At 59.5% G+C, this 57,201-nt stretch carries 51 protein-coding genes, 2 tRNA genes and 1 riboswitch (2 of these 54 cut by a window edge); of the genes, 37 read left to right on the top strand and 16 right to left on the bottom strand.

The genetic code is table 11. The features are described 5' to 3' along the window. Positions 1-421: the start of a GGDEF domain-containing protein gene (locus FHT97_RS00550; protein ID WP_246712540.1), read on the bottom strand. 785 nt of this gene lie to the left of the window's left edge; only the first 421 of its 1,206 coding nucleotides appear in the window; it begins with the start codon at positions 419-421; the stop codon falls past the left edge of the window. 422 nt (positions 422-843) lie between these two features. On the opposite strand from FHT97_RS00550, the gene clpP reads away from it, so the two are divergent. From clpP to FHT97_RS00520, 6 genes are all read left to right on the top strand, one after another. Further along, positions 844-1,473 carry an ATP-dependent Clp endopeptidase proteolytic subunit ClpP gene (gene clpP, locus FHT97_RS00545; RefSeq protein ID WP_016553598.1) on the top strand — a complete coding sequence of 210 codons (630 nt, stop codon included), beginning with the start codon at positions 844-846 and terminating at the stop codon, positions 1,471-1,473. A gap of 293 nt (positions 1,474-1,766) precedes the next feature. After that, positions 1,767-3,044: an ATP-dependent Clp protease ATP-binding subunit ClpX gene (gene clpX, locus FHT97_RS00540; RefSeq protein ID WP_016553599.1), complete on the top strand. Its 1,278-nt coding sequence runs from the start codon at positions 1,767-1,769 to the stop codon at positions 3,042-3,044. Positions 3,045-3,459: 415 nt separating this feature from the next. Continuing rightward, complete coding sequence (gene lon / locus FHT97_RS00535) at positions 3,460-5,874, top strand: endopeptidase La (RefSeq protein WP_183756846.1); 2,415 nt, start codon at positions 3,460-3,462, stop codon at positions 5,872-5,874. Positions 5,875-6,081: 207 nt separating this feature from the next. Beyond that, positions 6,082-6,357, top strand: a complete 276-nt coding sequence (gene hupB, locus FHT97_RS00530; protein WP_007531759.1) for a DNA-binding protein HupB — start codon at positions 6,082-6,084, stop codon at positions 6,355-6,357. Positions 6,358-6,479: 122 nt separating this feature from the next. Then, positions 6,480-6,629, top strand: a riboswitch (FMN riboswitch). Positions 6,630-6,711: 82 nt separating this feature from the next. Next, on the top strand, positions 6,712-7,626 hold the full coding sequence (locus tag FHT97_RS00525) for a DMT family transporter (RefSeq protein ID WP_183859218.1): 915 nt from the start codon (positions 6,712-6,714) through the stop codon (positions 7,624-7,626). 69 nt (positions 7,627-7,695) lie between these two features. Continuing rightward, a complete protein-coding gene (locus FHT97_RS00520; protein ID WP_246712539.1) occupies positions 7,696-9,894 on the top strand; it encodes an esterase-like activity of phytase family protein in 2,199 nt (732 codons plus the stop codon). 68 nt (positions 9,895-9,962) lie between these two features. Here FHT97_RS00520 and FHT97_RS00515 read toward each other — a convergent pair whose 3' ends face one another. Next, on the bottom strand, positions 9,963-10,949 hold the full coding sequence (locus tag FHT97_RS00515; protein ID WP_183859215.1) for an aldo/keto reductase: 987 nt from the start codon (positions 10,947-10,949) through the stop codon (positions 9,963-9,965). A 202-nt stretch (positions 10,950-11,151) separates the two neighbouring features. On the opposite strand from FHT97_RS00515, the gene FHT97_RS00510 reads away from it, so the two are divergent. Beyond that, positions 11,152-11,553, top strand: a complete 402-nt coding sequence (locus FHT97_RS00510; protein WP_183859213.1) for a cupin domain-containing protein — start codon at positions 11,152-11,154, stop codon at positions 11,551-11,553. A 6-nt stretch (positions 11,554-11,559) separates the two neighbouring features. Here the strand turns inward: FHT97_RS00510 and FHT97_RS00505 are convergent, their stop codons facing one another. Beyond that, the gene (locus tag FHT97_RS00505) at positions 11,560-12,165 is read right to left on the bottom strand and encodes a class I SAM-dependent methyltransferase (RefSeq protein WP_183859211.1); all 606 of its coding nucleotides are present in this window, start codon (positions 12,163-12,165) and stop codon (positions 11,560-11,562) included. A gap of 346 nt (positions 12,166-12,511) precedes the next feature. Between FHT97_RS00505 and FHT97_RS00500 the strand changes: the two genes are divergently transcribed. The 25 genes from FHT97_RS00500 to FHT97_RS00380 all read left to right on the top strand — a co-directional run bounded on the left by FHT97_RS00500 (position 12,512) and on the right by FHT97_RS00380 (position 36,411). Continuing rightward, positions 12,512-12,588, top strand: a tRNA-Asp gene (locus tag FHT97_RS00500). Between the two features lie 52 nt (positions 12,589-12,640). Continuing rightward, positions 12,641-12,717 (top strand) — tRNA-Asp (locus FHT97_RS00495). A gap of 333 nt (positions 12,718-13,050) precedes the next feature. Beyond that, the gene (locus FHT97_RS00490) at positions 13,051-13,416 is read left to right on the top strand and encodes an NADH-quinone oxidoreductase subunit A (RefSeq protein ID WP_016553607.1); all 366 of its coding nucleotides are present in this window, start codon (positions 13,051-13,053) and stop codon (positions 13,414-13,416) included. Continuing rightward, positions 13,407-13,991 carry an NADH-quinone oxidoreductase subunit B gene (locus FHT97_RS00485; RefSeq protein ID WP_016553608.1) on the top strand — a complete coding sequence of 195 codons (585 nt, stop codon included), beginning with the start codon at positions 13,407-13,409 and terminating at the stop codon, positions 13,989-13,991. The genes FHT97_RS00490 and FHT97_RS00485 overlap by 10 nt, the downstream gene beginning before the upstream one ends. Before the next feature lie 15 nt (positions 13,992-14,006). After that, entirely contained in the window at positions 14,007-14,609 is a 603-nt protein-coding gene (locus FHT97_RS00480; RefSeq protein ID WP_183859209.1) for an NADH-quinone oxidoreductase subunit C, read from the top strand. A 73-nt stretch (positions 14,610-14,682) separates the two neighbouring features. Next, positions 14,683-15,873, top strand: coding sequence for an NADH-quinone oxidoreductase subunit D (locus FHT97_RS00475; protein WP_183859207.1), 1,191 nt, complete (start codon positions 14,683-14,685; stop codon positions 15,871-15,873). After that, a complete protein-coding gene (locus tag FHT97_RS00470) occupies positions 15,873-16,145 on the top strand; it encodes a hypothetical protein (RefSeq protein WP_183859205.1) in 273 nt (90 codons plus the stop codon). The genes FHT97_RS00475 and FHT97_RS00470 overlap by 1 nt, the downstream gene beginning before the upstream one ends. A 16-nt stretch (positions 16,146-16,161) precedes the next feature. Further along, on the top strand, positions 16,162-17,298 hold the full coding sequence (locus FHT97_RS00465; RefSeq protein ID WP_183859203.1) for an NADH-quinone oxidoreductase subunit E: 1,137 nt from the start codon (positions 16,162-16,164) through the stop codon (positions 17,296-17,298). 10 nt (positions 17,299-17,308) lie between these two features. Further along, positions 17,309-18,613, top strand: a complete 1,305-nt coding sequence (gene nuoF / locus FHT97_RS00460; protein WP_114712316.1) for an NADH-quinone oxidoreductase subunit NuoF — start codon at positions 17,309-17,311, stop codon at positions 18,611-18,613. Positions 18,614-18,618: 5 nt separating this feature from the next. Then, complete coding sequence (locus tag FHT97_RS00455) at positions 18,619-19,251, top strand: 5' DNA nuclease (protein ID WP_183859201.1); 633 nt, start codon at positions 18,619-18,621, stop codon at positions 19,249-19,251. A gap of 217 nt (positions 19,252-19,468) precedes the next feature. Then, positions 19,469-21,550 carry an NADH-quinone oxidoreductase subunit NuoG gene (nuoG, locus tag FHT97_RS00450; protein WP_183859199.1) on the top strand — a complete coding sequence of 694 codons (2,082 nt, stop codon included), beginning with the start codon at positions 19,469-19,471 and terminating at the stop codon, positions 21,548-21,550. A gap of 12 nt (positions 21,551-21,562) precedes the next feature. Continuing rightward, positions 21,563-22,606, top strand: coding sequence for an NADH-quinone oxidoreductase subunit NuoH (gene nuoH, locus FHT97_RS00445; protein WP_016553616.1), 1,044 nt, complete (start codon positions 21,563-21,565; stop codon positions 22,604-22,606). 40 nt (positions 22,607-22,646) lie between these two features. Then, positions 22,647-23,138, top strand: a complete 492-nt coding sequence (gene nuoI, locus FHT97_RS00440; protein ID WP_007789671.1) for an NADH-quinone oxidoreductase subunit NuoI — start codon at positions 22,647-22,649, stop codon at positions 23,136-23,138. Positions 23,139-23,279: 141 nt separating this feature from the next. Continuing rightward, entirely contained in the window at positions 23,280-23,894 is a 615-nt protein-coding gene (locus FHT97_RS00435; RefSeq protein WP_183859197.1) for an NADH-quinone oxidoreductase subunit J, read from the top strand. Positions 23,895-23,923: 29 nt separating this feature from the next. Beyond that, positions 23,924-24,232, top strand: coding sequence for an NADH-quinone oxidoreductase subunit NuoK (gene nuoK / locus FHT97_RS00430; protein WP_007531803.1), 309 nt, complete (start codon positions 23,924-23,926; stop codon positions 24,230-24,232). Positions 24,233-24,239: 7 nt separating this feature from the next. Then, positions 24,240-26,240 (top strand): NADH-quinone oxidoreductase subunit L, encoded by a 2,001-nt coding sequence (gene nuoL / locus FHT97_RS00425; protein WP_183756833.1) that lies wholly within the window; start codon positions 24,240-24,242, stop codon positions 26,238-26,240. Further along, positions 26,240-27,751 carry an NADH-quinone oxidoreductase subunit M gene (locus tag FHT97_RS00420; RefSeq protein ID WP_183756832.1) on the top strand — a complete coding sequence of 504 codons (1,512 nt, stop codon included), beginning with the start codon at positions 26,240-26,242 and terminating at the stop codon, positions 27,749-27,751. The genes nuoL and FHT97_RS00420 overlap by 1 nt, the downstream gene beginning before the upstream one ends. 18 nt (positions 27,752-27,769) lie before the next feature. After that, complete coding sequence (gene nuoN, locus FHT97_RS00415; protein WP_183859195.1) at positions 27,770-29,215, top strand: NADH-quinone oxidoreductase subunit NuoN; 1,446 nt, start codon at positions 27,770-27,772, stop codon at positions 29,213-29,215. Beyond that, entirely contained in the window at positions 29,215-29,979 is a 765-nt protein-coding gene (locus tag FHT97_RS00410; protein ID WP_183859193.1) for a biotin--[acetyl-CoA-carboxylase] ligase, read from the top strand. The genes nuoN and FHT97_RS00410 overlap by 1 nt, the downstream gene beginning before the upstream one ends. Before the next feature lie 17 nt (positions 29,980-29,996). Further along, complete coding sequence (locus tag FHT97_RS00405) at positions 29,997-31,667, top strand: ribonuclease J (RefSeq protein ID WP_114712324.1); 1,671 nt, start codon at positions 29,997-29,999, stop codon at positions 31,665-31,667. Positions 31,668-31,670: 3 nt separating this feature from the next. Further along, on the top strand, positions 31,671-32,075 hold the full coding sequence (mce, locus tag FHT97_RS00400) for a methylmalonyl-CoA epimerase (protein ID WP_183859191.1): 405 nt from the start codon (positions 31,671-31,673) through the stop codon (positions 32,073-32,075). A 133-nt stretch (positions 32,076-32,208) separates the two neighbouring features. Then, on the top strand, positions 32,209-32,490 hold the full coding sequence (locus FHT97_RS00395) for a DUF1467 family protein (protein WP_183859189.1): 282 nt from the start codon (positions 32,209-32,211) through the stop codon (positions 32,488-32,490). Between the two features lie 576 nt (positions 32,491-33,066). Next, a complete protein-coding gene (proS, locus tag FHT97_RS00390) occupies positions 33,067-34,389 on the top strand; it encodes a proline--tRNA ligase (protein WP_183859187.1) in 1,323 nt (440 codons plus the stop codon). Positions 34,390-34,405: 16 nt separating this feature from the next. Next, on the top strand, positions 34,406-35,713 hold the full coding sequence (locus FHT97_RS00385) for a lipoprotein-releasing ABC transporter permease subunit (protein ID WP_183756828.1): 1,308 nt from the start codon (positions 34,406-34,408) through the stop codon (positions 35,711-35,713). 14 nt (positions 35,714-35,727) lie between these two features. Continuing rightward, on the top strand, positions 35,728-36,411 hold the full coding sequence (locus tag FHT97_RS00380) for an ABC transporter ATP-binding protein (RefSeq protein WP_183859185.1): 684 nt from the start codon (positions 35,728-35,730) through the stop codon (positions 36,409-36,411). Here the strand turns inward: FHT97_RS00380 and FHT97_RS00375 are convergent, their stop codons facing one another. Further along, a complete protein-coding gene (locus tag FHT97_RS00375; RefSeq protein ID WP_183859183.1) occupies positions 36,412-36,876 on the bottom strand; it encodes a DUF5680 domain-containing protein in 465 nt (154 codons plus the stop codon). A gap of 70 nt (positions 36,877-36,946) precedes the next feature. Further along, positions 36,947-37,531, bottom strand: a complete 585-nt coding sequence (locus FHT97_RS00370; protein ID WP_183859181.1) for a hypothetical protein — start codon at positions 37,529-37,531, stop codon at positions 36,947-36,949. 304 nt (positions 37,532-37,835) lie between these two features. Between FHT97_RS00370 and dnaE the strand changes: the two genes are divergently transcribed. Then, complete coding sequence (gene dnaE, locus FHT97_RS00365; RefSeq protein ID WP_183859179.1) at positions 37,836-41,336, top strand: DNA polymerase III subunit alpha; 3,501 nt, start codon at positions 37,836-37,838, stop codon at positions 41,334-41,336. 2 nt (positions 41,337-41,338) lie between these two features. Here dnaE and FHT97_RS00360 read toward each other — a convergent pair whose 3' ends face one another. After that, entirely contained in the window at positions 41,339-42,574 is a 1,236-nt protein-coding gene (locus FHT97_RS00360) for a L,D-transpeptidase family protein (protein WP_183859177.1), read from the bottom strand. Between the two features lie 94 nt (positions 42,575-42,668). After that, a complete protein-coding gene (locus tag FHT97_RS00355; RefSeq protein WP_183756823.1) occupies positions 42,669-43,988 on the bottom strand; it encodes a DNA polymerase IV in 1,320 nt (439 codons plus the stop codon). 45 nt (positions 43,989-44,033) lie between these two features. On the opposite strand from FHT97_RS00355, the gene FHT97_RS00350 reads away from it, so the two are divergent. Further along, positions 44,034-44,621 (top strand): GNAT family N-acetyltransferase, encoded by a 588-nt coding sequence (locus FHT97_RS00350; RefSeq protein ID WP_183859175.1) that lies wholly within the window; start codon positions 44,034-44,036, stop codon positions 44,619-44,621. Here the strand turns inward: FHT97_RS00350 and FHT97_RS00345 are convergent. Continuing rightward, positions 44,596-45,267 carry a hypothetical protein gene (locus FHT97_RS00345; RefSeq protein WP_183859173.1) on the bottom strand — a complete coding sequence of 224 codons (672 nt, stop codon included), beginning with the start codon at positions 45,265-45,267 and terminating at the stop codon, positions 44,596-44,598. The genes FHT97_RS00350 and FHT97_RS00345 overlap by 26 nt on opposite strands. Before the next feature lie 2 nt (positions 45,268-45,269). Further along, complete coding sequence (locus tag FHT97_RS00340; RefSeq protein ID WP_183859171.1) at positions 45,270-45,578, bottom strand: DUF3572 domain-containing protein; 309 nt, start codon at positions 45,576-45,578, stop codon at positions 45,270-45,272. A gap of 132 nt (positions 45,579-45,710) precedes the next feature. Between FHT97_RS00340 and FHT97_RS00335 the strand changes: the two genes are divergently transcribed. Together FHT97_RS00335 and FHT97_RS00330 are read left to right on the top strand one after the other, a co-directional pair. Continuing rightward, complete coding sequence (locus FHT97_RS00335; protein ID WP_007531841.1) at positions 45,711-46,082, top strand: response regulator; 372 nt, start codon at positions 45,711-45,713, stop codon at positions 46,080-46,082. Between the two features lie 18 nt (positions 46,083-46,100). Further along, positions 46,101-47,471 carry a PleD family two-component system response regulator gene (locus FHT97_RS00330; RefSeq protein ID WP_183859169.1) on the top strand — a complete coding sequence of 457 codons (1,371 nt, stop codon included), beginning with the start codon at positions 46,101-46,103 and terminating at the stop codon, positions 47,469-47,471. 688 nt (positions 47,472-48,159) lie between these two features. Here the strand turns inward: FHT97_RS00330 and rpmG are convergent. From rpmG to topA, 5 genes are all read right to left on the bottom strand, one after another. After that, positions 48,160-48,327 (bottom strand): 50S ribosomal protein L33, encoded by a 168-nt coding sequence (gene rpmG / locus FHT97_RS00325; protein WP_003587245.1) that lies wholly within the window; start codon positions 48,325-48,327, stop codon positions 48,160-48,162. 93 nt (positions 48,328-48,420) lie between these two features. Beyond that, positions 48,421-49,608, bottom strand: a complete 1,188-nt coding sequence (locus tag FHT97_RS00320; protein ID WP_183859167.1) for an MFS transporter — start codon at positions 49,606-49,608, stop codon at positions 48,421-48,423. A gap of 263 nt (positions 49,609-49,871) precedes the next feature. Next, a complete protein-coding gene (locus tag FHT97_RS00315) occupies positions 49,872-50,324 on the bottom strand; it encodes a DUF983 domain-containing protein (protein WP_183859164.1) in 453 nt (150 codons plus the stop codon). Between the two features lie 32 nt (positions 50,325-50,356). After that, entirely contained in the window at positions 50,357-52,729 is a 2,373-nt protein-coding gene (gene rnr, locus FHT97_RS00310) for a ribonuclease R (RefSeq protein WP_183859162.1), read from the bottom strand. Then, entirely contained in the window at positions 52,726-55,383 is a 2,658-nt protein-coding gene (gene topA, locus FHT97_RS00305; protein WP_183860700.1) for a type I DNA topoisomerase, read from the bottom strand. The genes rnr and topA overlap by 4 nt, the downstream gene beginning before the upstream one ends. A 304-nt stretch (positions 55,384-55,687) precedes the next feature. Between topA and FHT97_RS31390 the strand changes: the two genes are divergently transcribed. Next, positions 55,688-55,816 (top strand): hypothetical protein, encoded by a 129-nt coding sequence (locus FHT97_RS31390; protein WP_281412035.1) that lies wholly within the window; start codon positions 55,688-55,690, stop codon positions 55,814-55,816. 5 nt (positions 55,817-55,821) lie between these two features. Here the strand turns inward: FHT97_RS31390 and dprA are convergent, their stop codons facing one another. Continuing rightward, entirely contained in the window at positions 55,822-56,970 is a 1,149-nt protein-coding gene (gene dprA, locus FHT97_RS00300) for a DNA-processing protein DprA (protein ID WP_183859161.1), read from the bottom strand. Position 56,971: 1 nt separating this feature from the next. Beyond that, on the bottom strand, positions 56,972-57,201 hold the 3' portion of the coding sequence (gene plsY / locus FHT97_RS00295) for a glycerol-3-phosphate 1-O-acyltransferase PlsY (protein ID WP_183859159.1). Its footprint extends 391 nt past the window's final position; 230 of the gene's 621 nt are visible here — the last part of the coding sequence; its start codon lies off the right edge, out of view — the gene reads right to left on this strand; the stop codon is at positions 56,972-56,974.

The following is a 57,201-nucleotide window of genomic DNA, read 5'->3' as shown; positions in this document are numbered from 1 at the left end:
GCACGAAGATAACGCCGAGTGTTCGCCTGGAGCCTTCGTTGGGTTGGCCTGTCGCGCGGACTGCCATTGCAAGCGCGGTTGCGCCGGTGGCTGAGGCCAAGTTGTAGAGAATGACGCGATTGGTGTAGTCGTCGTTGACCCACGGCAGGAAGACGCCGCCCAGCCAAACAAGCGGCGGCAGGAATGCCCACCATTCGAGCTTGCGATGGTCAAGAGCCAGATACCCGGCAACCCATGCACTTTGTCCGCATAGCGCAATCGTGTTGCCGATCTCGATCGAGAGAATAGCGGGTATCTGCCCCCGCAACGCCACCATTGCGAAACCAACGCCACTAAGAAGAAAACCCATTCCCCAATAGAAATAGGTCTTGTTTCGGACGTTATGGCGCCAGGCCATGAACGCCACCAACGCGAGCGTCATGGCTTCCGAACACCAAATGGCTAATCCAGTCGTAACATTGAACACGGCAACACCCCTTGCATTGCGCGTATTGTTTCGGAAGAAGCTGGCAACTTCATTAATTGCGCTTCTCCCTTGGCGCATTTTTGCGTTGAGTTGGTGTTAGGCTTTCTGGTCTGTAAACGCAGCGCAGCCGCAAGCAGATTCAGAATTCGTTTATCCTGACGCCGACAAAAGCTGTGTGGCACTAGGATTGCAGCTCGCTCTTCACCATCGCTTGCATGAATGAACCTATATCGGGCGAAAAGCATTCGCTCTGCATTAGCCCTCTTGACGTTATCCGTCAGCGCGTCTTGAAGAGGAGGGCAGGGAAGTTCTATGTAGGGACAAGGCAATTTCTTTGATTCCCGGCCACAGCCGGCAGACGTTGACAAAGGACGCACATGAGAAACCCAGTCGATACCGCTATGGCCCTCGTGCCGATGGTTGTGGAACAGACCAATCGCGGTGAACGCTCCTACGACATCTATTCCCGCCTGCTGAAGGAACGGATCATCTTCCTCACGGGCCCGGTCGAGGATCACATGGCGACGCTCGTTTGCGCCCAGCTGCTCTTCCTCGAGGCGGAAAACCCGAAGAAGGAAATCGCGCTCTACATTAACTCGCCGGGCGGTGTCGTTACCGCCGGCATGGCGATCTACGACACGATGCAGTTCATCAAGCCGGCCGTTTCGACGCTCTGCATTGGCCAGGCCGCCTCCATGGGATCGCTGCTCTTGGCTGCCGGGCACAAGGACATGCGCTTCGCCACCCCGAACTCCCGCATCATGGTTCACCAGCCCTCGGGCGGTTTCCAGGGCCAGGCATCGGACATCGAGCGTCACGCCCGCGACATTCTGAAGATGAAGCGTCGTCTGAACGAGGTCTATGTCAAGCACACCGGCCGCACCTACGAGGAAGTCGAGAAGACCCTTGACCGCGACCACTTCATGGATGCGGACGAGGCTCAGGCCTGGGGTGTTATCGACAAGGTCCTGACATCTCGCATCGAGATGGAAGGCGATGCGGCCTAGTGAGAAGTAGGGATGGTGTTGTATCCGCCACAGTTCTATCTCATTTGTGATCGAACAAGAGAAGAAACCCGGTGGCGGGTGCAGCGATCTCAAGTATTAATGCTATGTTGAATTTTTATGACATAGCATCGGCAGTGGAAGGGGAATTCGTTGCCGCCGGAGCCAGGACAGCTTAGTTTGGACCGGTTCGTACCCCTTAACGGCCTTGGCCGGCTGGGGCTCCAAAGTTGGAGCAGGCCAATGAGTAGACCGTTATTTCACCTTGAAATACGGCGTGCTGGAAGGAAAGTGATATGAGCAAAGTCAGCGGCAGCAACGGCGGCGACTCTAAAAACACCCTGTACTGCTCCTTCTGCGGAAAGAGCCAGCACGAAGTCCGGAAGCTTATTGCCGGACCGACCGTTTTCATCTGCGATGAATGCGTCGAATTGTGCATGGACATCATCCGCGAGGAAAACAAATCCTCGATGGTCAAGTCTCGTGACGGCGTTCCCACGCCGCAGGACATCATCAAGGTCCTCGATGAGTATGTCATCGGCCAGCGCCAGGCGAAGAAGATCCTGTCCGTTGCCGTTCACAACCATTACAAGCGCCTCGCGCACGCCTCCAAGAACGGCGAAGTCGAGTTGGCGAAGTCGAACATCATGCTCGTCGGCCCGACCGGCTGCGGTAAGACCTATCTTGCCCAGACGCTCGCCCGCATCATCGATGTTCCGTTCACGATGGCCGACGCGACGACGCTGACGGAAGCCGGCTATGTCGGTGAAGACGTCGAAAACATCATCCTGAAGCTGCTGCAGGCTGCCGACTACAATGTCGAGCGCGCCCAGCGCGGCATCGTCTACATCGACGAAGTCGACAAGATCTCGCGCAAGTCCGACAACCCGTCGATTACCCGCGACGTGTCGGGCGAGGGTGTCCAGCAGGCGCTTCTGAAGATCATGGAAGGCACGGTTGCCTCGGTTCCCCCGCAGGGTGGCCGCAAGCATCCGCAGCAGGAGTTCCTGCAGGTCGACACGACGAACATCCTGTTCATCTGCGGCGGCGCGTTCGCCGGTCTCGACAAGATCATCTCCGCCCGCGGCGAGAAGACCTCGATCGGTTTCGGTGCGACGGTTAAGGCCCCGGACGACCGCCGCGTTGGCGAAGTGCTGCGGGAGCTCGAGCCGGAAGACCTGGTCAAGTTCGGTCTCATCCCGGAATTCATCGGCCGTCTGCCGGTCTTGGCGACGCTCGAGGACCTCGACGAGGATGCACTGATCCAGATTCTCTCCGAGCCGAAGAACGCGCTGATCAAGCAGTACCAGCGCCTGTTCGAGATGGAAGATGTGGAACTGACCTTCCACGAGGACGCACTTCGCGAGATCGCCCGCAAGGCGATCGTGCGCAAGACCGGTGCTCGCGGCCTTCGCTCGATCATGGAAAAGATCCTGCTCGACACGATGTTCGAACTGCCGGCGCTGGAAGGCGTGCGCGAAGTCGTCATTTCGGAAGAGGTGGCTCGCGGTTCTGCACGTCCGCTCTACATCTACGCGGACCGTCAGGACGAGAAGGCCAACGCTTCGGCGTAAGCCGTTAGAGATATCTTTACGATACGAACCGTGAATTTGAGGGGCTTGCCGTCGGCAGGCCCCTTTCTATTTCAAAACCAGTGCACGACCCTGATAAATCTTGCTAAAGAGGTCTGAAAGCACCTCTGCTGCCGTTGCGGTTTCTAACGTCCGTGGCAATTATGGAATGATTCCGTTGGTGTGTTTCGGCCTTGTGTGTTAGCCGGCGCGGAAGTGGCAAGCGCCGGTCCAGGCTGGTGCTCCAGAGTGAAGGTGTTCCGTTGTCGCATAGCTGTCATGTCCAGGGGGACGCCGGCCATGGCGCAGCTTGAAAAGCATAGTCAGAACCTCCACTTGTTGTCTCAAGTGGAGTGCGGCCCGGTTCTAGTGGCCGCGCCAGAAGAGCCCGGAAACGGGACGATGGAAAGGAAATAAAATGACGAAGAAAACGTCAGTTGCGAGCATCGCATATCCGGTATTGCCCCTGCGCGACATCGTCGTCTTCCCGCATATGATCGTGCCGCTGTTCGTTGGCCGCGAGAAGTCGATCCGTGCGCTCGAAGAAGTCATGGGGTCGGACAAGCAGATCATGCTCGTCACACAGATCAACGCGAGCGATGACGATCCTGAACCGTCCGCCATCCACAATGTCGGCACCGTCGCCAACGTGCTGCAACTGCTGAAGTTGCCTGACGGCACCGTCAAGGTTCTGGTCGAGGGTCGCGCGCGCGCCGAGATCGACGCCTACACCGATCGCGAGGATTTTTACGAAGCTCTGGGGCATGTTCTCGAAGAGCCGCATGACGATCCGGTCGAACTGGAGGCGCTGAGCCGCTCGGTGGTCTCCGAGTTCGAGAGCTACGTGAAGCTCAACAAGAAGATCTCGCCAGAGGTCGTTGGCGCCGCCAGCCAGATCGACGATTACTCGAAGCTGGCCGATACGGTTGCCTCGCACCTGTCGATCAAGATCACCGAAAAGCAGGAGATGCTGGAAACCACCAGCGTCAAGGCACGCCTCGAAAAGGCGCTCGGTTTCATGGAAGGTGAGATCTCGGTCCTTCAGGTCGAGAAGCGTATCCGCTCGCGCGTCAAGCGCCAGATGGAGAAGACCCAGCGCGAGTACTACCTGAACGAACAGATGAAGGCGATCCAGAAGGAACTCGGCGACGGCGAGGAAGGTCGCGACGAGATGGCCGAACTGGAAGAGCGCATCTCCAAGACCAAGCTGTCGAAGGAAGCCCGCGAAAAGGCCGATGCCGAGCTGAAGAAGCTACGGCAGATGAGCCCGATGTCGGCTGAGGCGACTGTTGTCCGTAACTATCTCGATTGGCTGCTCGGCATTCCGTGGGGCAAGAAGTCGAAGATCAAGTCGGATCTCAACAACGCCGAGAAGATCCTCGAAGCCGATCACTTCGGTCTTGACAAGGTCAAGGAACGTATCGTCGAGTACCTGGCTGTCCAGGCCCGTGCGACCAAGATCAAGGGCCCGATCCTGTGCCTCGTCGGCCCTCCGGGCGTCGGCAAGACCTCGCTCGCCCAGTCGATCGCCAAGGCGACCGGCCGTGAGTATGTCCGCATGGCTCTCGGCGGCGTTCGTGACGAAGCTGAAATCCGCGGTCACCGCCGCACCTATATCGGCTCGATGCCCGGCAAGGTCATCCAGTCGATGAAGAAGGCGAAGAAGTCCAACCCGCTCTTCCTGCTCGACGAAATCGACAAGATGGGCCAGGACTTCCGTGGCGATCCGTCGTCGGCTCTGCTCGAAGTGCTGGATCCGGCTCAGAACTCGACCTTCATGGATCACTACCTGGAAGTCGAATACGATCTGTCGGACGTGATGTTCATCACGACGGCGAACACGCTGAACATTCCGGCACCTTTGATGGACCGCATGGAAGTCATCCGTATCGCCGGCTACACCGAGGACGAAAAGCGCGAAATCGCCAAGCGGCACCTGCTGCCGAAGGCCATCAAGGAACATGCACTGCAGCCGAACGAGTTCTCGGTCAGCGACGACGCCCTGATGGCGATCAGCCAGCAGTACACCCGCGAAGCCGGTGTTCGTAACTTCGAGCGCGAATTGATGAAGCTCGCCCGCAAGGCGGTCACCGAGATCATCAAGGGCAAGACGAAGTCCGTTCATGTGACGGCCGAAAACATCGACGACTACCTGGGCGTTCCGCGCTTCCGCCACGGCGAAGCCGAACGCGAGGATCAGGTCGGTGTCGTTACCGGGCTGGCCTGGACGGAAGTCGGTGGCGAACTGCTGACGATCGAAGGCGTCATGATGCCGGGCAAGGGTCGTATGACCGTGACCGGCAACCTGAAGGAAGTCATGAAGGAATCGATCTCGGCGGCGGCATCCTATGTCCGCTCGCGCGCTGTCGATTTCGGCATCGAGCCGCCGCGCTTCGATAAGAGCGACATCCACGTGCACGTGCCGGAAGGCGCGACACCGAAGGATGGTCCGTCGGCCGGCGTTGCCATGGCAACCGCGATCGTCTCGATCATGACCGGTATTCCGGTCGACAAGAACGTGGCGATGACGGGTGAAATCACCCTGCGCGGCCGTGTTCTGCCGATTGGCGGTCTGAAGGAAAAGCTGCTGGCAGCGCTTCGCGGCGGCATCAAGAAGGTGCTGATCCCGGAAGAGAACGCCAAGGATTTGGCGGAGATCCCGGACAACGTGAAGAACAACATGGAGATCATCCCCGTGTCCCGCATGGGCGAGGTGATCAAGCATGCTCTGGTCCGCAGACCGGAGGCGATCGAGTGGGATGGCACGGTGGAGACGCCTGTCATCGCGACGGTCGAAGGGCTCGATGAAACAGGCGCAACCATAGCTCACTGAGCCATGTTTGCCACATTCGCGCCTAATTGCTTAAAAACCCTGAAAAGGCTGGCGTTTTCGCCAGCCTTTTTTTGTGAAATTGACCGGCGGACTCTTGCATTTCCTTGATTTGCAGGGTCTTTGGGGTGCGGCGGGCCTGATGAACTCTATTCTGCGCCTAGCTTATAGATTTGAGTCGTTTCGAACCATTTAGAAAGGGGTGGAAACATGAACAAGAATGAACTCGTGTCCGCAGTTGCTGAAAAGGCAGGACTCTCGAAGACTGACGCTGCTTCCGCAGTTGACGCTGTTTTCGAAGTTGTCCAGGCTGAACTGAAGGGCAAGGGCGACGTTCGCCTCGCTGGTTTCGGTAGCTTCACCGTTTCCCATCGCGCTGCCACGAAGGGCCGCAACCCGTCCACGGGCGCAGAAGTCGATATTCCGGCTCGCAACGTGCCGAAGTTCACGCCCGGCAAGGGCCTGAAGGACGCCGTCAACGGCTGATGTGAATTTGCTTGGCGGCCGGGCAACGAGACCGGCGGCACAAGTTTCGGAGGGTTCGGCCATGGCCGGACCCTTTTTGCATTTGGTGCCCTTGTCGGCACGCTGGGGATGCCTTACGAAATGCTCGTTCTCAGGGCGGGGTGAAAGTCCCCACCGGCGGTAAGAGCTTTGCTCGAGCCCGCGAGCGCCTCTCGTCGAAAATGTCGAAAGGGTCAGCAGATCCGGTGCAATTCCGGAGCCGACGGTTACAGTCCGGATGAAAGAGAATGAGCGGAACGGGCGAGGGCGGAATCCGTCCTGGCTGCAGTATTGCGCTCATGCGTCCTGATTTGTGTTGGTTTCGGAAAGAAAAACATGAATCAGACTTCCCCTACGTTTTCCGCTTCGCGAGCAATGGCCGGCGCTGCTTGGATGGTTGCCGCGGGCATCGCCTTCTCGATCCTCAATGTCGTCACGCAATGGCTGACAATGAAGCTCGCTTTCCCCGCCGCCTCGGCTGCCTTTTGGCAGTATGCCTTTGCGCTGGTCTTTTCGCTGCCCTTTCTCCGGCGCGTCGGTCTCCGGGCAATGAGGACGCGTTATCCCTGGCGACACATCGTACGCGTCTCCTTGGCGGCCTTTGGTGTGACCACTTGGGTCGCGGGGCTCGCGTCGGTACCAATCTGGCAGGCAATCGCGCTGGTGATGACCTCACCATTTTTCATCATCGTCGGCGCACGGATCTTCCTTGGGGAATACATTGGTTCCGCGCGATGGGCGGCGACAGCCACCGGTTTCGTCGGAGCGATGATTATTCTTCAACCTTGGTCAGACAGTTTCAGTTGGGCGGCGGTCCTGCCGATCGTTTCGGCACTTCTCTGGGGTGCGTCGTCACTTATCACCAAGAGCCTGACGGGTGTCGAGCGGCCGGAAACCATAACGGTCTGGCTATTGGCTCTTCTGACGCCGATCAATGGTGGACTGGCGATGGCCGCGGGCTTCAGTGTCCCGACCGGTACCACACTGCTGCTTTTTGCCGCGGCGGGTCTGCTGACCGTACTGGCGCAATATTTCCTGACGCTCGCCTATTCCACCGCCGATGCCGCTTACGTCCAGCCTTTCGACGATCTCAAGCTCCCGCTGAACGTTCTCGCCGGGTGGTTGGTCTTCGGCTACGCGCCAAGCGGCTATCTCTGGGTGGGCGCATTCCTCATCCTTGGGGCATCGCTCTTCATCATGCGGAACGAAATGAAGAAGGAGCAGGGGACCCCCCTGGCACCGTCAGAATAAGACAGCCGTGTCATTCCGGTGTCATGCCAATCCCGCAAAACCGCTCTGTTTGAATTCATGGGGGATTTCATGACAACTTTATCGCGCAAGACAGTGCTCGTTGCGGCGCTTCTTGCGACGGCCGCGTTTCCGGCCGCCGCAGAGCCCGTTTTCAACCGCATCGCAACCTTTCCGGTGGCATCCAACCTGCCCGAGGGAAAGGATAAGCTTTCGATCACGTCGGCTGAAATCATCACGGCCACCGACAACGGCATGACGCTGATCTACAGCGACAGCCCGCTCGGTGCGATCGGATTCGTCGACATTTCCAACGCCAAGGCGCCGAAGGCCGGTGGGGCGCTGATGATGGACGGTGAGCCGACATCGGTGACCTCCGCGGCCGGCAAGGCGCTGGTTGCCGTCAACACGTCGGAGAGCAAGGCAAAGCCATCGGGCCGCCTCGCGATCGTCGACGTTGCCACCAAGAAGATCGAAAACACCTGCGACCTCGGAGGACAGCCGGATTCGATCGCGCTCAACAAGGACAAGACGCTTGGCACGATTGCGATCGAAAACGAACGCGACGAAGACGTCAACGATGGCAAGATACCGCAGATGCCGGCAGGCGACCTTGTCGTGTTCCAGGTCAAGAACGGCGCCGTCGATTGCGGTTCGATCAAGCACGTGACACTGACCGGCCTTGCCGGGATTGCGCCGGAGGATCCGGAACCAGAATTCGTCTCCTTCAACGATCAGAACGAGATCGCCCTGACCCTTCAGGAAAACAACGAGATCGTCATCATCGATGCGGCGACCGCGGCGGTGAAGGCACACTTCTCTGCCGGCAGCGTCGATCTGACCGGCATCGATACGAAGCGCGACGGCGCGCTGAAGTTCACCAGCGAACTCAAGGGTGTCCTGCGTGAACCCGACGCCGTGAAGTGGTTGGACAACGACCGTCTGGTCGTCGCGAACGAAGGCGACTACCAAGGCGGTTCGCGCGGCTTCACGATCTTCGACAAGACAGGCAGGGTCCTCTACGAATCCGGCGCTTCGTTCGAGCGCGCGGTCGCCAATATCGGGCACTATCCGGACAAGCGCTCGTCCGCCAAGGGTGTCGAGCCGGAAGGTCTGGAGGTCGCGACCTTCGGCGGCCAGAAGTATATCTTCCTGCTTTCGGAACGCGCCTCGGTCGTCGGCGTCTTCAAGGATACCGGCGCCGAACCACAACTCGTCCAGATTCTTCCGTCGGGTGTGTCGCCCGAGGGAGGCGTAGCCGTGCCGTCCCGCAATCTCCTCGCCACCGCCAACGAAGTCGATCTCGGCAAGGATGGCGGCCCGCGGTCCCACGTCATGATCTATGAGCTCGGCGAAGGCGAAATGGCCTATCCGCAGATCGTTGCGGCCGAGAAGGATGGTAATCCCGTCGGCTTTGCGGCACTCTCCGGTCTTGCTGCCGTTCCGGAAAACCCGGGCCAGCTGTTTGCAGTCAGCGACAGCGTTCTCGGCATGCAGCCGACGATCTACACCATTGACGCAACCAAGAAGCCGGCCGTCATCACCGAAACGCTGACCGTCAAGCGCGATGGCCAGCCCGCGCAGAAGCTCGATATTGAAGGTATTGCCGTGGACGATAAGGGCTGGTTCTGGCTGGGCTCCGAAGGCAACAGCGAGAAGCTCGTGCCGCACGCACTGTATCACGTAAACCCGAAGGGCGAGATCAAGGAAGAGATCGCTCTGCCGAGCGAATTGACCGCCAACGAAATCCGCTACGGGTTCGAAGGCGTGGCGATCGTCGGTTCCGGTGACGACGCGACATTGTGGATGGCTGTTCAGCGCGAGTGGAAGGATGATGCGAAGGGTTTCGTAAAGCTCGTCTCTTACAACCCGAAGAGCAAGGGGTGGGGCGCCGTTCGCTATCCGCTCGACAAATCGGACGCAGGCTGGGTCGGCCTCTCCGAAATTTCCGCGCAGGGCGACAGCGTCTACATCATCGAGCGTGACAACCTTGTCGGTGACGCAGCCAAACTGAAGAAGCTCTACAAGGTCGCGGTATCGGATCTGAAGCCCGCCAAGCTCGGCGGCGAGCTGCCGCTCGTCAAGAAGACGGAAGCCCATGACTTCCTTCCGGAACTGAAGACCGCCACCAATGGCTATGTCCTCGACAAGCTGGAAGGCTTTACCTTTGACGCTTCCGGCAAGGCCTATGCCGCCACGGACAATGATGGCGTCGACGACTCCTCGGGTGAAACGCTGTTCTTCCAAGTCGACCTCGTCGGCACGAACTGAGATTGGTTGAGCTATGAAACAAAAATGGCCGGGTCTATGCCCGGCCATTTTTCTTGTGCTCGTTTGCCTTACCAGCGCTGGTGGACATGGGGAGCGACCAGCCGCTCGTAGATCTCGCGTGTGGCGTCCATCACTTCGTGAGAGAGGGGGGCGAGGCTCGCCGCCGCGGCATTTGCGCGTGCTTGTTCGGCGTTGCGTGCGCCGGGAATAACGACAGTGACGGCATCGCTCATCAGGATCCAGCGCAATGCGAAGGCCGCCATTGTCGCACCGGCAGGAACGAGCTTACGCACTTCCTCTACAGCCTGCAGGCCGACCTCGAAGGGGACCCCCGCGAACGTCTCGCCGACATCGAAGGCCTCGCCATGGCGATTGAAATTGCGGTGGTCATCGCTCGCAAATTTCGTCTCGCGGCTGATCTTCCCGGACAGTAGCCCGCTTGCGAGCGGCACGCGTGCGATAACGGCGATGTTCTTCCGCCGAGCCTCTTGGAAAAACAGGTGATCGGGCCGCTGGCGGAAAATGTTGTAGATGATCTGGATGCTGACGACCCCAGGATACTCGATCGCCTTCAGCGCTTCCTCGACCTTTTCGACGCTGACGCCGTAGCCCATGATTTTGCCGGCTTTCTGCAGCTCGTTCAGGCCCTCGAAGACCTCCTGACGATAGAGAACTTCGGTCGGAGGGCAATGCAGTTGCACAAGGTCGAGGCTTTCAACACGCAGGTTTTTCAGGCTTCGATCGATGAAGCCCTCGAGGTTGGCCTTGGTATAGCCCTCGGCGACATGCGGGTTGAGCCGGCGACCCGCCTTGGTGGCGACCATCGCCCGCTCACCGCCGCGGCCATCGAGAACGTCCGCAATGATCTTTTCCGACCGGCCGTCTCCGTAGACATCGGCGGTATCGATGAAGGTCATGCCGGCATCGAGCGCCGCGTTCAGCGCATCGCGGCCGTCGGCCTCGCTGACGTCGCCCCAGGCGCCGCCGATCTGCCATGCGCCGAAGCCGATATTTGTGACGGTATGGGGCAGGTGGCCGAAAGAATGCTGTTTCATGGAAACTCTCCGCGTGATGAAATGCCCCGGCACTAGCAGTCACCCCGACCACTAGCAAGCGCCTGAAGCGGAGATAGGGCGACGAGCCGCAAGCGTCGGCATTTCTTCGAACAGCGGCCTTGCCACACATCTATCGGTCACCGCTTGGTGACTGGCGGGCGGTCGGCGGAAACGCAAAGTTAGGGATGGAAGGGAAAATCAGATGGAGATCAAACCCTGCGGATCACGGCCCTCGATGAAGGCGCCCGCAGAATATTTCACCGGTTCGGTCCGTCAGGATCCCTTGATGGAGGCGCCGAGCCCGGCACGGGTGAGGGCGGTCAGCGTTACCTTCGAGCCTGGTGCCCGAACCGCCTGGCACACACATCCGCTCGGTCAGACGCTTATCGTCACCGCCGGAAAGGGTCTGGCGCAAACCGAAGGCGGCCCGCTTCGCGAGATCCGCGCGGGCGACACGGTCTGGTTTGCCCCGGGTGAAAAGCACTGGCACGGCGCAGCACCCGATACCGCAATGACCCACATCGCGATCCACGAAGCGCTGGACGGCAGCGCCGCCGACTGGATGGAACAGGTCAGCGACGAGGAGTACGCTGGAAAGGCGTGACGCGGATCAGAGGCGCTTCAGGCAATAGGAAAAGTGCGCGTGCGATTCGACCGTCAGGAACTCGAATTGCCAGCCATAATCCTTGCAGAACTTGGTGACCGCTTCGACGACGCCATAGACGATCGGCTTGACGGTGTTTCCAGTGCAGAAATCGTGCCCGGCGATTCTTCCGGTCCGCTTGACCTTCCGCTCGCAGAGCAGGAGTTCCTGCCAAGTAAGCTCGAAGGAATGATCGGTGTCGATATAGACCCAGTCGAGAAAGTCGTCGTCGAACTCGGCGAGCTTTTCGAGAGAGGTGCCCTGCATCAAGTGCAGTTGTCCACGTTCGATCTCGCTTCTGAACTGCGTCTGGATCTGATCCAGACCCGAGCTGTAGCGGTCCATGCTCCAGGGGTCGATCAGATAAAGCTGCGAAGGCCGATTCTTCTCCAGTATCTCAGCGGTATATTCTCCGAACGCCGCCCCGATCTCTAGGCCGATGCCACCATTGGGAATGCGATAGAGGAGCTCGCCGCGATCCGGCAGCAACCGCGCATTCTCCAAATGGTGTGCGCTCAACTGTGTGCGCGGCATGCTCGCTCTTTGTGCTTGCCGTTCCTCGCGTGTTTTCATGATGATGTCTCTGCTGCTTGTAGAATGCCCGGGACCGAGCCGCGGTCCTCCATATAGCGGGCCTCTCGGGCGATTGGCTACCCTCGATCGAGCCTGCAAGCTGCAAGCGGGGAGGGCGAGGAGCTGGGGAAACTGATCGTTAGCGCGCAGACCGAATGTCACTCTGTTAATAATGCACTGAATCTGCCCGCGGATTTTCGTTCTCCAAAAACAATTCGCGGAGTGTCATCGTTTTGTCTCCAAAGCTGCTTGACACTCAAATGCGAACCCCTTAGTTAGCCGCTCATCGAAGCGGCGAGGCTGCTTTGACACGGATGCGAAAGCTTCCGGATCGCTTGAAATGAATGCGGGTGTAGCTCAGTCGGTTAGAGTGCCGGCCTGTCACGCCGGAGGTCGCGGGTTCGAGCCCCGTCACTCGCGCCATTTCAAGGTACGCGCCAGTTGGCGCTTGGTCCGGTCCTTCTGTCCATCATGCGCGGGTGTAGCTCAGTCGGTTAGAGTGCCGGCCTGTCACGCCGGAGGTCGCGGGTTCGAGCCCCGTCACTCGCGCCATTCCTTCCCAAGCTGGGTATCTGCCCTCTCTATTCGCAGTCATGAACGATTGCCGTTTCGTTGTCGTCGCTTAGCTTTGGCTTTATCTTTTGCCGTGAGCCATGCAATATCCGGTGGGCTGGCATGCAGCCTGAATCAACTTGTGTGGATTTGTCGCGACATCATTGCATCTGCTTGATAATGTCGCGCCTCGACAGTCGAATTTGCTACTCTAAAAGTCTTGCGCCGTGGCGCTGCCTGCGCTAACCACGGCTCTGTTGCAACGCACGTTCGCTTGCCGGGCAATTGCCCACTAGCGCCTCCCGGCGCAGCCCGCAAGCAGGGAAGAACCTGATGACTGGACTGCTCAGTTCCTACATTCCGATCGCTATTTTCATTGGTATCGCCCTTGTCATCGGCCTGGCGCTGTTGATTGCGCCGTTTGCTGTTGCTTTCAAGGCGCCCGATTCGGAAAAGCTCTCGGCCTTCGAATGCGGCTTCAACGCATTCGACGACGCTCGTATGAAGTTCGATATCCGCTTCTACCTCGTGTCGATCCTCTTCATCATCTTCGACCTTGAAGTCGCCTTCCTCTTCCCGTGGGCAGTGTCCTTCGGTGCGATCGGTTGGTTCGGCTTCTGGTCCATGATGGTCTTCCTTGGCGTGCTGACCATCGGCTTTATTTATGAATGGAAAAAGGGAGCCCTGGAATGGGAGTAGCCCCAACCGACAAGGCGCTCGTGGCGCCGCATCCGAAAGGCGTCATCGACCCGGCAACGGGCAAGCCGATCGGCAGCGACAGTGCGTTCTTCGGCGAAATCAACGATGAGTTGGCCGACAAGGGCTTTCTTGTTACCTCGACCCGCGACCTGATCACCTGGGCCCGTACCGGCTCGCTGATGTGGATGCAGTTCGGTCTCGCCTGCTGCGCCGTTGAAGGCCTGATGCAGGTCTCCGGTCCGCGTTACGACATGGAGCGCTTCGGTGTTGCTCCGCGCGCCTCGCCGCGCCAGTCCGACGTCATGATCGTTGCCGGTACGCTGACCAACAAGATGGCGCCCGCGCTGCGTAAGGTCTATGACCAGATGCCTGAGCCGCGCTACGTGATCTCCATGGGATCCTGCGCCAACGGCGGCGGTTACTATCACTATTCCTATTCGGTCGTTCGTGGTTGCGACCGTGTCGTTCCTGTCGATATCTACGTGCCGGGCTGTCCCCCCACGGCAGAAGCGCTGCTCTACGGGGTGCTGCTTCTGCAGAAGAAGATCCGTCGAACCGGAACGATCGAGCGCTAAGGGCGGAGGACTGTCATGAGTGAAGCCTTGAGCGAACTGTCCTCGTATCTTCGTGAGATGCGTGGCGATCTCTTTCTTGATGCATCCATCAGCTACGACGAGCTGAACGCAACCGCTACGCCGGAAACGATTCTGGCGCTGCTGACGTTCCTGCGTGACGACGCGCGTTGCGGCTTTATCAGCATGATCGATATCTGCGGCGTCGACTGGCCACAGCGCGAAAAGCGTTTCGATGTCGTCTATCACCTCCTGTCGCCGAAGCAGAACCTGCGCATCCGCGTGAAGGTTGCCGTCGCCGATGGTGAGTCGGTTCCATCGGCTACATCAGTCTACAAGGGCGCCGAGTGGTTCGAGCGCGAAGCTTGGGACATGTACGGCATTCCATTCTCGGGCCATGCCGACCTGCGTCGTCTTCTCACTGATTACGGCTTCGAAGGTCACCCCTTGCGCAAGGACTTCCCGACGACCGGTTACGTCGAGGTGCGTTACGACGATGCTGCCAAGCGCGTCGTTTACGAGCCCGTCGAACTGAAGCAGGAATTCCGCAATTTCGACTTCATGTCTCCCTGGGAAGGCACCGAATACGTGCTGCCGGGAGACGAGAAGGCGGCGAAGTGAAGATGAGGCTCGGATTTCTTGAAGCCTCTCTGCTCGCCGTCTCATGCCAATTGCCAGCGCGGAGCGCGTCGCTATGACTGAACATAACGTTCGCAACTTTACGATCAACTTCGGACCGGAACATCCTTCCGCGCACGGTGTTCTGCGTCTCGTGCTCGAGCTCGATGGCGAAATCATCGAGCGCGTCGACCCGCATATCGGACTGCTGCATCGCGGCACCGAGAAACTGATCGAGACGAAGACCTACCTTCAGGCCGTTCCTTATTTCGATCGTCTCGACTACGTCGCGCCGATGAATCAGGAACACGCTTTCGCGCTCGCCGTCGAAAAGATGCTGAAGCTCGAAATTCCAATTCGCGGTCAGCTGATTCGAGTTCTGTACTCGGAAATTGGCCGAATCTTGTCGCACATCATGAACGTGACGACGCAGGCCATGGACGTCGGCGCGATGACGCCGCCGGTCTGGGGTTTCGAAGAGCGCGAAAAGCTGATGGTGTTTTATGAGCGCGCCTGCGGCGCCCGTATGCACTCGGCTTATTTCCGTCCAGGTGGTGTCCATCAGGACATCCCGCCGGAGTTGGTCGAGGATATCGGCAAGTGGTGCGACCCGTTCCTGAAAATCCTCGACGATATCGAAGGCCTGCTGACGGACAACCGTATCTTCAAGCAGCGTAACGTCGACATCGGCGTGGTGTCGCTGGCGGATGCCTGGTCGTGGGGCTTCTCCGGCGTCATGGTTCGCGGCTCGGGTGCAGCCTGGGACCTGCGTCGCTCGCAGCCTTACGAATGCTACAGCGATATGGAATTCGATATTCCGATCGGCAAGAACGGCGACTGCTACGACCGTTACCTGATCCGCATGATCGAGATGCGCCAGTCGGTTCGCATCATGAAGCAGTGCGTCGAGCGCCTCATGGGCAGCGCCAAGACCGGCCCCGTGTCGTCGATCGACGGCAAGGTCGTTCCGCCGAAGCGCGGCGAGATGAAGCGTTCGATGGAAGCGCTCATCCACCACTTCAAGCTTTACACCGAAGGCTACCACGTCCCTGCCGGCGAAGTGTACGCGGCCGTCGAAGCGCCGAAGGGCGAGTTCGGCGTCTACGTCGTCGCCGATGGCAGCAACAAGCCGTACCGCTGCAAGATCCGTGCACCGGGTTATGCTCACCTGCAGGCAATGGACTTCCTTTGCAAGGGCCACATGCTTGCGGACGTGACGGCCGTGCTCGGTTCGCTCGACATCGTGTTCGGCGAGGTGGACCGCTGATGAAGCTGCTGCCGCTTGTCGCGATCGTTCTTTTTGCTGCCTCCGGAGCCTTTGCCCAGGAGGTGGGTGGAATGGGTCCGAAGTTGGGCCAGGGCGAGGTGCAGCCGCCGGCGGCAAAGGCCTCTATGGGCGAGCTCTTGTCCAAGGGCTATGAAATCAAGGCCGCCGTTCCGAACGGCGGCAAGTTCGTTGTGTTTTTGCAAAAAGACCAGTCGGCCTACGCATGCGAGATGAAGTCTCTGACGGCATCGCAGTGCGGGACCATAAACTGACAAGGCGTGAGGAAGAATGTCCGTTCGTCGATTAGCCGAAGATCAATTCCAGCCAGCCGCGTTCGCCTTCAATGACGAGAACGCAGCTTGGGCGGATAAGACGATCCAGAAATATCCCGCAGGCCGTCAGCAATCCGCGGTTATTCCGCTGTTGATGCGGGCGCAGGAGCAGGATGGTTGGGTCACGCGTGCCGCGATCGAAAAGGTCGCTGACATGCTCGATATGGCCTACATCCGCGTTCTCGAAGTTGCGACCTTCTACACGCAGTTCCAGCTCGGCCCGGTCGGCACGCGCGCCCACATCCAGGTGTGCGGCACGACGCCCTGCATGCTGCGCGGCTCGGAAAGCCTGATGGCGGTCTGCAAGAGCAAGATCCACCATCATCCCTTTGAGCGGAATGCCGATGGCACGCTCTCCTGGGAAGAGGTCGAATGTCTTGGGGCCTGCGTCAACGCACCGATGGTGATGATTGGCAAGGACACCTACGAGGATCTGACGCCAGAACGCCTCGAGGAAATCATCGACACGTTTGAAGCTGGCAACGGCGCAAGCATCAAGGTCGGTCCGCAGATCGACCGTCACTTCTCATCGCCGGAAGGCGGTCCGACGTCGCTTTTGACCGAGGAGCCGAAGGCAAAGAAGGTTTCGGCCAAGAAGGCCGTCGAGGAAGCCGTTACGGCAAAGGTCGACGCGGCACCGGTTCCGCCATCTGAGGCAGCCCGTGCGAAGAGCACCGACGCCGAGACCAATGCCGCCCTGAAGACCCCGGTCACGGCTCCGAAGGCGGCTGCGAAGAATGCAAAGGCTGCGGAAGAGCAGCCGGCACCCGCCACGGCCGCGCAGGTTGCGGCGCCAGCCAAGCCGTCCCTGACCGACAAGAACCGTCCGGCTGGCATCGAAAAGCCCGCGACACTAGACGATCTGAAGATGATTTCCGGCGTGGGCCCGAAGATCGAGGCTACCCTGCATGAGATCGGCATTTTCACCTTCGCGCAGGTCGCGAGTTGGAAAAAGGCTGAACGCGAATGGGTCGACGGCTACCTGAATTTCAAGGGCCGCATCGAGCGCGACGACTGGGTCAAGCAGGCCAAGGCGCTCGCCAAGGGCGGCGAAGCGGAATATATCAAGGTCTTCGGTAAGAAGCCGCGGTAAGAGGTGAAGCATGTTACAAGATAAAGACCGCATCTTTACCAATATCTACGGCCTCAAGGACAAGTCCCTGAAGGGCGCCATGGCGCGCGGCCACTGGGACGGCACCAAGCAGATCCTCGAAAAGGGACGCGACTGGATCATCAACGAGATGAAGGCCTCTGGCCTTCGTGGTCGTGGCGGCGCCGGCTTTCCGACGGGTCTCAAGTGGTCCTTCATGCCGAAGGAAAGCGACGGACGCCCGCATTACCTCGTCGTCAATGCCGACGAGTCGGAGCCGGGCACCTGCAAAGACCGCGACATCATGCGTCACGATCCGCACACGCTGATCGAAGGCTGCGTGATCGCAAGCTTCGCCATGGGGGCGAATGCTGCCTACATCTACGTCCGTGGTGAGTACATCCGCGAGCGCGAAGCGCTCCAGGCCGCGATCGACGAGTGCTACGACTACGGCCTGCTCGGCAAGAGCAACAAGCTCGGCTATCCGATGGACATCTACGTCCACCACGGCGCCGGCGCCTACATCTGCGGCGAAGAGACCGCGCTGCTCGAAAGCCTCGAAGGCAAGAAGGGCCAGCCGCGCCTGAAGCCGCCGTTCCCGGCAAACATGGGCCTCTACGGCTGCCCAACGACCGTCAACAACGTCGAGTCGATCGCCGTTGCCCCGACGATCCTGCGTCGTGGCGCGACTTGGTTCTCCTCGATCGGTCGCCCGAACAATGTCGGCACCAAGCTGTTCATGCTCTCCGGTCACGTCAACAAGCCGTGCACCGTCGAAGAAGAAATGGGCATCACCTTCCGCGAACTCGTCGATCGTCATGCCGGCGGCATTCGTGGCGGCTGGGATAACCTGCTTGCCGTCATTCCGGGTGGCGCATCCTGCCCGATCGTTCCGGCCAAGGACATCATCGACTGCCCGATGGACTTCGACGGCCTGCGTGCGGTCGGTTCTTCCTTCGGTACCGCGGCCGCAATCGTCATGGACAAGTCCACCGACGTCATCAAGGCGATCGCTCGCATCTCGGCCTTCTTCAAGCATGAGAGCTGTGGTCAGTGCACTCCATGCCGTGAAGGTACTGGTTGGATGTGGCGCGTCATGGAGCGCATGGCCAAGGGCAACGCCCAGAAGCGCGAAATCGACATGTTGTTCCAGGTCACCAAGCAGATCGAGGGCCACACCATTTGTGCGCTCGGCGATGCTGCCGCGTGGCCGGTGCAGGGGCTGATCCGCAACTTCCGTCACGAGATCGAAGCACGGATCGACCAGTATACGGCGAGCGCACTGGATCACGGTGCTGTTCTGGAGGCTGCGGAGTAAGCGCGATGACGACGAAGGCATCGGACAGCATGAGAAAAGAGGGAGCGGCTGATTTTTCGGCCGACTTCGGTCGTCTTGCTGCCGAGATGCTGGAGAATGCCCGCGCGTTGCCGGTGCCGCCTGTGATGGTCAATCCGGCGGCGGCCATGGCTGCGGCGACGGCGATCGGCCTCGGCTTTTCGACGCAGATGGCGGGCGCATTCTTCGGAGCGCTGCAGGGTGCGTTCGACGCAACGAGCAAGTTTGCCGCCGTTCTCGATGAAACGCCGCCTGATGAGGCCAAGCCTGAAGTGGAAATCCGGCCGGAAAACGTTCGCCCGGCGCCTGCCACGAACGCCGCAACCAAGGTCAAGCTGTCGGTTGTTCCCGCGAAGCCGGATGTAAAGCCTGAAGTGGCGGCCAAGCCCGCTTCGCGCCCCCGCAAGTCCGACGATCTGAAGCAGATTTCCGGGATCGGCCCGAAAATCGAGCAGGTTTTGAACGCCAAGAGCATTCGCTCCTTTGCGGTGATTGCCGGCTGGTCTGACGAGGATGCGGCACGCATAGACGCCGAATTCGGTTTCGATGGGCGGATCGTCCGCGATGGCTGGGTTGCGCAGGCCAAGGCGCTTCTTGCCAAGGGGCGAAAGCGGAAGTGATTTTTCGGCCGAACGGCCGGAGCAAGGTCAAGGCTGAAGAGTGGAGGGCAGGGGTCCGAAACTGCAGAGGCCGAAAGCCGATCCCGGGTCTCGGGGTGGGCAGAGAATTTGAGCGACACCGATGCCAACGGGATAAGAATCCGGCCTGGCAGCGAAACTGTTGCAAAGTGGGTTTGTTTGCCGCCATCCGGCAAACGGAAAACAGGACTGAGTGACGATGGCAAAACTGAAGATTGACGGCAACGAGATCGAAGTCCCGGATCATTACACCCTCATTCAGGCGTGTGAGGAAGCCGGCGCTGAAGTTCCGCGCTTCTGCTTCCATGAGCGCCTTTCGGTCGCCGGCAACTGCCGCATGTGCCTCGTTGAGGTCAAGGGTGGCCCGCCGAAGCCGCAGGCATCTTGCGCCATGGGCGTGCGCGATATCCGCGGCGGCCCGAATGGCGAACTTCCTGAGGTCTTCACCAACACGCCGATGGTCAAGAAGGCCCGCGAAGGCGTGATGGAGTTCCTGCTGATCAACCATCCGCTCGATTGCCCGATCTGCGACCAGGGCGGCGAATGCGACCTGCAGGACCAGGCGATGGCCTTCGGTATCGACAGCTCGCGCTATCAGGAAGACAAGCGCGCCGTCGAAGACAAGTATATCGGACCGCTCGTCAAGACGGTCATGAACCGCTGCATTCACTGCACTCGTTGCGTTCGCTTCACGACCGAAGTGGCTGGCATCTCCGAACTCGGCCTGATCGGCCGCGGCGAGGACGCCGAAATCACCACGTACCTCGAGCAGGCGATGACCTCCGAGCTGCAGGGTAACGTCGTTGACCTCTGCCCGGTCGGCGCGCTGACCTCCAAGCCCTTCGCCTTCACGGCCCGCCCGTGGGAGCTGAACAAGACCGAATCGATCGACGTGATGGACGCCCTCGGTTCTGCAATCCGCGTCGATACACGTGGCCGTGAAGTCATGCGCGTACTGCCGCGCGTCAATGACCAGATCAATGAAGAGTGGATCTCCGACAAGAGCCGCTACATTTGGGATGGCCTGAAGACGCAGCGTATCGACCGCCCATATGTTCGCAAGGATGGCCGCCTGCAGGCAGCGACCTGGGGCGAAGCCTTCGGAACGATCAAGGCTGCCGTTGCTGCAACCAACGGCGAGAAAATCGGCGCGATTGCCGGCGACCTCGCATCCGTCGAAGAAATGTACGCCCTGTCGGAGCTCGTGAGGTCGCTGGGTTCCGAGAACCTCGACTGTCGCCAGGATGGGACGGCACTCGATCCGTCGCTCGGTCGCGCAAGCTACGTCTTCAACCCGACGATCGAAGGCATCGAACAGGCAGACGCGCTGCTGATCATTGGCGCCAACCCTCGTTTCGAGGCCGCCGTGCTCAACGCTCGCATCCGCAAGCGCTGGCGTCGCGGCAACTTCCCGATCGGCGTGATCGGTGAGGCAGGCGAGCTGCGTTACGACTACGAATATCTCGGCGCCGGCCCGGACACGCTGAAAGATCTAGCCGACGGCAGCCATGCCTTCGCGAAGGTTCTGACGGATGCCAAGAAGCCGATGATCCTCATCGGCCAAGGCGCTCTGTCGCGCGCCGATGGTGCTGGTGTTCTCGCAACTGCTGCAAAGCTTGCGGGCATTGTCGGCGCAGTCGTCGAAGGCTGGAACGGCTTTGCCGTACTCCACACCGCGGCATCGCGCGTCGGCGGCCTCGATCTCGGCTTCGTTCCGGGCGCAAAGGGCGTCAACGCTGCCGAAATGTTGTCGTCGATGGACGTTCTCTTCCTGCTTGGCGCCGACGAGCTTGATTTCGCTGCCAAGAAGGCAAAGCTGACGGTCTATATCGGCTCGCATGGCGACAACGGCGCCCACAATGCCGACGTCATCCTGCCGGCTGCGGCCTACACCGAAAAGTCCGGGACCTGGGTCAACACCGAGGGGCGCGTCCAGATGGGCAATCGCGCCGGCTTTGCGCCTGGCGATGCCCGCGAAGACTGGGCGATCCTGCGTGCGCTTTCCGACGTGCTCGGCAAGAAGCTTCCGTTTGATTCGCTTGGCGAATTGCGCGCAAGGCTTTACGCGGCATTCCCGCATTTCGCAGCACTTGATGAGATCGCCGAAAGCGACAGCGCCAAAATTGCCGCAGTCGCTAAAAAAGCCGGCAAGATGAATAAATCCGGGTTTGCGTCGCCGGTCAAAGACTTCTATTTGACGAACCCGATCGCGCGCGCCTCCGCCGTAATGGCAGAGTGCTCGGCATTGGCCCGCAACAACTTCAAAGTCGCGGCAGAGTAAGGGCAGGGGACTATGGAATCGTTTGTTTCAACTTATCTCTTGCCTGGCCTCCTTATGGTCGGTCAGTCGCTTCTTCTCCTCGTCTGCCTGCTCGTCTTCATCGCCTACATTCTGCTGGCGGACCGTAAGGTCTGGGCAGCCGTGCAGTTGCGCCGAGGTCCGAATGTGGTGGGGCCGTGGGGCCTTTTCCAGTCTTTCGCCGATCTTTTGAAGTTCGTCTTCAAGGAGCCGGTGATTCCGGCTGGCGCCAACAAGGCCGTGTTCCTTCTGGCACCGCTCGTGACGGTGCTGCTGGCGCTGTCGACCTGGGCTGTCGTGCCGCTGGCGGATGGCTGGGTGATCGCCAACATAAACGTTGGTATTCTCTACATTTTCGCGATCTCGTCGCTTGAAGTGTACGGCATCATCATGGGCGGATGGGCTTCGAACTCGAAGTATCCGTTCCTCGGCGCGCTCCGCTCCGCTGCGCAGATGGTTTCCTATGAAGTCTCGATCGGCTTCGTTATCGTCACTGTTCTGCTCTGCGTGGGTTCGTTGAACTTGACGGACATCGTCCATGCCCAGCAGTCCGGCCTCGGTACGCGCCTCGGTTTGCCGGCGTCGTTCCTCGACTGGCATTGGCTGGCGCTGTTCCCGATGTTCATCGTCTTCTTCATTTCCGCACTTGCCGAAACGAACCGCCCGCCTTTCGACCTTCCGGAAGCGGAATCGGAACTCGTCGCCGGCTTCATGGTCGAATACGGTTCCTCGCTCTACATGATGTTCATGCTCGGCGAATATGCGGCCATCGTTCTGATGTGCTCGCTGACGACGATCCTGTTCCTCGGGGGCTGGCTGCCGCCGGTCGACGTATGGTTCCTGAACTGGGTGCCGGGCGTCATCTGGTTTACGCTGAAGTCGTGCCTGGTGTTCTTCATGTTCGCGATGGTCAAGGCATTCGTCCCGCGTTATCGCTACGACCAGCTGATGCGCCTCGGCTGGAAGGTTTTCCTTCCGCTGTCGCTCGCCATGGTCGTAATCGTTGCATTCGTGCTGAAGCTGACGGGTTGGGCGTGATCATGCCGGCCCTCGTTTCAAGCAATATTGGAGGTTGAAGATGGCAGGCTTGTCCAACGCGGTCAGCTCGCTGTTCCTGAAGGAATTCGTCAGTGCGTTCTGGCTGACCTTCCGGTACATTTTTAAGCAGAAGGCAACGATCAATTACCCGTTCGAAAAGGGACCGGTCAGCCCGCGCTTCCGCGGCGAACACGCGCTGCGTCGTTATCCCAACGGCGAGGAGCGCTGCATCGCCTGCAAGCTCTGCGAGGCCATCTGTCCTGCCCAGGCAATCACCATCGAAGCCGGCCCCCGCCGCAACGATGGCACGCGCCGCACAGTTCGTTACGACATCGACATGGTAAAGTGCATCTACTGCGGCTTCTGCCAGGAGGCATGCCCCGTCGATGCGATCGTCGAAGGTCCGAATTTCGAATTTGCAACGGAAACCCGCGAAGAACTCTACTTCGACAAGGCGCGGCTTCTGGAGAACGGCGACCGGTGGGAGCGTGAGATCGCGCGCAACATCGCGCTGGATGCACCGTACCGTTGATCGAAATTGAAATGCCGGAGTGCCGCCCCTCGCGCGGCTTCCGGTCAACATGCACCGAGGCTTTGCCGGCGAGTTCCGTGCGAAGCTTCATCGGGCAGGGAAACTCCCGGCTGCCCGGGGGAAGATGAAAAAGGCACCAACATGGGTCTGCAGGCTCTATTTTTCTATCTTTTCGCCTTTGTCGCGGTAGCGTCGGCGTTCATGGTCATCTGGTCGAAGAATCCGGTTCATTCCGTTCTCTTCCTGATCCTGGTTTTCTTCAACGCGGCTGGCCTCTTCCTGCTGCTGGGCGCTGAATTCCTGGCGATGATCCTGCTCGTCGTGTACGTCGGCGCCGTGGCCGTTCTCTTCCTCTTCGTGGTCATGATGCTTGACATCGACTTCACGGAGTTGCGTGCAGGGGTTCTCGAATATGCGCCGATCGGTGCGGTCATCGGCCTGATCCTCGCGGCCGAGCTCATCGTCGTTGTGGGTGGCAGCGTAATCTCGCCGGAAATCGCCAACTCGGTGGCAATGCCGATCCCGGCGCTGACAGAGCGCACCAACACCGCAGCACTCGGTGACGTGCTCTATACGAATTACGTCTACTTCTTCCAGATCGCTGGTCTGGTGCTGCTCGTCGCAATGATCGGTGCGATCGTGCTGACGCTCAAGCATCGCCAGAACATCAAGCGACAGAACATCGCCAATCAGGTTGCCCGCAATCCTAAGACCGCCGTTGAGGTGGTCAAGGTGAAGCCGGGACAGGGCGTTTGAAGCAGGCGCGAGCTTAAGGAACAAATACAATGGTCATCGGACTTTCCCATTACCTGACGGTCAGCGCCATCCTCTTCACGCTCGGCGTCTTCGGTATCTTCCTGAACCGGAAGAACATCATCGTTATCCTGATGTCGATCGAGCTCATTCTGCTTGCGGTCAACATCAACATGGTCGCCTTCTCGTCGTTCCTCAACGACATCGTCGGCCAGGTTTTCGCATTGTTCATTCTGACCGTCGCTGCGGCTGAAGCGGCTATCGGTCTTGCAATTCTCGTCGTCTTCTACCGTAACCGCGGCTCGATCGGCGTCGAAGACGTCAACATGATGAAGGGCTGATAAGGCTATGTTTTTATATAAGGCTATCGTCTTTCTTCCCCTGATCGGCGCGATCATCGCTGGCCTCTTCGGTCGCGCGATCGGCGCCAAGGCATCGGAATACGTCACATCGGGCCTGATGATCATTGCCGCGGTCCTGTCGTGGTATGTCTTCATCACCGTCGGCATGGGCCACCACGAAGGCGGCCCCATCAAGGTCGAAGTGCTGCGCTGGATCCAGTCCGGCGGCATCGACGTGTCCTGGTCGCTGCGCGTCGATACGCTGACCTCGGTCATGCTGATCGTCGTCAACACCGTCTCCACGCTCGTGCACGTCTACTCGATCGGATACATGCATCACGATCCGCATCGTCCGCGCTTCTTTGCCTATCTGTCGCTCTTCACCTTCGCGATGCTGATGCTGGTGACCGCCGATAACCTGGCGCAGATGTTCTTCGGCTGGGAAGGCGTTGGTCTGGCCTCGTATCTGCTGATCGGCTTCTGGTTCAAGAAGCCGTCGGCGAATGCCGCCGCGATGAAGGCCTTCATCGTCAACCGTGTTGGCGACTTTGGCTTCATCCTCGGTATTGCCAGCCTCTTCGTCCTTTTCGGTGCGATCAATTTCGATACCATCTTCGCAAACGCGGCGACCTTTGCGCCGTCGGAAGCCGGTGGCCAAGGCGGCGAGGTCGTTCTCAACCTCTTCGGCATGCATCTCGACAAGGCGCACGCACTGACCGGCGCCTGCCTGCTGCTCTTCATGGGCGCGATGGGTAAGTCGGCACAGTTCCTGCTGCACACCTGGCTGCCGGATGCCATGGAAGGCCCGACGCCAGTGTCGGCGCTCATCCATGCTGCGACGATGGTGACCGCAGGCGTGTTCCTCGTCGCCCGCATGTCGCCGCTGTTTGAACTGTCACCGGACGCGTTGGTATTCGTAACGACGATCGGTGCGATCACGGCGTTCTTCGCGGCAACTGTCGGTCTGGTGCAGAACGACATCAAGCGCGTCATCGCCTACTCGACCTGCTCGCAGCTTGGCTACATGTTCGTTGCGCTCGGTGTCGGTGCATACGGCGCTGCCATCTTCCATCTGTTCACGCACGCTTTCTTCAAGGCCCTGCTGTTCCTCGGCGCCGGCTCGGTGATCCACGCCGTCGATGGTGAGCAGGACATGCGTTACATGGGAGGCCTGCGTACGCATATCCCGGTCACCTTCTGGATGATGACGATTGGTACGCTTGCTCTGACGGGCGTCGGCATTCCTTTCACGCCAATCGGCTTTGCCGGCTTCTTCTCCAAGGACGTGATCATCGAGGCGGCTTACGCATCGCACTCGCCGGTCGCGGGGTTTGCTTTCACGCTGTTGGTGATCGCCGCTCTGTTCACCAGCTTCTATTCCTGGCGCTTGGCGTTCCTGACTTTCTTTGGCCAGCCGCGCGCCTCACACGAAGTGATGCACCACGTTCATGAATCTCCGCAGGTCATGCTGGTGCCGCTGTATATTCTTGCTGCCGGTGCGGTACTCGCAGGCGTCCTTTTCGAGGGCCGCTTCTATGGCGAAGAGTATGCGGAGTTCTGGAAGGGCGCGCTCTTCACCTCGGAGCACAACGAACTGTTGGAAGAATTCCATCACGTTCCGGCTTGGGTTGGGCTGAGCCCGTTCATTGCGATGCTCGTCGGCTTCATCACCGCTTGGTACATGTATATCAAGTCGCCGTCGACGCCGCGTGTCCTGGCGAAGCAGCATCGGGTGCTCTACCACTTCCTGCTCAACAAGTGGTACTTCGACGAACTCTACGACTTCCTCTTCGTCCGTTCGGCAAAGGCGCTTGGTCGCTTCCTGTGGAAGAAGGGTGACGTCGGCGTCATCGACACCTATGGCCCGAACGGCGTTGCTGCTCGCGTTGTCGATGTCACCAACCGCGTCGTGCGCTTGCAGACCGGTTACCTCTATCACTACGCGTTCGCCATGCTGATCGGTGTTGCGGCGCTTGTTACCTGGATGATGCTCGGGAGTTCCGTCTGATGACCGATTGGCCTATTCTTTCAACGGTCACCTTCCTGCCGCTCGTCGGCGTGGTGCTCCTGCTGCTGATGAATGAAAACGGTCCGAGTGGCCGCCGCAACGTGCTCAACATTTCGTTGATCACGACGGTCGCCACTTTCGTTCTGTCGCTCTTCATCTGGATCGGCTTCGACAATGCTAACCCGGGCTTCCAGATGATCGAAAAGCATGGCTGGCTCGGCACCGGCATCAGCTATCATCTCGGCATTGACGGGATCTCGATGCTCTTCGTGATCCTGACGACCTTCCTCATGCCGTTCTGCGTACTGGCGAGCTGGCTGTCGATCGAGAAGCGCCTGAAGGACTACATGATCGCCTTCCTGATCCTGGAAGTCATGATGGTTGGCGTCTTCGTCTCGCTCGATATCGTTCTCTTCTACGTGTTCTTCGAAGCCGGCCTCATTCCGATGTTCCTGATCATCGGCGTCTGGGGTGGCAAGGATCGCGTTTACGCTAGCTACAAGTTCTTCCTGTATACGCTGCTTGGCTCCGTTCTGATGCTGCTGGCCATCATGGCGATGTACTGGCAGGCCGGCACGACCGATATTCAGGCGCTGCTTGCCTATAAGTTCCCGCCGCAGATGCAGACATGGCTTTGGCTTGCCTTCTTCGCGTCCTTCGCGGTGAAAATGCCGATGTGGCCGGTTCACACCTGGCTTCCGGATGCGCACGTCCAGGCACCGACCGCAGGCTCGGTCATCCTGGCAGGCGTCCTTCTGAAGCTCGGCGGCTATGGCCTGATCCGCTTCTCGCTCGGCATGTTCCCCGTTGCCTCGGAGTTCTTCGCGCCGCTCGTCTTCGCGCTGTCGGTCATTGCCATCATCTACACCTCGCTGGTGGCGCTGATGCAGGACGATATGAAGAAGTTGATTGCCTATTCCTCGGTGGCCCACATGGGCTACGTGACGATGGGCATCTTCGCAGCGAACGCGCAGGGTCTGCAGGGCTCGATCTTCCAGATGCTGTCGCACGGCATCGTCTCGGGCGCTCTCTTCCTTTGTGTCGGCGTGATCTACGACCGAACCCATACTCGTGAGATCGCGGCCTACGGCGGTCTGGTCAACAACATGCCGAAATACGCCGTTGCGATGATGGTCTTCACGATGGCGAACGTCGGCCTTCCGGGCACCTCGGGTTTCGTCGGTGAGTTTCTAACCCTGATTGGCGTCTTCCGCGTCAACAGCTGGGTCGCACTTTTCGCTGCAACAGGCGTAATTTTCTCCGCCGCTTATGCGCTCTGGCTCTATCGCCGCGTGATCTTCGGCGCGCTGGAAAAGGAAAAGCTCAAGGCGCTGCTCGATCTTTCGCCTCGTGAACAGCTGACCCTTTATCCGCTGATCGCACTGACCATCTTCTTCGGCGTGTATCCGGCTCCGGTCTTCGATGTCACTGCGGCATCGGTTGACCAGCTGATCCATAGCTATACGGCCGCAGTCCAGGCAGCGCAGGATGTTGCGCTGTCGATGAAATGATGACGGGACTTTTGGGACATGACCTCTGAAACTATTCTCGCAAGCCTCCATCTTTCCATTCCGGAGCTGATCCTCGCGGTCGGCGCCTTGGTTCTCTTGATGATTGGCGTCTTCTCGGGGGAGCGCTCTGGCCGCATGGTCAGCGTTCTCGCGATGATCGTGCTGGCGGCAGCCGCCTTGTGGCTGATCTTCCTGCCGAGCGAAGGCCTTGCCTACGGCGGTGTCTTCCTGTCGGACGGCTTCGGTCGCTTCATGAAGATCACGGCGCTGGTTGGCTCGATTGCAGCCCTCTTCATGTCGCTTGGTCTGGCCAAGGAAAACCAGCTCGACAAGTTCGAGTTTCCGGTCCTGCTCGTGCTCTGCACGCTCGGCATCCTGCTGATGATTTCGGCCAACGATCTCATCTCGCTCTACCTCGGCCTTGAGCTGCAGTCGCTCGCGATTTACGTCGTTGCTGCAATCAATCGCGATAGCGTCAAGTCCACGGAAGCCGGCCTGAAGTACTTCGTACTCGGAGCGCTTTCCTCGGGCATGCTGCTTTACGGCATGTCGCTGGTCTATGGCTTCACCGGTCACACCCAGTTCGCTGCGATCGCCCAGGCATTGAGCGTTGACGGCGCGCGTTCGCTCGGTCTCATCTTCGGCCTGGTCTTCATCCTTGCCGGTATCGCCTTCAAGATTTCCGCTGTTCCGTTCCATATGTGGACACCGGATGTTTACGAAGGCGCGCCGACCCCGGTCACGGCATTCCTTGCCAGCGCTCCGAAGGTTGCGGCGATGGCTATGTTGACCCGTATTGTGATCACTGCCTTCCAGCCGGTCGTGGCTGATTGGCAGCAGGTCGTGGTCTTCATTTCGATCGCTTCCATGCTGCTTGGTTCCTTTGCCGCAATCGGCCAGAAGAACATCAAGCGACTGATGGCCTATTCGTCGATCGGTCACATGGGCTATGCGCTTGTTGGCCTAGCTGCCGGCAACCAGACCGGCGTTTCGGGCGTCATGCTCTACATGGTCATCTACATGGTGATGACACTCGGCGGCTTCGCGATCATCATGTCGATGCGGCGGAAGGACGGCACGGTCGTCGAAGAAGTGAACGACCTGGCTGGCCTGTCGACCACCAATCCGTTCATGGCGACGGTTATGACCATCCTGATGTTCTCGCTGGCGGGCATTCCTCCGCTCGCAGGCTTCTTTGCGAAGTACTTCGTGTTTGTGGCTGCGATCGAAGCGAAGCTCTATGCTCTTGCGATCATCGGTGTTCTCGCCTCGGTCGTCGGCGCCTACTACTACCTGCGCGTCATTAAGCTGATGTGGTTCGATGAAGCCACCGGCGAGTTCGCGCGGGTCTCGGGGTCGCTCCGTCTTGTCTTTGGTCTGTCTGGCCTCTTCATTCTCGCCTATGTCTTCATCGGCGGTCCGATCGGCGGCGCGGCCGAGCTTGCAGCTGCGACGCTCTTTTGATGAACTCTGAGGCACGGCGCCGGATATCGCTCGACGATTTCAGGCACGAGGCTCTGTCGGAGACATCGTCCACGAATAGCGAATGCCTTGCCCGTGCGCGGGCAGGGGACCGCGGTCTTCTCTGGATCACGGCGGAAAAACAGACCGGCGGCCGTGGCCGCCGGGGACGCCCGTGGGTTTCCGAGCGGGGCAATCTCTATGCCTCGCTTCTTCTTATCGATCCGGCGCCCCTGGAGCGCCTTGGCTCTTTGCCGCTGGCAATTGCCGTCGCGGTTCACCAAGCCGTTCGCCATGTGCTGCCGCATACGGCCGAGCCGCTCGAAGTGAAGTGGCCGAACGATATCCTGGTCGGACGAAAGAAGACTTGCGGCATTCTTGTCGAGGGCGAAGCCCTCCCGGACGGGCGTCATTCACTCGTCATCGGCATAGGCATCAACGTCGCATTCATGCCTGATAACCCGCTCTACCCGGTCACCTGCCTGCGCGAGCAGGGGAGCTCGGCTTCCCCCGAAGAGGTTTTCGCCCATCTTTATGCATCGATGGCTGAGGTCCTGGAGGCATGGGATCGCGGCCGCGGTGTACGGGAAATCACGGAGCGGTGGCGCCGGGTCGCCTGTGGTATCGGCGAAAAGATAACTGTGAACCTGCCGGACCGGTCGATTTCCGGCCACTTCGCCGGAATTGATGATAATGGCCTGTTGATGCTCGATACCGGCGCAGGCAGGATGATGACGATTGCCGCCGGCGACGTCTTCTTTGGTTGATTGGAAAAACGAAAAATATGGCGAAGCAGGACGAACTGGTATTTTTGCCGTTGGGCGGCGTTGGCGAGATCGGAATGAATCTCGCCCTTTACGGCTACGGCCCGCCGGACCACCGCCAGTGGATCATGGTCGACTGCGGCGTCACCTTCCCGGGACCGGACCTGCCGGGAGTCGATCTTGTGTTGCCGGACATTCGTTATCTCGCCAGTGAGCGCAAGAGCCTCAAGGCGATCTTTATCACCCACGCCCATGAGGACCACTACGGCGCGCTCGCCGATCTGTGGCCGGGCCTCAATGTGCCGGTCTATGCCTCCGCCTTTACCGCTGGCCTGCTGGAGGCAAAGCGCAACTTCGAGAAATCGGCCATTGGCGAGATCCCGGTGACGCTGTTTACGGCGGGCGACACTGTCAATGCCGGCCCCTTCAGTGTCGAGGGCGTGGCGGTCAACCATTCCATTCCCGAGCCGATGTCGCTGGTGATCCGTACGCCACTCGGCAATGTGATCCATACCGGCGACTGGAAGATCGATCATGAGCCTTCGCTTGGTCCGCTGACCGACGAGACACGGTTCCGCCAACTCGGGGATGAAGGTGTCCTGGCGTTGATGTGCGATTCCACGAATGCTCTGCGAGATGGCGTATCGCCGTCGGAGAAGGACGTTTCCGCGAGCCTGCGCAAGATCATCGAGAATGCGGAAGGCCGGGTTGCGGTAACGACATTCTCATCGAACGTCGGCCGTATTCGCACCGTGGCCGAGGCGGCCGAGGCTGAAGGCCGCGAAGTCCTTCTGCTTGGCAGCTCGCTCAAGCGGGTCGTCGACGTTTCCCGCGATATCGGACTGATGGAAGGCATCAAGCCGTTCATTTCCGAGGAGGAATACGGCTACGTCCCGCGCGACAAGGTGGTGGTCATTCTGACCGGTAGCCAGGGCGAGCCACGCGCTGCCCTTGCGAAACTGTCGCGCGACGAGATGCGCAATGTGGCGCTGGCATCAGGCGACATCGTGGTATTCTCCTCGCGCGCTATCCCCGGTAACGAGAAGGCGATCCAGGATATCAAGAACGGCCTGATCGAGCAGGGCGTCCACGTGATCACCGACAACGAGGCCCTCGTTCACGTTTCCGGACATCCTCGCCGCAACGAGCTGCAGAAGATGTATGAGCTGACCCGGCCGAAGATCGTTGTGCCGGTGCATGGCGAAGCGACGCACCTGACGGCTCACAAGGAACTTGCGGAGCAGTCCGGTATCGCGATCGTACCGCGCGTGCGCAATGGCGACATCCTCCGGCTGGCACCAGGACCCGTCGAGGTAATCGACGAGGCGCCGCATGGCCGTATATATAAGGACGGCTCGCTGATCGGCGATTTCGACGAGATGGGCATTGGCGAGCGCAAGAAGCTCTCCTATGTCGGCCACGTCGCCGTCAACGTGGTGATCGATAGCCGCTACGATATCGTCGGTGATCCCGATCTTGTCGCGATTGGCCTTCCTGTCTATGACGACGAAGGCGACGAGATGGAAGATACGCTTTACGATGCGGCTGTTGGCGCCATCGAGAGTATACCACGGGCCCGACGGAAGGATCTCGACCTGCTGCAGGAGTCGGTCCGCCGTGCCATCCGAGCGACGGCCAACCAGACCTGGGGCAAGAAGCCTGTCGTCACGGTCTTCGTTACGAAGGTGTGACGGATGCTCGGTCGGGTCAACCATGTCGCTATTGCAGTTCCCGACCTTGCGGCCGCAACGGCGTCATACCGCGATACGCTAGGCGCGACCGTTTCGGCCCCGCAAGCTCTGCCGGAACACGGCGTTACCGTTGTCTTCGTTGAGTTGCCGAACACGAAGGTCGAACTGCTGCAGCCGCTGGGAACGGACTCGCCGATTGCTGCCTTTCTGGACAAGAACCCGTCCGGCGGGATGCACCATATTTGCTACGAGGTTGGCGATATCCTCGCGGCCCGCGACCAGTTGATCCAAGGTGGGGCGAGGGTGCTTGGCGCCGGCGAGCCCAAGATCGGCGCGCACGGAAAGCCGGTGCTCTTCCTGCATCCGAAGGATTTCTTCGGCACCCTGATCGAGCTCGAGCAGGTCTGAGCAGGCCTGCGGCAGAGTGACCGAAAATGCCGAAAGTCGGCAAGGTGCCTGAAAGCGGCTTTGAGTTGGCCGGTATTTCGGCTTATAAGCACGGCAATTGCGATCGTCGCAGAGAGCCTAGCGGGACAATTCGATGCTGCAGATATTTCTACAGGGCTTCGCCGTCTACTTTATCGTGTGGTGGATGACGCTCTTTGCCGTTCTCCCGATCGGTCTGCGCACACAAGCGGAAGACAACGACATCGTGCTGGGAACGGTTCACAGCGCGCCGACCCGCTTTAGGGCTGTCTTCGTTTTTTCGATGACGACGCTCATTTCCGCCATCATATATGCTCTCTGGTATATCGCTTCGAATTACTTCGGATGGGGTTTCGACGCCCTACCACAAATCGGCCCTTCGTTCTCAAATGTCTAAGGGCGTTTGCCCAGTTTTTGGGCGAATGCGGATTTCGACTGTCATACACCTGTCATCAAGTTGCGGCATGGAGTTGCCGTAACGTGATATGGACATTGCTTTACGTTAGAAGGCCCAATTCATCGGGCTGTTTGGAGTAATAAAAAGCAAAAAAAAACAAGGCTAAAAGCCTTGTTTTAAGTATCGCGTGATCCTTATCCGTTGCCGGGGCTGCGACGAGCGCGCCTAAGATCTGATCCTCCCAAGACTTGACCGCGAAATCGACAAGGATTTGAGCTCCTTGCCTGTTTTGTGGGCTAAAACTAGCTCAAAGAATGGGCTTTGTCATCAGCTTTTTTTGCATTTTTGCTACACTTCAGCAATTTTTTTCTGTTGATAAGAATTTCGCACAAGCCATTATAATTTCGCCTTTTTCTTAGATTGTCTGCTTCGCAAGTGCGAACATGCTTTAACGGAAGGCCGCTTAAGTCCGTCGCGGGTTTCTTTCCTTTCACGAAGCAGTTATGAACGCTGCCAATATTTGTGAACGCCTTCGATTCCGCGCCATGCGGTGTCTCAACAGCTCTGGAATTCGCCATGCGCCTGTCTCGCTATTTCATGCCCATCCTGAAGGAAAATCCCAAGGAGGCGGAGATCGTCTCTCACCGGCTGATGCTGCGCGCCGGCATGATCCGGCAGCAGTCGCAGGGCATCTATTCCTGGTTGCCGCTCGGCAAGCGCGTGCTCGACAAGGTCAACAACATCATTCGCGATGAGCAGAACCGCGCCGGTGCGATCGAACTGTCGATGCCGACGCTGCAATCTGCCGAACTCTGGCAGGAAAGCGGGCGCTACGACGCCTATGGCAAGGAAATGCTGCGCATCAAGGATCGCCAGGATCGCCCGATGCTGTATGGTCCGACGAACGAGGAAATGGTCACGGATATTTTCCGGTCTTACGTGAAATCCTACAAGAGCCTGCCGCTCAACCTGTACCATATCCAGCTGAAGTTCCGCGACGAGATCCGTCCGCGTTTCGGTACCATGCGCTCGCGCGAATTCATGATGAAGGACGCGTATTCCTTCGATCTGACCAAGGAAGACGCAGTCCACTCCTACAACAAGATGTTCGCGGCCTACCTGCGCACCTTTGACCGCCTTGGTCTGCGCGCCATTCCAATGCGTGCCGACACCGGCCCGATCGGTGGCAATCACAGCCACGAGTTCATCATTCTCGCCGACACCGGCGAGTCGGAAGTATTCTCGCACCGCGATTTCGTGAACTTCGACATTCCGGCAGCCGATATCGACTTCGACGACGTCGCCGGCATGCAGGCAATCTTCGACAAGTGGACGTCGGTTTATGCCGCTACCTCCGAGATGCACGACGAGGCCGCATTCGATGCCATTCCTGAGAGCGATCGCCTCTCGGCCCGCGGTATCGAAGTCGGCCACATCTTCTACTTCGGCACGAAGTATTCCGAGCCGATGGGCGCGAAGGTGCAGGGTCCGGATGGCAAGGAGCATACAGTCCACATGGGTTCCTACGGGATTGGCCCAACTCGCCTTGTTCCCGCCATCATCGAAGCATCGCATGATGAGAATGGAATCATCTGGCCGGCGTCGGTCGCGCCGTTCGATGCAGTGGTGATCAACATGAAGGCCGGTGATGCGGCGTGCGATGCTGCCTGCGAGAAGATCTATGCGGCGCTGTCGAACGCCGGCAAGGACGTCCTCTACGACGATACGGACGACCGCGCCGGAACGAAGTTTGCGACCGCCGACCTGATCGGCGTTCCGGTGCAGATCATTGCCGGCCCGCGTGCGGTCGCGAGCGGCGAAGTCGAAGTGAAGGACCGCAAGACAGGCGCCCGCGAAACGATGACCATCGACGCGGCGATCAACAAGCTCTTGGGCTGAGAAGGCAGGAGGCAGGATGGCAGATGTAGCGGTGAGCCAGCAGGGTTCTAAATCCGGCTCGGCGCCGGCCAGCCGGCCATTTTCCGCCTTCGAACGGCTTGTGGCGTGGCGCTATCTGCGCGCCCGCCGCAAGGAAGCGTTCATTTCGGTGATCGCCGGCTTTTCCTTCATCGGCATCATGCTTGGGGTTGCTACGCTCATCATCGTCATGGCTGTCATGAACGGCTTCCGGACGGAACTGATCTCCCGCATTCTCGGCATCAACGGTCACATGATCGTTCAGCCGGTCGATACGCCGTTCAACGATTATCCGGCGCTGACCGACAAGCTTGCCGGCGTGCCGGGCATAAAGCTTGCTCTGCCGCTGGTCGAGGGCCAGACCCTGGCCTCAGGTCAGGGCGGTGCGGGCACGGGCGCTCTGGTGCGCGGCATCCGGCCCGAGGACCTTGAAAAGGTTAAGACGGTCTCGGGCAACATCAAGTCCGGCGATCTTGTCGGTTTTGCCGCGGGACAGGGTGTCCTTATCGGCTCGGGTATGGCGACACAGCTCGGCCTTCAGGCAGGTGACACCATCACGCTGATATCACCGGAAGGTGATGTCACGCCGATGGGTGTAAACCCACGGGTCAAGTCCTACAAGGTCTCCGGTATCTTCGAGATCGGCATGTCGGAATACGACGCGACGATCATCTATATGCCGCTTGAGGAAGCGCAGCTCTATTTCAATGCCGAGGGGCTGGTTCAATCCATCGAACTCTTCGTCGACAATCCCGACGACATTGACAATATGCGGCCGAAGGTGGAGGCCGCCGCGGGCCGCCAGATTGCGATTACTGACTGGCGCCAGCGCAACCAGACCTTCTTCTCCGCGCTGCAGGTCGAGCGGAACGTGATGTTCATGATCCTGACGCTCATCGTCCTCGTTGCGGCGCTGAACATCATTTCCGGCCTCATCATGCTGGTGAAGGACAAGGGCAGTGACATCGCGATCCTGCGGACGATGGGCGCGAGCTCTGGCGCGATCATGCGCATCTTCTTTATGACGGGCGCTGCCATTGGCCTCGTTGGGACGCTCGCCGGTGTGCTGCTCGGGGTTCTTGTTTGCGTCAATATCGAGAAGATCCGCGAGTTTTTCTCTTGGGTGTCCGGCACGGTGCTGTTTGACCCGCAGCTCTATTTCCTCAGCCAACTGCCCGCCGAGATGAGCTTCAGCGAGACCATGTCCGTGGTGATCATGGCGTTGACGCTGTCCTTCATCGCGACGATCTTTCCGGCATGGCGAGCCTCCAAGCTCGATCCCGTGCAAGCCCTGCGCTACGAATAAGGAATGCTCTCTTCATGAAGCGGAATCCCGTTCTCAAGCTTTCCGGCGTCGAGCGCCACTATGGCCAGGGCGAGACGCTGCTCTCGATCTTGAAGGGTGCCGATTTCACGCTCAACAGCGGCGAAATCGTTGCGCTCGTCGCTCCATCAGGGACCGGCAAGTCGACGCTTTTGCACGTTGCTGGCCTGCTCGAGCATCCCGATGGCGGCGAGGTTGTCATCAACGGAAATGCCTGTGACGGTTTGCCGGATGATAAGCGTACGGCGATCCGCCGTAGCGAAATCGGATTCGTCTACCAGTTCCATCACCTGCTGCCGGAATTCTCTGCGATCGAGAATATCATGATGCCGCAGATGATCGCCGGGTTGCCGCGCAAGGAGGCGAAGGAACGAGCCGGCCAGTTGCTCGACTACATGCGTATCGGCCATCGCGGTGCGCACCGCCCCGGGGAGCTTTCCGGTGGCGAGCAACAGCGCGTGGCGATTGCCCGTGCCGTCGCCAATGCGCCAAGCCTGCTTCTGGCGGATGAGCCAACGGGCAACCTCGATCCAGAAACGGCGAGCTATGTCTTTGACGCACTGGAGGCGCTGGTGCGCCAATCAGGCCTGGCGGCACTCATCGCCACCCATAATCATGAACTCGCCGGGCGCATGGACCGCCGCGTCACGATCACCGACGGCAAGGTCGTGGATTTCTGATCAGGGCTGGATGAGACCGCCACGGTAGTCCAGTTCATAGGCCCTGCGCTCATTCACGACGATCACTTCACGACCGCTGAAATGGCTGCAGTCGCCTGTGTTTTGATCGGCATAGAAACCGAAAGCATGCTCGAATTCCATGCCGCCGAGAAAACGTCGGTACTCGGCATACATTTTTGACAGTGCAGCCTTAATCACCGTTCCCGCTCTTTTCCCGTCGATCAACGAATGCTCGACGATGCGTCCGAAGTAGTTCATCGCCCAGACCGGTTCGCCGTCCAGCCAAACCACTTCTTGCCCGGCGAAATCGGCGCCGCCGAAATAGCTGTCGAGATAGCGCCACTGTCCACGCTGATAACCGATGTCATGCGATCCTGTCCGGCAGGCGGGTGCAGGGGTTCCGCCGCCAACATAGGTACGGGCCTTCGCCTCAACGATGAACCGGTTCAATGCAGCAATATCCATGACCTATCCCCCTCGTTCGGCAACGTCTCAAAAAGACTGCCAGTTGTAAAGAACAAAAAGGGAACATGCTTCACTGGCCGCAGATGGATTGCCCGGTCTCGTTGTTCCATTCAGCGATCGGGAGGACACGTGGCTCGGCTTTGACGTCCTTGCCATCCTTCTGCAACTTCCCGGTCAACGCGTTGTAGTCGCAGGAGCCGGCGGCATTCGGGTCGAGCGTGTCGTAGTGATTGTAGGTATAGCCGGCGACGACAAACTGCTCGTTGCGGTAGGCCACTGTCAGCGTCTGGTCCCAGCGGTCGCGTCCGATCGCACTGTTCTGTGAGTGGATGGCGATCGAGGATTTGCCAATGGCTTTCAATGACGGTTCCTGCCCGAAGACGCCATTGGCATTGGTGCTGCCCCAAATCTTGTCGGGCGCGGTAAGCGAAAGTCGCAGAAGCTCGTGATCGCTGTCGCGAAGGTAAAGGTAGATGCCGATCTGATCGTCGCTGGCGTCATCTTCCGGAGCAACCAGCAGCGCGAGATCCTCATGCCCGTCGCCGTCCCAATCGCCCGTCGTCGCGTCAATGATGCGCGCGGGATCGATTTGTTCGGCCCGAGCGGTAAACGCTGCCGACCAAGCCAATCCAACAATTAAGACAAACTTAAGCATGCTTTTCTCCCCGTGCCATGCAGCCAGCAGAGCGGAAAAGAATCCTGTTGACAATAGAACAAGAGCGGAACAAACTGAAAACATAAGAGAACAGGAGAGCCAAATGACTGACATGATCCGTGATATCGCAGCATTCACCTCCATCGCAATGTTCGTTGCCAGCTTCTCGCTGATCTGCATGGCAATGTAAGAATTCAGGGGACCGCATGGCTGCCATGCGGTCCGAACCCGATCGCTTCTCTGGACATCGACCCCTCAATGCTGAGAATAGACCTGATTGATTCAGGTGATCGGAAGGCATGTTATGGCGGGTGCGGAGAAAGACGCGGCAAGCGGTTTTATCGGTGGCACGCCAGGCTTCGTTCACCTGCGGGTTCACTCAGCCTACTCGCTGCTTGAAGGCGCGCTGCCACTCAAGAAGATTCTCTACAAGGCGTCGGGCGACAGTCAGCCGGCGATCGCGATCACCGATACGAACAATCTGTTCGTCGCCCTCGAATTTTCGCAGAAGGCGATGGATGAGGGGCTGCAGCCGATCATTGGCTGCCAGGTCTCGATCGATATGGAAGACAGTCTTGAGACGGAACGGCGAGGCGGCCAGCAGGCACTCGTCAAGCTCCCGTCGCTGGTGCTCTTGGCGGCCACCGATGCCGGCTACGAGCGATTGGTGGACCTTGTCAGCCGCGCCTATCTCGGCGGTGAGGGCAACGGTCAATCGATTCACATTCGCGCCTCTTGGCTCGATGAGATCGGTACCGGCGGTCTGATCGCTCTGACCGGCGCCTTGACGGGGCCGATCGACATGGCGCTTAAGGACGGGCATACCGCCCAGGCGGAAGCACGCCTTCTGCTGCTGAAGCGCCATTTCGGCGACCGGCTTTATGTAGAGCTGCAGCGGCACGGCACCTACGACAAGCGCCACGAGCAGAAGGTGGTCGGCCTTGCCTACGAGTATGACCTGCCGCTGGTCGCCACCAATGAAGCCTTCTTCCCGACCCGTGAGGACTATGATGCGCACGACGCCCTGATGGCCGTCGCCCACAACGCCATTGTCTCGGATGATACCCGATTCCGCCTGACACCCGATCACTACCTGAAGAGCCGCGCCGAAATGGCCAAGCTGTTCGCGGACCTGCCTGAAGCCTTGGAAAATACCGTCGAGATCGCCCGGCGCTGCTCCTTCATCCTGAAGACACGCAAGCCGATCTTGCCGCGCTTCACCGGCGCGACGGCCGATCCCGAGGAGGCCGAACGCGAAGAGGCTCTGGAATTGCGCAGGCAGGCAGAGGAGGGGCTGGACAATCGCCTAGCCACACTCGGCATGTCGCCCGGCTATGAGGAGAAGGACTACCGGGAACGCCTGGAATTCGAACTCAGCGTTATCGAGCGCATGAAGTTCCCTGGCTACTTCCTCATCGTTTCGGACTTCATCAAATGGGCAAAGCAGCATGACATCCCCGTCGGCCCGGGCCGTGGCTCGGGTGCGGGCTCGCTCGTCGCCTACGCACTGACCATCACTGACGTTGATCCGCTGCGTTTCTCGCTGCTCTTCGAACGCTTCCTCAACCCGGAACGCGTCTCGATGCCGGACTTCGATATCGACTTTTGCCAGGATCGCCGCGAAGAGGTGATCCGCTATGTGCAGCGCAAATACGGCCGCGAGCAGGTGGCGCAGATCATCACCTTCGGTTCGCTGCAGGCACGCGCGGCTTTGCGAGACGTGGGTCGCGTGCTGGAGATGCCTTACGGTCAGGTCGACAAGATCTGTAAGCTGGTGCCGAACAATCCGGCCAATCCGACGCCTTTGTCGAAGGCGATCGAGGAAGAGCCTAAGCTGCAGGAAGAGGCCGACAAGGAGCCCGTCGTAGCCCGCCTGCTCGATATCGCACAGAAGATCGAAGGTCTCTACCGTCACGCCTCCACCCACGCCGCCGGTATCGTCATCGGCGACCGTCCGCTGTCGAAGCTGGTGCCGATGTACCGCGATCCGCGGTCCGACATGCCGGTCACGCAGTTCAACATGAAGTGGGTCGAGCAGGCCGGCCTGGTCAAGTTCGACTTCCTCGGACTGAAGACACTAACGACGTTGAAGGTCGCCGTCGATTTCGTCACCAAGCGCGGCATCAAGGTCGACCTTGCATCGATCCCGCTCGACGACAAGCTGACCTACGAGATGCTCTCGCGCGGCGAAACCGTCGGCGTGTTCCAGGTGGAAAGTGCGGGAATGCGCAAGGCGCTGATCGGCATGAAGCCGGACTGCATCGAGGACATCATCGCGCTCGTGGCCCTGTATCGTCCAGGCCCGATGGAAAACATCCCGACCTACAACGCCCGCAAGCACGGCGAGGAGGAGATCGAGTCGATCCATCCGACGATCGATTACCTGCTGAAGGAAACGCAGGGCGTTATCGTTTACCAGGAACAGGTGATGCAGATCGCCCAGGTCCTGTCGGGTTACTCGCTCGGCGAAGCCGACCTTCTGCGCCGCGCCATGGGTAAGAAGATCAAGGCGGAGATGGACCAGCAGCGCGAGCGCTTCGTCGTCGGTGCCGTGAAGAACGGCGTCTCGAAGCCGCAGGCTGACAACATCTTCGAGCTGCTCGCAAAGTTCGCGAACTACGGCTTCAACAAGTCGCACGCCGCCGCCTACGCGATCGTCTCCTATCAGACCGCCTACATGAAGGCGCATTACCCGGTCGAGTTCCTCGCCGCCTCGATGACGCTCGATATGTCGAATACCGAAAAGGTCAACGACTTCCGCCAAGACGCCAAGCGCCTCGTGATCGAGGTGATTCCGCCGTCGGTTCAGACCTCTTTCCGCCACTTCGAAACCGGCGACAACCGAATCTACTACGCGCTGGCGGCGCTGAAGGGTGTCGGGGAATCTGCCGTAGATCATATCGTGGAGGTGCGCGGTGGCACGCCATTCGCGAGCCTGGAGGATTTCTGCCTGCGCATCGATCCCAAGCAGGTAAACCGCCGCGTGCTCGAAAGCCTGATTTTCGCCGGCGCCTTCGATTGCTTTGGGCTCGATCGGGCGCAACTGGCAGGCGGGCTCGACCGGATCATGGGCTACGCGCAGCGTGCGCAGGAAAACAAGCTGAGCGGCCAGTCGGATATCTTCGGCAGCGCTTTGTCGTCAGGCCCGGAGAAAATCTCGCTGCCGCCGTTTTCGCCGTGGCTGGCCTCGGAGAAGCTGCTCAAGGAGTTTCAGGTCCTTGGCTTCTATCTGACGGCGCATCCGCTCGACAGCTATCAGAGCATTCTGCAGAAGATGCGCGTTCAGACCTTTGCGGAGTTTTCGGCCGCAGTGAAGCAGGGAGCGAGCAACGGCCGCCTCGCGGGCACCGTCATCTCGAAGCAGGAGCGCAAGACGCGAACCGGCAACAAGATGGGCATCATCGTGTTCTCAGATTCCTCTGGGCAGTTCGAAGCCGTCCTATTCTCCGAGATGCTGAACCAATACCGTGACGTGTTGGAATCCGGGAAGTCCTTCGTGATTACGGCGACGGGGGAGGAACGGCCGGAAGGCATCGGCCTTCGCTTGCAGACGATACAATCGCTTGAGGAGAAGTCTCTGCAGATGCAGAAGGCTCTGCGCGTCTATGTGCGCGATTCCGGGCCGCTGCGCGCCGTCGCTGCACACCTGAACGCCAAGGGCGACGGCCTGGTTTCCTTCATCGTCATCAAGGAGGAGGGCAAGCGCGAGGTGGAGGTCGAGCTTCCGCAGAAGTATCGCATCACGCCCGAGATTGCCGCCGCGCTTCGCGCTGCACCCGGCGTCATCGACGTTGAGCTGGTCTGACGTCAACCCCTTGTGAGGGTAATGAAGTCCGTTCCCTTGCCGGTCTCGGGTCCGAGGCCGGTATCGGAGATCGTCAATGTTGATCCTGAGGTCAACATCGCGTTGATCTTGTGTCGCGTCTCCTCCGGAATATCGATACGGTTTAATGCGTTGGCGATCGGCGTGCCCGATATGATCGAGCTCTCGAGACTGCTAATACCAAGCCTTGTCATGGTCGCGCGCGAGAGTGTGTTGGGAAGGGTCGTACCCATCCAGGCCGCCGAGCCGGTTTCGAAATCGACGTCATGGACAAAGAAGAAATGCGTGCCGAGCGCGAGGCCGGGGTTTGCGATCGAGATCGGCTCTTCAAGAACGGGCTGGAATCCTTGGCGGATCATGATGACGCCGTTCGGTGGCGTTCCCTTGCCAGCCGCGGCATAGACGGCCTTGAGGAGGGTGTCACTCATTGGTGACTTGTCTGCCGTCGGTTCAACCGGATACTTCAACCTGAAATCGCTGATCGCCTGCAGCGTCGCCGTGCCGAGGAGACCGTCGGGTTCACCCACTGCAAATCCCAGCTCGTTGAGGTAGGTTTGGAGGTCGAGGACTTCCTCTCGTTGACTGCGGCGCGTTATGAGAATGCGGATCGGCGTGTCGTTTTCAGGCCTGGTTGCGGTCGGGGTCTCGTGAGACGACATTTCGACGTCGTTCATGGCGACCTGAACGGGCATCTGCCCGATCGCTGGTCGCAGGGCAGCATCGGACAGCAGCGCTGGGGACGCCGGCGTGTCCGGCCGGAAGAGCGTCGGATGATCGATTGCTTCAGGTGTCAATTCGGCGTCGGTTATGACAACCGGCACCCCCATCGCCGTCATCTTGTAGAGCTGCTTGGCGAAGGTTGCCGGCATGCGAACGCAACCGTGCGATGCAGGGTAGCGCGGCACTGCGTTCGACTCGTGAAGTGCAATGCCAGACCAGGTCAGTCGCTGCATGAACGGCATCGGCGCAGCCGAATAGATGTTGGATTCGTGATATTTCTGCTTCTCAATGACGGAAAAGATGCCGCTCGGCGTCGTATGCCCTGGTTTGCCCGTCGACACTTTGGAGGTCGCTACAACCTCGGCGCCGTCGTAGAGCGTGAGCGACTGCGCATCCTTCGAAACGAAGATTTGCAGCGTGCGTGCATCCGCCGCGAGCGCGGGGTGCACCAATGCAGTGGCCGACAGCAAGCCGAGGCCAAGGACGAGACGCGACAACATATGATTCAACCGATACGCAATACCTGAAGCGCCAGCCTAAGCGGCGAAGCTTAATGAAAACTTGAAATGATGGGTCTTGAGTACGGCTCACATATTAGTGATCGCGCTTACCGCCGAAGGTGTATCCGGTCTGAACAGTGCCTTTGCCGAACTTGTCGCGCAGTTTGTCCATTGCAGCTTCGGCAGCTGCCCTGCGGCCCGATTGCACATCGATGAGGTCGGGCGGATCGGCGCGAGCGGGATCGCAAAGATCCGTCACGCCGATTCCGATCAAGCGAAACTTCGTCCCGTCCGTTTCCCTCTCGAGCAGCTCCAGCCCGGTGCGGAAGATCCGGTCGGCAAGTTGTGTCGGGTCTTCGAGCTTGCGATTGCGGGTGCGCAGTTTGAAGTCCGCCGTCTTCATTTTCAGAACCACCGTATGGCCGGCGATATCGTGCTTCTTCAGCCGCCAGGCGACCTTCTCGGAAAGACTGCGGAGGATCGGAACGAGTTCATCGTGGCGGGAAATATCGTCGAAGAAGGTGGTTTCCGACGAAACGCTCTTTGCCGCATCGTTCAGGTGCACCTCGCGATCGTCGATCCCACGAGAAAGGCGCGCGAGTCGTTGGCCCATGCTGCCATATCGGCGCATGAGGTCGTTCTCCTCCATTGTCTGCAACTGGCCGATGGTGCGAATACCGTCAGCCTCCAAAGTGGCCGCAAATGCTTTGCCGACGCCCCATATTGTCGTCACCGGTCGGGGTGCGAGGAATGAAACCGCTTCCTCTCGACCGATCACTGAGAAGCCGCGAGGCTTATGCAGGTCGGACGCCACCTTGGCGAGAAACTTGCAGTAGGACAGGCCAATGGAGATGGTTATGCCGATCTCCTTCTCGATGCGCTGCGCGAACTTGGCGAGGGTGCGCGCCGGCGGATCGTGATGCAGCCGCTCGGTGCCACCAAGCTCCAGAAATGCCTCGTCGATCGAAAGCGGCTGAACGAGCGGCGTCAGCTCCTGCATTAACGTGCGGACTTCACGCCCGACTTTGGCGTATTTTTCCATGTCAGGTCGAATGACGACTGCCTGCGGGCAGGCTTCCAAGGCCTTGAACATCGGCATCGCGGAGCGAACGCCGTGGATGCGGGCAATGTAGCAGGCGGTCGAGACCACCCCGCGCTTGCCGCCGCCGATGATAACGGGCTTGTCGGCAAGCTCTGGATTGTCGCGTTTCTCGATTGTCGCATAGAAGGCGTCGCAGTCGATGTGCGCCAGTGTCAGCTGGTAGAGCTCTTGATGGCGTACAAGACGGGGACTACCGCAGGCCCTGCAGCGGCGCATTTCTGCCTTCTGCTCGGCAAGGCAGTCGCGACAGAAGCCTGATGTCGTGGCGCTCACAAGTGTCATGATGAGAACAAAGATTGAACATTGCAACATTAGCCTCTAAACTTTTGAGTCTCAAGAGAGGCTGGGAGGTTTGCATTGGACATCGATCTCCGTTTCGAGCCGGTGACGGCAGACCGTTGGACTGACTTCGAACGGCTCTTCGGTCCCCGTGGAGCCTTTTATGATTGCTGGTGTGTTGCGCTTCGCTTGCCTCATTCCGTCCGCACCAAAATGGGGCCGGATGACCGGAAATCGCATATGCTCGGCCGGATAGCCGTCGGGCCGCCACCGGGCATTCTGGCCTATGACGATGACGAACCCGTCGCCTGGGTTCAGGTCGGGCCGCGGTACGACGTGCCGCAATTCAATTCGCCGCGGACGGTTTCGCGACCGGTCGAGGATGCGGATGCGCACGATCCGTCGTTCTGGGCGGTGAGCTGTTTCTTCCTGACGTCGCATATGCGGGGGCAGGGGCTAAGCCACCGTCTCCTTGCCGGTGCGATCGATTATGCCCGACGCCACGGCGCTCGCTATCTTGAAGGCTGTCCGATCGACCACGTCAAGCAATCGAAATCGGTGACGCTCTGTACTGGCTCGACCGCGGTTTTCGAAGCTGCCGGATTCGAGACCGTGGCAAAACGCAAGGATGGCCGACCGCTTATGCGGCTGGATTTGCGCTCGTGAGAACATCCGCCGCGAAATGTGCCCTTAGTAACTCTGCGGCGTGGCCCCAGCCGGCCGCCTCTACGATGCTTCCAACAGGCGGCGGCGCGAACGGCTTGAAGTCGGCGTTAGCCATCATGGTCAGGAGCAGGCAGTCGGGCACGTGATCGGCAACGGAAAGGAGATTGCGTTGCATATCATCGATGAAGGCAACCGGCAGGCTTCGGCGATCATGCAGTGTTGCCACGACAGGGCCCTTGGGCTCCTCGGTGGCGATCAGGTCGAAAGAGAGGTCGAGTTGATTGAGAAATTCGCGCCGGATGCCGTGGTGCCGAGGCGGCATCGCGGTCAAGAAGACGATGTCGGCGTCGACCGAAAGCGACTGCAGTGTTTCGACGGCCTTTTCCGCCGGCTTCTGCCAGAGGTGCTGGTTCGCGAAGAACATTTCCTCAAACGAATCGACCGAGGCTCTGTCCAATTCGCTGCCGTCGAGGAGCGATACGATATTGCCGTAGAGGCGGAACGACCGAGGCAGGAGGTCGTAATTGTGCGAGCGCAGGAAAGCGGTAAACGGAGTGAGGAACTCAAGGACCACTTCGTCAATGTCGCAGACGACCAAAGGCCGGTCGGCGAGCCGCACCTGGCCGACGCTAGTTGCAAAATCCATGCTCAATATTCTCCCGAGCCAAGTCCCGGCGGCGAAAAATGCAGCCATGCCGCATTCAATGCGTCGGGCGCGGTGCCGGTCGCCTGGCAAAAGGCCATCGCCGTTGGCTCGTGCTGCATGATGAAGTCCATCATACCGGAAAGAAACCCAGGATCGTTGATCGCGTGGCGCACCTGCGCCGGCTCGACGCCGGTCAATGCAAGGAAACGGCCGAACAAATCCGGTTCGTTGGCAAGCCAGGCAAGCACGGCGATCGCGGTCTGCTGCGGATCGGCAGCGAGTTGTTTCGAAGTCTTGAAGTTGCTTTGCATTTCTCTGGGTAAGTTACCTATTTTTCAACCAAATACCGATAGTGTGCAGCCATCGGTTCTATGGAACCATGCCATCGCAGAAGTCTTCTTCATGCGGGGAAGCGGTACCAGAACAGACGTAGGACGCGTGTCATGCCCAAGCAGGTAATGATTGTAGAAGACAACGAGCTCAACATGAAGCTCTTTCGCGACCTTATCGAGGCGTCCGGCTACACGACGATTCAGACCCGAAACGGCATGGAAGCGCTCGATCTCGCGCGCAAATACCGGCCCGATCTGATCTTGATGGATATTCAACTCCCCGAGGTTTCTGGTCTCGAGGTCACCAAATGGCTGAAGGAAGACGATGATCTGCACGTCATTCCCGTTATCGCCGTTACAGCATTTGCCATGAAGGGGGACGAGGAGCGCATTCGCCAAGGCGGTTGCGAGGCCTATGTCTCGAAACCTATTTCCGTTCCTAAATTCATTGAGACGATCAAGACCTATCTGGGCGATGCTTGACGCATCGGAAAGAAGCCTATGACTGCGCGCATTCTCGTGGTTGATGACATTCCGGCCAACGTCAAGTTGCTCGAGGCTCGGCTAGTTGCCGAGTATTTCGACGTATTGACCGCCAGTGACGGCTATCAGGCGCTGGCAATCTGCGAGCGTAACCAGGTCGATCTCGTCCTTCTCGATATCATGATGCCAGGGATGGACGGCTTCGAAGTATGCGAGCGGCTGAAAGCCAATCCAAAGACCGCGCACATACCCGTGGTCATGGTAACCGCACTGGATCAGCCGACCGACCGCGTGCGTGGCCTTAAGGCCGGCGCCGATGATTTTCTCACCAAGCCGGTCAACGACCTTCAACTTATTTCCCGGGTGAAAAGCCTCCTGAGGCTGAAGACGCTCAGCGACGAATTGCGCATTCGCGCCGAGACTGCCCATACTATGGGGATCGACGAGCTGCTCCGTTCGGGCGAGGGGCGGAGCGATGAATCCGGCCAAGTGCTGCTGGTTGATGGGCGTGCCAATTCCCAGGAGCGCATCATCAAGGCCCTGAAGCCTGTCGCCGATGTCTCGGCGATTTCGGACCCACAAGCCGCGCTCTTCGAGGCCTCGGAAAATCCGTTTGAGCTGGTCATCGTCAATGCCAACTTTGACGACTACGATCCGCTCCGCCTGTGCTCTCAGCTTCGCTCGCTGGAGCGCACGCGTTTTCTGCCCATCTTGATCATCACCGAGCAGGGCGATGACGACATGGTGATCCGGGCGCTGGAACTCGGCGTCAACGACTATATCGTAAGGCCGGTCGATCCCAACGAACTGGTGGCTCGCAGCCTCACGCAAATGCGCCGCAAGCGTTACAATGATCGCCTGCGCGCAAGCGTGAAGCAGACAATCGAACTCGCGGTCACAGATCCACTGACCGGGCTTAGCAACCGTCGCTACCTGGATAATCACCTGAGCACACTCTTCAATCGATCGATGGCACGGGGCCGCCCGCTGTCCGTGTTGATCACCGACATCGATCGCTTCAAACAGGTCAACGACACTTACGGGCACGATGCCGGCGATGATGTGCTGCGGGAGTTTGCGAGCCGCATTCGCTCCACCGTCCGCGGTGCCGATCTTGCCTGCCGCTATGGTGGCGAAGAATTCGTGGTCGTCATGCCTGACACGTCGCCCGAGATAGCCGCGGCTGTCGCGGAGCGGCTGCGTTCCGCGGTCGAGACAGTGCCGTTCTTGCTGAAGTCATCAGGGCAGGAATTGAGCGTTACCGCTTCGTTCGGAATTTCGTCAAGGATCTCCTCCGTCATCACTCCAGGACAGTTGATGAAGCAGGCCGATCTCGCACTGTATGAAGCAAAAACGGGCGGCCGGAATCGTGTCGTCGCGGCGGCTTGAATAACGCTTCCATGACACATTTCGTGTCATCCACAGCTGCGAACCAGCCAAGTAATTTGACTGCATAGCCGGTCGCTTGAAACGTTGATTTATTGGCATTCGATATCGTCACAAGCAGATCCGTCGCCGGCCTAGGACAGATGTGAGGATTAATCATATTAGCCGGCATTATACGGAAATAGTGACGCGAACTGACCTGCTGGCCGCGGCCAAGTAGGCTAATACTATTGGTCTATAGTTCCGCCATTCTTTGCCAATTTGGCGCTATTCTTGCCAATGTATCCGATTCGGCGGTCTAAAAGCTGTCCCAAAGCCGTACTTTTAACCATAAAATCAACCTCGGAAATCTAACCATTAAGAATTTGTTGATTTTCTTTCATTTTCGAGCAAATTATCGGCACATAAGAGATAAGCACTCCGTGTGAGGAGTCCGAGATACCCCATGATGCTCAGGTCCGCCGCATCTCCTGGGTCGTGGGGTCGGTCGGCTGGTTTGCAACATTCAGCGGTTCCTCGTGCCGCGTTGCTTGCTGGTCGACCCCCTTTCAAGAAAACGCCGTCCGTTCCGCATTTTCGGGAAGGACGGCGTTTCTGTTTTCTGGCATCGAGACCAAACCTGTAGAGCCGGCAAACAAAAAGGCGCGCAGCCATGGGCGCGCGCCTTTTTGAAGAACGTCAGATCAGGTGATTACTTGATCTTGGTTTCCTTGAACTCGACGTGCTTCTTAGCAATCGGGTCGTACTTGGTCTTCGTCATCTTGTCGGTCATCGTGCGGCTGTTCTTCGTCGTGACGTAGAAGAAACCGGTGTCGGCCGTCGACAGAAGCTTGATCTTGATTGTGGTAGCCTTGGCCATGGTCGTCCTGCCTTCAATAAAATGAAAGCCGTGGCAGGCCGGATTGGCTCCACGGCAAATTCTGGCGCGAAACTACGAATCTCGCTCGAAAAGTCAAGCCCGCTTTCGGAGGAAAAGCAGTCTGATGGAGGAAAGCAGGGCATAAAGGCCGAAGAATCCGGCGATTGCCCAGGCGAAACCGTCGTTGCCGGCAACGTCGATGGCGGCGCCGATCACCTGCGGCCCAGCCACGGTCCCTACTGCATAACAGAACACAAAGGCCGCGTTGGCGGCAGCAAGGTCCGAACCGGTCAGGCGCGAGCCCAAGTGACTGAGGCCAACGGTATAGAGCCCTGCGACACAGCCGCCCCAGAAGAGCAGAACCGCAGCCATCAGAACCCAGCTGTGAACGAGGATCGGCAGCATCAGAGAACCGATCAGGCCCATGAAGGCCATAGCGGCCAGCAGCGGTCGCTTGTCCTTCATCCGGTCTGAAAGCAAGCCGACGGGGATCTGAAAGATCACATTACCGATTCCCATTACCGTCAGCAGCAGGGCTGCCTGCGATTCGGTAAAGGCGGCGCGCACTGCGTAAATCGGGAACAGCGCCAGGCCACCGGCTTCGACGGCACCGAAGATGAAGACGGCAGCCGTTGCGCTCGGTACCAAGAAGACATAGCGCATGAAATGCAGTTCCGGCTTCTCTTCGAGGACCGGGCTCTCGTACCGTGCGATATAGATCGGAATGGCAGCCAGTAGGACGGCACAGGCGCCGACGGCAAACGGCAGCACGCCATCGCTGCCAAGAATAGAAAAGAGCAGTGGTCCGCCCGCAAACCCCAGTGAGAGAACGGTGGCATAGATCCCGAGCACAAAGCCCCGTTTGGAGGGCGGCGAGGCTGCGTTGATCCAGAATTCCGACAGGATGAACAGCGTCGTTGTTGCGCCGTGAAAGGCGAAACGCAGCGGAAACCACATCCAGAAATCCTGGGCATAGTAGAACCCAAGCGCACTTACGGCTGAGATCAGCACGGCCCATATCATGGTCGGAGCGACGCCGTATTTGTGTGCCAGCTTCGTGGTGATCGGAGCCGCCGCCATCGCGGCAACGCCCGCCATCGCCGTATTCAGTCCAATAAGCGTCGAGGGAATGCCGCGCTTTTCGAGAATGATGCTGAGAAGTGGAAGTCCGAGGCCGATTGCTATGCCGACAGCCGAGATGGACGAGACGGCTGCCACCAGGGAAGGCCAATGGATTTCCTCGACATCGCCTGGTGTTGTGCCGTTTCGCGGCTGAGACATGTATCCATCCTTAGAGACTGGCTGCGGAGAATCGCTCACCGCAAAGCACCATAGAAAGGCACGGTAGTGCCAAATCCAAATGACGGCTGTGCTTTACAAGATGAAACGCGCTGGCGGCAATAACCTGGATGATCTTGAATTGATTCAATCAAAGAAGCTTACCGAATACGCCTAAGATTTCGCCCTGCGGCCGCTGAACAGCAGGGCAGTTGGGGCGTGCCACTACACGTCAATTGTGTCGTGAAGGTGAAGGTGGGCGGTGCTCACCGGTTGCGGCCGGGAATCTCGTATTCCTCGTCATCGCCGTGCCCGCCGAAGCCGTGCATGCGCTGTGCCCATTGCAGGCCGATAACACCGCCCTTGATTGGCTGGATGACTAGCAGAGCGGCAAGGACCGTGATCGGCGCCCAGATTGTAAAGGTCAGCCAGAGCGGCATGGGCCAGACGAGGTCAGTCGCCATGTAGCCACCGATGATGAGGTGGCCGATAATGACGATGGCAAGATAGGGCGGCAGGTCGTCCGCGCGATGATGGTACATGGCCTCGCCGCAGGCGGCGCAATTGTCCACCGGCTTCAGGAAGCTCTTGAACAGTTTGCCGCTGCCGCAGTTGGGGCAGGTGTTCAGCATACCGCGCTTGATAGAACGGCCGAGCGGACGTTCCACCTCTTCACTGCTTCCGTAACGGATTGGCTGGTCGCTGGAAGTGGTCGTCATCGTCCGTTTCCTTTCGCGGCGTCCCTACACGCCTATCGCCGCCCTCTTGGCGGCCTCGTTCCGGCCTGCTTGCGCGCGCGGCTTGCGTCGCGCCGGCCAGCCTTATGGAACGAACGCACAGCGGCCGGCATCTTTCGCCCTTCGCTGATCACCTCGAAACGCAGCGCACCGGCAAGCGGAATAGCCTCTGCGAGCTTGACCGTGACGTCGTCGCCGAGGCGATACCCAAGCCCGGTCTTTTCGCCAGACAATGCCTGATGCGCCTCATCATAGATGAAGTAGTCCGTTCCGAGCGTAGATATAGGAACGAAGCCATCCGCTCCATAGTCCGGGAGGGTGACAAATAGTCCCGATTTCGTCACACCTGATACGCGTCCTTGGAATTCCTCGCCGATACGGCCGGCAAGATGATGCGCAATCAGGCGGTCCACCGTTTCGCGCTCGGCGGCCATGGCGCGGCGCTCGAAAGTCGAGATCTCTGCGGCAATATCGTCGAGTGCGGCTTCTTCGTCGGGCGTGATGCCGCCTTCACCGAAACCGAGCGAGCCGACCAGTGCACGGTGCACGATCAGGTCCGCATAACGGCGGATCGGCGAGGTGAAGTGCGCGTATTTCATCAGGTTCAGGCCGAAGTGCCCGATATTCTCCGGGCTGTAGATAGCCTGGCTCTGCGAGCGAAGCACCATCTCGTTGACCATCGTCTGGTGCGGCGTGTCGTCCGCCTTGGCGAGGATCATGTTGAAATTGTTGGCGCGCATGTTGCCGCCCTTGGGAAGCGATATGCCAAGCGTTGCCAGGAACTCGCGCAGCACTTCCTGCTTGGCGAGCGTCGGGCCGTCATGGATGCGGTAGATCAGCACCTGCCGCTTCTTCTCCAGCGTCTCGGCTGCCGAAACGTTGGCCTGGATCATCATTTCTTCGATCAGCTTGTGCGCGTCGAGGCGTGGCGGCACGACAACGCGGTCCACGGTGCCGTCAGGCTTCAGCAGGATCTTGCGCTCCGGCATGTCGAGCTCGAGCGGTTGCCGGCGCCCACGACCGAGCGTCATGATCCGGTAGGCATTCCAAAGCGGCTTCAGGATCGGTTCGAGAAGCGGTCCCGTCTTATCGTCAGGCGTGCCGTCGATCGCCGCCTGCGCCTGCTGGTAGGAGAGCTTTGCCGCGCTCTTCATCATCACGCGATGGAAGGTATGGCCGATCTTTCGGCCTTCCTTCGAAAACATCATGCGAACGGCAAGCGCCGGCCGGTCCTGACCTTCTCTCAACGAGCAGAGATCGTTCGAGATGCGCTCCGGCAACATCGGCACGACCCGGTCCGGGAAATAGACCGAGTTGCCGCGCTTCAGCGCTTCGCGATCGAGCGGAGAGTTCGGGCGAACGTAATAGGAGACGTCGGCGATGGCGACAGTAACGATGACGCCATCCGGATTATCGGGCGAGGGATCCGCCTCGGCATAGACGGCGTCGTCATGGTCCTTGGCGTCAGCCGGATCGATGGTGATCAGCGGCACATCGCGCCAGTCCTCGCGATGCGACATCGTCGCGGGCTTGGCATCGTCGGCTTCGGCGACGACAGCAGGCGGGAATGTATAAGGGATGCCATGGGCATGGATGGCGATCATCGAGATCGCCTTCTCGGATGCGACGGAACCGATGATCGAGAGCACCTTGGCGCGCGGCAGGCCGAATCGACCGAGACGGGCAACTTCGACCTCGACAAGATCGCCGTCCTTGGCCTCGCCCTTGTACTCGGGGTCGATCACCATTTCCTCGCCGCGCCGCTCGATCGGCAGCAGACGACCGGCACCACCAGGTGCATCCTTGAAGACGCCGAGCAACGCGCCGCGGCGCTTGTCCAAAATCTTGATGATGCGCGCGGTGTAGGCCGGGCCGCCGCGATCAGAGGCCGGAAAGATCTTCGCGAGGATTCGGTCGCCCATGCCGGCGACAGGAGCCTTGCCCTTGCCGTTGCGACCTGCTGCCGATGTCGACTGGCGGATGGCGACGGCGGGCGCAACCCCCATCTCCTCCGGCCACTCCGCCGGACGGCCGATCAGTTCGCCGTCCTTGTCGCGCGTCGTGATGTCGAGCACTGTGACGGGCGGCAGGGCGCCCGGCCGGATCAGCGACTTGCGCGTCTTCTGGAGCATTCCTTCCTGCTCCAGTTCGCGCAGGAGGTGCTTCAGTTCGACGCGGTTGTCGCCTTTCAGTCCGAAGGCCTTCGCAAGCTCGCGCTTCGACGCCTTCTGCGGATGGTCGGCGATAAAGCGCAGAATCACTTCGCGGGAGGGCAGGGCCCCGTGGGCGATGTTCAGCGGTTCGGCTGCGGGTTGCTGGCTGGCGCGTCCGATCTTGCCGGGACGCTTGCCCATGCCCTTCATTCTTTCCCGCGGGATTTTGCTCACTCTTTGCTCTTCTTCGTCTTTGCCGGCGCCTTGGCTTTGGTCGTTTTCGGCTTGGCGGCGGTCTTGGTAGTCTTGGTTTCAGCCGAGGCGGCCTTCGCCTTCGGTTTTGCCTTGCTCTTCGATGCCGGTGCCTTGCCTGCCTTGGCGGTGATCAGCGCCAGCGCTTCCTCGACAGTCAGGGCCTGCGGATCGGTGCCCTTCGGCAGGGTCGCATTGACCTTGCCCCAGTTCACGTAGGGACCATACTTGCCGTCGCGAACGGTGATCGCACCGCCATCCGGATGGTCGCCCAGTTCCTTCAACGCTGCCGCTGCAGTCCGGCCGCGTCCGGCAGGGCCCTTGCTCGCCTTGTCGGCAATCACGGTCACAGCGCGGTTGAGCCCGATCGAGAAGACGTCTTCGACGCTTTCGAGGTTGGCGTAGCCGCCGTCATGCAACAGGAACGGCCCATAGCGACCGATGCCGGAAGAAATCATCTTGCCGGTTTCCGGGTGCTTGCCGATATCGCGTGGCAGCGAAATCAGCGCCATCGCCTTCTCGTAGTCGATATCCTCGGGTTTCCAGCCCTTCGGCAGCGAGGAACGCTTTGCTTCCTTGCCATCACCGCGCTGGATGTAGGGGCCGAAGCGGCCCGAACGCAGCGTAAGCTCTTCACCGGTCACCGGATCGGTGCCGAGGTTCTTCGGCTCGTTCAGCGCAACGCCTTCGGCTTCCGAACCACCTTCGGATGAAAGCTGACGGGTATAGTTGCATTCGGGATAGTTCGAGCAACCGACGAAGGCGCCATACTTTCCGAGCTTCAGCGAAAGGTTGCCTGTGCCGCAAACCTGGCAGATGCGCGGGTCGCCGCCATCTTCCCGCTTCGGGAAAACGAGTGGCGCCAGCGCTTCGTTAAGCGAGTCGAGAACGTTGGTGACGCGAAGTTCCTTCGTATCCTCGATCTGGGAGAAGAAATCCTTCCAGAAATCGCGCAGCACCTGCTTCCAGTTCAGCTCCCCGGCCGAGATCCGGTCTAGCTTCTCTTCAAGATCAGCGGTGAAATCGTATTCGACGTATTTGGTGAAGAAGCTTTCGAGGAAGGCCGTCACCAGCCGGCCCTTGGCCTGCGGAATGAGCTTGCGCTTGTCGATGGTGACGTACTCGCGATCGCGCAAGGTCGCCAGCGTCGCAGCGTAAGTCGACGGACGCCCAATGCCGAGCTCTTCCATCTTCTTGATTAGCGATGCTTCCGAATAGCGCGGCGGCGGTTCGGTGAAGTGCTGGGTCGAATTGATCTTCTGCTTTGCGAGGTTCTCGCGGGCATTGATCTCGGGCAGACGACCATCCTCGTCACCGTCGTCGCTCTGTTCGCCGTCTTCCTTCTGGTCGGTATAGGCGGCGATGAAGCCGTCGAAACGGATCACCGAGCCGACAGCGCGCAGACCGGCTTTCTCGCCCTTGTTGTCGGCGGTGATCTCAGCCGTGGTACGCTCGATTTCAGCCGAGGCCATCTGGCTCGCGATGCCGCGCTTCCAGACAAGGTCGTAAAGCCTCAACTGGTCGGCATCGAGGAACTGCCGCACGCGGTCGGGCGAGCGATTGAAATCGGTCGGGCGGATCGCCTCGTGTGCTTCCTGGGCGTTCTTGGCCTTGGTGGAATAGAAGCGAGCCTTCTCCGGCAGATAGCGTTGGCCGAATTGATCGACGATTGCGCTCCGCGCCGCATCGATGGCTTCGGGCGCCATCTGAACGCCATCCGTACGCATGTAGGTGATCAGACCGACCGTCTCGCCGCCGATGTCGACACCCTCGTAGAGCTTCTGGGCAACCTGCATGGTCCGGGACGCTGAAAAGCCGAGCTTCGAGGACGCCGCCTGCTGCAGTGTGGAGGTTGTGAAGGGTGGTCCCGGGTTGCGCTTGACCGGCTTTGCCTCGACCGTGTCGACGGCATAGCTCGCGCCTTCCAGAAGGGCCTTGAGCTTGCCGGCTTCTTCGCCGTTTCCGATCGAACGAGCCTGCAACCGCTTGCCATTCGCTGCAACCAGTTTTGCTTCGAACTCGTCGCCCCGTGGCGTCTTCAGGAGAACCGAAAGGTTCCAGTACTCCTCGGAGATGAAGCGCTCGATTTCGGACTCACGATCGCACACCAGACGCAGCGCCACCGACTGAACGCGGCCGGCCGAACGTGCGCCCGGGAGCTTGCGCCAGAGAACTGGCGACAGGTTGAAGCCGACGAGATAGTCGAGGGCACGGCGAGCGAGATACGCATCGACGAGCGGCACGTCGATGTCGCGTGGCTCCGCCATGGCATCGAGGACGGCCTTCTTCGTGATCGCATTGAAAACGACCCGCTTCACGGTCTTGCCGCTCAGGACGCGCTTCTTGTTCAGCATGTCGAGGACGTGCCAGGAAATCGCTTCACCCTCGCGGTCCGGGTCGGTTGCGAGGAATAGGCTGTCGGACGACTTCACCGCGTCGGCGATATCCTTCAGCCGCTTGGCCGATGCGCCGTCGACCTCCCACAGCATTTCGAAATCCTGATCCGGAAGAACCGAGCCGTCCTTGGCAGGCAGATCGCGGACATGGCCGAAGGAGGCGAGCACCTTGTATCCGGAGCCCAGATACTTGTTGATCGTCTTTGCCTTGGCAGGCGATTCTACCACTACAACATTCATCATGATTCTCTAAAAAAACGTGCCAAGCCGGCGGATAAGCAGATGGAATCCCTGCCGTGTCCAGATAGCCGGCTCTTCGACATGGACAGGGAATTCGTTTCGGTCAAGTGGTCTGACTGCATTTTTACGCATTACAACGCGATACAACCAATACGAGATCGCAAACTTATTGCAATTTCTGATAATTGAGGTATCGTTTTTGAAGTGTGGTTCGGGCTAGCCGAAAGGCAGCGCCTCTCTTTCGTCAGAGACTATCCCATGGCGGCCAAGTTCGCAAAGAAAGATACCGGACGATCCGGCTCGCATGAGAACCTTCATCAGGCAGATGCTCGCTGAGTTGCGGCGGGTGGCGGAAAAAGAGAACGCCGATATGCTCTGCTATCTGATCGAGATGGCCTATGTGGAGGCCGGCGATCTTCAGGCCCGGACGTAGGGATCTCAGTCGCCCATGGCAAGAGAGACGAAACCGCCGGGATGGCGATGAAGCCGTCCGGCGATATCAAGCTCCAGCAGGACGAGATAGACCGAAGCCGCCGGCAAACCGGTATGGCGGATGACGTCGTCGATCTCGACCGGCGTCGGCCCGAGTGCATCGACGATAAGCGAGCGATCGGAATCATCAGGCGGGAGCATGGAGCGGCCGCCGTCGCGTTCCGGCTCCTCGGCGACCGGCGCGGAGTAGCGTTCGATCTGTGAGAGTGGTGCCAGAGCTTCGGTGACGTCATCCGGTGTCGTGACAATCATCGCACCGTCTTTCAGCAATCCATTGGTGCCATGACACCGGGGATCGAGCGGTGAACCCGGCACCGCGAAAACCAGCCTGCCGAAGTCGCCGGCCAGCCTTGCCGTGATCAGCGAACCCGAGCGCATCGCCGCTTCGACGACAACGACGCCCAGCGAAACGCCGGCGATAAGCCGGTTTCTGCGTGGAAAGTCGCGTGCGCGCGGCTCCCAGCCGAATGGCATTTCGCTGATGGCAAGCCCGTTGCCATTCCAGATGGTGTCAAGCAGACCGGCATTCTCCGGCGGATAGGGTTGGTCCAGACCTCCGGCCATCGCAGCCACCGTTCCCGTGTCGAGGCTTGCGCGATGCGCTGCCGTGTCGACGCCGCGTGCAAGGCCGGAGACGACGACGTAGCCTGCTTGGCCGCATTGGCGCGCGATTGTCGCGGCGAACTTGGCGCCGCTAATGGAGGCGTTGCGGGAGCCGACGATGCCGACGGCCGGCTGCGGGGAAACCGAGAGATCGCCTTTGACGGCGAGCAACGGCGGCGCACCGTCGACTTGCTTCAGCGCTTGGGGATAGTCCGGCTCGCCGATGCCGACGAATCGGGCGCCGAAGCGCCGCGCGGCTTCCAACTCCTTGTGCGCCTCGCTCTCCGTTGCGATCCGGATGGAGCGCGTCGCCCCGCCGCGGGCCGAGAGTTCGGGCAGAGCGGCCAGCGCCGTCTCGGCGGATCCGAAATGGTTGATGAGGTCGCGAAAGGTTGCCGGCCCAACATTGTCGGAGCGGATGAGACGCAGCCACGCGATGCGTTGGCGTTCCGTCAGCGCAATTCCTTTTGGCCTTGCGCTGCGAGCGTCCATTCTATCCCTTCGCCCCGATCTTGCTTTCCGTCCCGCTCATCAGGCGAGAGATGTTGGCCTTGTGCTTCCAGTAGGAGATGACAGTCATGATCGCCATGACCGCTGCAACCTTCTCGGCGCCCAGTATCCACAATGCAACCGGAATGACAAGCATTGCAACCAGTGCGGCAAGCGAGGAATACCGGGTCGTGAAAGCGACCGCCAGCCAGACCACGGCGAAAGCCAGGACCA

Origin of the sequence: Rhizobium sp. BK399 (genome assembly GCF_014194695.1) — a bacterium.
Lineage (GTDB): Bacteria > Pseudomonadota > Alphaproteobacteria > Rhizobiales > Rhizobiaceae > Rhizobium.
Note: the sequence above shows the minus strand (reverse complement) of the source record. Positions and strands in the feature narration are given on the sequence as shown.

Bases quoted from the DNA above. Each gene is read 5' to 3' on its own strand.
- FHT97_RS00395 (WP_183859189.1), top strand. From the start codon at position 32,209: ATGCTGCAGATATTTCTACAGGGCTTCGCCGTCTACTTTATCGTGTGG.
- nuoH (WP_016553616.1), top strand. From the start codon at position 21,563: ATGGAATCGTTTGTTTCAACTTATCTCTTGCCTGGCCTCCTTATGGTC.
- dprA (WP_183859161.1), bottom strand. From the start codon at position 56,970: ATGGACGCTCGCAGCGCAAGGCCAAAAGGAATTGCGCTGACGGAACGC.
- clpP (WP_016553598.1), top strand. From the start codon at position 844: ATGAGAAACCCAGTCGATACCGCTATGGCCCTCGTGCCGATGGTTGTG.
- FHT97_RS00380 (WP_183859185.1), top strand. From the start codon at position 35,728: ATGAAGCGGAATCCCGTTCTCAAGCTTTCCGGCGTCGAGCGCCACTAT.
- FHT97_RS00420 (WP_183756832.1), top strand. From the start codon at position 26,240: ATGACCGATTGGCCTATTCTTTCAACGGTCACCTTCCTGCCGCTCGTC.
- FHT97_RS00520 (WP_246712539.1), top strand. From the start codon at position 7,696: ATGACAACTTTATCGCGCAAGACAGTGCTCGTTGCGGCGCTTCTTGCG.
- clpX (WP_016553599.1), top strand. From the start codon at position 1,767: ATGAGCAAAGTCAGCGGCAGCAACGGCGGCGACTCTAAAAACACCCTG.
- FHT97_RS00465 (WP_183859203.1), top strand. From the start codon at position 16,162: ATGTCCGTTCGTCGATTAGCCGAAGATCAATTCCAGCCAGCCGCGTTC.
- hupB (WP_007531759.1), top strand. From the start codon at position 6,082: ATGAACAAGAATGAACTCGTGTCCGCAGTTGCTGAAAAGGCAGGACTC.
- lon (WP_183756846.1), top strand. From the start codon at position 3,460: ATGACGAAGAAAACGTCAGTTGCGAGCATCGCATATCCGGTATTGCCC.
- FHT97_RS00510 (WP_183859213.1), top strand. From the start codon at position 11,152: ATGGAGATCAAACCCTGCGGATCACGGCCCTCGATGAAGGCGCCCGCA.
- FHT97_RS00345 (WP_183859173.1), bottom strand. From the start codon at position 45,267: ATGGATTTTGCAACTAGCGTCGGCCAGGTGCGGCTCGCCGACCGGCCT.
- nuoL (WP_183756833.1), top strand. From the start codon at position 24,240: ATGTTTTTATATAAGGCTATCGTCTTTCTTCCCCTGATCGGCGCGATC.
- proS (WP_183859187.1), top strand. From the start codon at position 33,067: ATGCGCCTGTCTCGCTATTTCATGCCCATCCTGAAGGAAAATCCCAAG.
- nuoK (WP_007531803.1), top strand. From the start codon at position 23,924: ATGGTCATCGGACTTTCCCATTACCTGACGGTCAGCGCCATCCTCTTC.
- rpmG (WP_003587245.1), bottom strand. From the start codon at position 48,327: ATGGCCAAGGCTACCACAATCAAGATCAAGCTTCTGTCGACGGCCGAC.
- FHT97_RS00490 (WP_016553607.1), top strand. From the start codon at position 13,051: ATGACTGGACTGCTCAGTTCCTACATTCCGATCGCTATTTTCATTGGT.
- FHT97_RS00335 (WP_007531841.1), top strand. From the start codon at position 45,711: ATGCCCAAGCAGGTAATGATTGTAGAAGACAACGAGCTCAACATGAAG.
- FHT97_RS00480 (WP_183859209.1), top strand. From the start codon at position 14,007: ATGAGTGAAGCCTTGAGCGAACTGTCCTCGTATCTTCGTGAGATGCGT.
- dnaE (WP_183859179.1), top strand. From the start codon at position 37,836: ATGGCGGGTGCGGAGAAAGACGCGGCAAGCGGTTTTATCGGTGGCACG.
- FHT97_RS31390 (WP_281412035.1), top strand. From the start codon at position 55,688: ATGAGAACCTTCATCAGGCAGATGCTCGCTGAGTTGCGGCGGGTGGCG.
- FHT97_RS00330 (WP_183859169.1), top strand. From the start codon at position 46,101: ATGACTGCGCGCATTCTCGTGGTTGATGACATTCCGGCCAACGTCAAG.
- FHT97_RS00515 (WP_183859215.1), bottom strand. From the start codon at position 10,949: ATGAAACAGCATTCTTTCGGCCACCTGCCCCATACCGTCACAAATATC.
- nuoI (WP_007789671.1), top strand. From the start codon at position 22,647: ATGGCAGGCTTGTCCAACGCGGTCAGCTCGCTGTTCCTGAAGGAATTC.
- FHT97_RS00340 (WP_183859171.1), bottom strand. From the start codon at position 45,578: ATGCAAAGCAACTTCAAGACTTCGAAACAACTCGCTGCCGATCCGCAG.
- FHT97_RS00525 (WP_183859218.1), top strand. From the start codon at position 6,712: ATGAATCAGACTTCCCCTACGTTTTCCGCTTCGCGAGCAATGGCCGGC.
- FHT97_RS00475 (WP_183859207.1), top strand. From the start codon at position 14,683: ATGACTGAACATAACGTTCGCAACTTTACGATCAACTTCGGACCGGAA.
- mce (WP_183859191.1), top strand. From the start codon at position 31,671: ATGCTCGGTCGGGTCAACCATGTCGCTATTGCAGTTCCCGACCTTGCG.
- FHT97_RS00320 (WP_183859167.1), bottom strand. From the start codon at position 49,608: ATGTCTCAGCCGCGAAACGGCACAACACCAGGCGATGTCGAGGAAATC.
- nuoN (WP_183859195.1), top strand. From the start codon at position 27,770: ATGACCTCTGAAACTATTCTCGCAAGCCTCCATCTTTCCATTCCGGAG.
- FHT97_RS00410 (WP_183859193.1), top strand. From the start codon at position 29,215: ATGAACTCTGAGGCACGGCGCCGGATATCGCTCGACGATTTCAGGCAC.
- FHT97_RS00315 (WP_183859164.1), bottom strand. From the start codon at position 50,324: ATGACGACCACTTCCAGCGACCAGCCAATCCGTTACGGAAGCAGTGAA.
- FHT97_RS00470 (WP_183859205.1), top strand. From the start codon at position 15,873: ATGAAGCTGCTGCCGCTTGTCGCGATCGTTCTTTTTGCTGCCTCCGGA.
- FHT97_RS00355 (WP_183756823.1), bottom strand. From the start codon at position 43,988: ATGTTGCAATGTTCAATCTTTGTTCTCATCATGACACTTGTGAGCGCC.
- nuoF (WP_114712316.1), top strand. From the start codon at position 17,309: ATGTTACAAGATAAAGACCGCATCTTTACCAATATCTACGGCCTCAAG.
- FHT97_RS00405 (WP_114712324.1), top strand. From the start codon at position 29,997: ATGGCGAAGCAGGACGAACTGGTATTTTTGCCGTTGGGCGGCGTTGGC.
- FHT97_RS00505 (WP_183859211.1), bottom strand. From the start codon at position 12,165: ATGAAAACACGCGAGGAACGGCAAGCACAAAGAGCGAGCATGCCGCGC.
- FHT97_RS00375 (WP_183859183.1), bottom strand. From the start codon at position 36,876: ATGGATATTGCTGCATTGAACCGGTTCATCGTTGAGGCGAAGGCCCGT.
- FHT97_RS00360 (WP_183859177.1), bottom strand. From the start codon at position 42,574: ATGTTGTCGCGTCTCGTCCTTGGCCTCGGCTTGCTGTCGGCCACTGCA.
- FHT97_RS00435 (WP_183859197.1), top strand. From the start codon at position 23,280: ATGGGTCTGCAGGCTCTATTTTTCTATCTTTTCGCCTTTGTCGCGGTA.
- FHT97_RS00455 (WP_183859201.1), top strand. From the start codon at position 18,619: ATGACGACGAAGGCATCGGACAGCATGAGAAAAGAGGGAGCGGCTGAT.
- nuoG (WP_183859199.1), top strand. From the start codon at position 19,469: ATGGCAAAACTGAAGATTGACGGCAACGAGATCGAAGTCCCGGATCAT.
- FHT97_RS00485 (WP_016553608.1), top strand. From the start codon at position 13,407: ATGGGAGTAGCCCCAACCGACAAGGCGCTCGTGGCGCCGCATCCGAAA.
- FHT97_RS00370 (WP_183859181.1), bottom strand. From the start codon at position 37,531: ATGCTTAAGTTTGTCTTAATTGTTGGATTGGCTTGGTCGGCAGCGTTT.
- FHT97_RS00385 (WP_183756828.1), top strand. From the start codon at position 34,406: ATGGCAGATGTAGCGGTGAGCCAGCAGGGTTCTAAATCCGGCTCGGCG.
- topA (WP_183860700.1), bottom strand. From the start codon at position 55,383: ATGAATGTTGTAGTGGTAGAATCGCCTGCCAAGGCAAAGACGATCAAC.